Here is a 56,467-nt window from a genome sequence, read left to right as displayed (position 1 = left end):
TGAAGTGATCGCGGTCAACGAAGACTTGAGCGCTTCGCCGGAACTGCTCAACAGCGACCCGTACGGCGCGTGGATCTTCAAGCTCAAGCCAAGCGACACCGCCGAACTTGAAAAACTGCTGGATGCCGCCGGCTACAAGGCCGCCATCGGCGAGTAAGCCTTCAGCGTCATCCAAAGCCCCGACTCGTCGGGGCTTTTTGTTGTCTGGCGAATTTCCCTTGTAGGAGCGAGCTTGCTCGCGATGGTTGTTAACGATAACGCTGCAACCTGAGACCCCGCGGCGCACTCGGGGTCATCGCGAGCAAGCTCGCTCCTACAGAGTGGCTGCTATGCTGGTTTGACCGTGTTGCATCGACGCTGAGCGCCAGTCAAGAGAGAGCCCGTCATGTCCCAATTGCCGTCCCTGAGCCAGTTACGCGACCCCAATGCCTTTCTGCGCCGCCACCTCGGGCCCGATGCCGCCGAGCAACAGGCGATGCTCGACAGCCTCGGCCTGGGCAGTCGGGTCGATTTGATCGAGCAGACGGTGCCGCCGGGCATCCGCCTCAACCGACCGTTGGACCTGCCCCCGGCACTTGATGAAGAGGCCGCGCTGGCCAAGCTGCGCGGTTATGCCGAGCAGAACCAGGTCTGGACCAGCCTGATCGGCATGGGCTATCACGGCACCCTCACACCGGCGGTCATTCTGCGTAATGTGCTGGAAAATCCCGGCTGGTACACCGCGTACACCCCCTATCAGCCAGAGATCGCCCAAGGGCGACTTGAAGCGCTGCTGAACTTCCAGCAACTGACCATCGACCTGACCGGCCTGGAACTGGCCAATGCCTCGCTGCTCGATGAAGCCACCGCCGCGGCGGAGGCCATGGCCCTGGCCAAGCGGGTCGCCAAGTCCAAAAGCAACCTGTTCTTTGTCGACGAAAACTGCCACCCGCAAACCATTTCCGTGGTGCAGACCCGCGCTGAAGGTTTCGGCTTCGATCTGATCGTCGATACTGTGGATAACTTGAAGCGGCACCAGGTGTTCGGCGCGCTGCTGCAATACCCTGACACCCACGGTGAAATCCACGACCTGCGACCGCTGATTGATCACCTGCACGCGCAACAGGCCCTGGCCTGTGTCGCCACGGATTTGCTGAGCCTGTTGTTGTTGACTCCACCGGGTGAACTGGGTGCCGATGTGGTGTTCGGCTCGTCCCAGCGATTTGGCGTGCCCATGGGCTACGGCGGGCCTCATGCAGCATTTTTTGCCAGCCGCGATGAATACAAGCGCGCGATTCCCGGGCGGATCATCGGTGTTTCGAAAGATGCGCGGGGCAACACCGCCCTGCGCATGGCCCTGCAAACCCGCGAGCAACACATCCGCCGGGAGAAGGCCAACTCCAACATCTGCACGGCCCAGGTGCTGCTGGCCAATATCGCCAGTTTCTATGCGGTCTACCACGGCCCCGAAGGGCTCAAGCGAATTGCCCAGCGGGTTCATCGGCTGACCTGCATCCTTGCCGCCGGGCTTGAACGCAACGGTATCACCCGGGTCAACCGGCACTTCTTCGACACCTTGACGCTGGAAGTCGGCGGGACCCAGACCGCGATCATCGAAAGTGCCCGGGCCGCACAGATCAACCTGCGCATTCTCGGGCGCGGCCAGCTGGGCTTGAGCCTCGACGAAACCTGCGACGAAGGCACCGTGGCGAAGCTGTTCGACGTGTTCCTGGGGGCCGATCACGGGCTCAGCATCGACGACCTGGATGCCGAAGTCTTGCCTGGCGGAATTCCCCAGGGGCTGGCGCGAACCTCACCTTATCTGCGTCACCCCGTGTTCAGCGCCCATCACAGCGAAACCGAGATGCTGCGCTACCTCAAGCAGCTGGAAAACAAGGACCTGGCGCTCAATCAATCGATGATCCCGTTGGGCTCCTGCACCATGAAGCTCAACGCCACCAGCGAGATGATCCCGATTACCTGGCCGCAGTTCGCCAACCTGCACCCGTTCGTGCCCAAGGAACAGGCCGCCGGTTATGGGCTGATGATCGAGGAACTGGAGCGCTGGTTGTGCGCGATCACCGGTTTCGACGCGATCTGCATGCAACCCAACTCCGGTGCCCAGGGCGAATACGCCGGGCTGCTGGCGATCCGCAAATACCATGAGAGCCGGCAACAGGGCGGCCGCGATATCTGCCTGATTCCTTCGTCGGCTCACGGCACCAATCCCGCGTCGGCGCAAATGGCCGGGATGCGCGTGGTGATCGTCGAGTGCGACGAGGCGGGCAACGTCGACCTGGATGACCTCAAGGAAAAAGCCGCGCAGGCCGCCGAAAAACTCGCCTGCCTGATGGCGACCTACCCTTCGACTCATGGGGTGTATGAGGAGGGCATCAGCGAAATCTGTGAGGTGATCCACCAGCACGGGGGGCAGGTGTACATGGATGGCGCCAACCTCAACGCTCAGGTGGGGTTGGCGCGGCCGGCCGATATTGGTGCCGATGTCTCGCACATGAACCTGCACAAGACCTTCTGCATTCCCCATGGTGGCGGTGGGCCGGGCATGGGGCCGATTGGTGTTCGGGCACATCTGGCGCCGTTCGTGGCCAACCATCCGGTGGTGCCAATCGATGGGCCGCACCCGCAAAATGGCGCCGTCAGCGCAGCGCCTTGGGGCAGCGCAAGCATTCTGCCGATCAGCTGGATGTACATCGCCATGATGGGGCCGCAACTGGCGGACGCCAGCGAAGTGGCGATCCTGGCCGCGAATTACCTGGCGCGGCATTTGTCCGGTGCTTTCCCGGTGCTCTATACCGGGCGCAACGAACGGGTGGCCCACGAATGCATCCTCGACCTGCGACCGCTCAAGGCGTTGACCGGCATTACCGAGGAGGACGTGGCCAAGCGTCTGATGGATTACGGCTTCCATGCCCCGACCATGTCGTTTCCCGTGCCGGGGACGCTGATGGTCGAGCCGACCGAAAGTGAATCGAAGGCGGAGCTGGACCGGTTCATCGGGGCGATGCTGAGCATCCGCGCGGAAATCAACGAGGTGCAGAACGGTAATTGGCCGGCTGAAGAAAACCCGTTGAAAGGTGCGCCGCATACGTTGGCCGATATCACCGGCGTGTGGGAGCGACCCTACAGCATCGTGCAAGCGGTCACGCCGGACGCGCACACCAAGGCTCACAAATACTGGCCGGTGGTGAACCGGGTGGACAACGTGTATGGGGACCGGAACCTGTTTTGTGCGTGTGTGCCGGTGGATGATTACCGCTGACTTCCCAGGTTGTACATAACCCCTGTGGGAGCGAGCTTGCTCGCGATTGCGGTGTGACAGTCAATGAAGTTTTTACTGATCCACCGCTATCGCGAGCAAGCTCGCTCCCACAGGGGGGCTCGGTGAACATGAGATTTGCGTTCGCCAGGCAAAAAAATGCCGCTCAATTGAGCGGCATTTTTTATTCGCAACGCTTATTCCGAAGCCACGGCATTCTTCGCCAGGATCGCGTTCGCCAGTTCCATGTCCGTGGCTTGCAGGCCCGGGTTTTCGGCGCGGACCTTCTGCATGGCCGCTTCCAGGTACGGACCGCGGATACCGCCGTCACTGGCGACGAAGCTGCTGGCATCGTCCTGGGCCGCGACGACCAGCTTGTTATCCTTGGATGTCAGATAGCTCGAACCGGTGGTTGCACCGGACGTAAGAACGTTACGCCAAAAAGTATCGGCCATCGCCGAACCGACAGGCAGGGACAACAGCGCGACGGTAACGACAGCAAGTTTGAAACGCATGACAGGGTGACTCCACTGGGTTGACTACGCGGTTGGATTGCCAACCCCCAATCGAGTTCCGTGGTCGCTTAATCCGCCGCTTCGACCAGCAGGATGGCGCCTTGCTGGCCGACCACCCGCACGCGGCTGCCAGTGGCTGTGTCCGGCCCGCGGGCCATCCACACGCCGTCAGCCACCTTGATCTTGCCGCGACCGTCGACAATCGCTTCATGCACCACGAAGGTTTTGCCGATCAGTTCCTGGCCTCGCAGATTCAGGTGCGGCTGATCACTGGGACGCATCGCCGTGCGCTGACGCCGCCACCAGTACAACGCGGTGGTGATCGACAGCAGGCCGAACAACAGAAACTGCCATTCCCAGGACAGGTCCGGCATCAGGAAGGTCAAGACGCCCACGGTTGCCGCGGCCATGCCGATCCACAGCAGATAACCGCCGGCGCCGAACACTTCGAGAATCAACAGCACCGTGCCCAGCGCCAACCAGTCCCAGAACGAAAGATGCTGCAAAAATGCCCACATGGCGCGCCTCAGGCTTTCTTGTTATCGAAAGTGGCCTTGACGATTTCGCCAATGCCGCCCACCGCGCCGATCATCGAACTGGCTTCCAGCGGCATCAGGATCACCTTGCTGTTGTTGGCCGAGGACAACTTGCCCAGCGCATCGATGTACTTCTGCGCCACGAAGTAGTTCACCGCCTGCACGTTGCCGCTGGCGATGGCTTCGGACACGACTTTAGTGGCCTGGGCTTCTGCCGCGGCTTGCCGCTCGCGGGCTTCGGCTTCCAGGAAGGCGGCCTGGCGACTGCCTTCGGCTTCGAGGATCTGCGCCTGCTTCTTGCCTTCGGCGGTCAGGATCGCTGCGGCGCGCAGGCCCTCGGCCTCGAGGATCTGCGCACGCTTTATTCGCTCGGCTTTCATCTGCCCCGACATCGCCGCCATCAGGTCGGCGGGTGGGCTGATGTCCTTGATCTCGATCCGGGTGATCTTGATGCCCCAAGGCGCGGTCGCTTCGTCGACAGTGCGCAGCAGTTTTTCGTTGATCCCGTCACGCTGGCTGAGCATGGCGTCGAGCTCCATCGAGCCGAGCACGGTGCGGATGTTGGTTTGCAGCAGATTGCGGATGGCGTGTTCGAGGTTGTTGACCTCGTAGGCCGCCTGGGCGGTGTTGACCACCTGGAAGAAGCACACGGCGTCGATTTGCACCGTGGCGTTGTCGGCGGTGATGACTTCCTGTGGCGGAATATCCAGCACGCTTTCCATCACATTCATCTTGCGACCGATGCGGTCCATGACCGGAATGATGACGTTCAGCCCCGGCTTGAGCGTGTTGGTGTAGCGACCGAAACGCTCGACGGTCCATTCAAAGCCTTGGGGCACGACCTTGAAACCCATGAACAGAATGGCGACCACCAGGCCGACAAAAAGCAAAAGCACACTACCGATCTGCATAACGATTCCTTGTTGATGTGTGGATCTGTGGAGTTGCAATGGCTGAAGTGTAGCTGGGCCGATGCCGGATCAGTACAGCCAGGCTCAGTTCTGCTCGCTCTGGGGAGTCACGCGCAGAATCTCCTCGATAGTCGTCAGCCCGGCGGCGACCTTTTGCGCTCCTGACAACCGCAGGCTGCGCATGCCCTCCTTGAATGCCTGGCGCCGCACGGCCAGCAGATCGGTGTCGGGACTGATCAACGCCTTGATGCCATCGCTCAGTTGCATGATTTCGTAGACCCCGGCGCGACCGCGATAACCGGTGTCGCGGCATTCCACGCAACCGATGGCACGCTGGGCATTGGCCGGCAACGGTGCTTGCCAGGGACGGGTCAGGGTTTGCCAGTCGTCTTCGCCCAGCGTCAGCGGCGCCTTGCAGTGCGGGCACAGGGTTCGCACCAGTCGTTGGGCCATGACGCCAAGTACTGTGGCCTTGATCAGGTAATGCGGCACGCCGAGCTCCAGAAGACGGCTGATGGCGCTGGGCGCGTCGTTGGTGTGCAGGGTCGACAGCACCAGGTGCCCGGTGAGCGCCGCCTGGATCGCCATCTCCGCGGTTTCGAGGTCGCGGATCTCGCCGATCATGATGATGTCCGGGTCTTGCCGCATCAGTGCGCGCACGCCGGCGGCGAAGGTCAGGTCGATGTTGTGCTGGACCTGCATCTGGTTGAACGCCGGCTCGACCATTTCAATCGGGTCTTCGATGGTGCAGAGGTTGACCTCCGGCGTCGCCAGTTTTTTCAGGGTGGTGTAGAGGGTGGTGGTCTTGCCCGAGCCCGTCGGCCCGGTGACGAGGATGATGCCGTGGGGCTGGCGGGTCATGTCTTGCCAGCGGCGCAGGTCGTCGGTGGAGAAACCAAGCTGGTCGAAGTCCTTGAGCAATACTTCCGGATCGAAGATCCGCATGACCATTTTTTCGCCGAAGGCCGTGGGCAGTGTCGACAAACGCAATTCGACTTCACCGCCGTCCGGAGTCTTGGTTTTCACCCGGCCGTCCTGGGGTTTGCGTTTCTCCGCGACGTTCATGCGTCCCAGGGTTTTCAGGCGACTGACGATGGCCATGGTGACCTGGGGCGGGAATTGATAGACGTTGTGCAGCACGCCGTCGATGCGAAAGCGCACCGTGCCTTGCTCGCGCCGGGGCTCGATATGGATGTCGCTGGCGCGTTGCTGGAACGCGTACTGGAACAGCCAATCGACGATATTGACGATGTGTGCGTCGTTGGCGTCCGGCTCCTGGTCGCTGGCGCCGAGGTTGAGCAGCTGTTCGAAATTGCCGAGGGTACTGACGTGCGGGTCGGCGCTGTTCGCCCCGGTGACCGATTTGGCCAGGCGGAAGAATTCGACGCTCAAGCGCTGGATGTCCACGGGGTTGGCCACTACACGCTTGATCGGCAATTTGAGCACGTGGGTCAGGTCAGCCTCCCAGCCGCTGACATAAGGCTGGGCGCTGGCCACGGTTACCGCCTCGCGGTCGATGGCTACCGCGAGGATCTTGTGGCGCTGGGCGAAGGCATAGGACATCAGCGGGGTCACGGCCGCGACGTTGATTTTCAGTGGGTCGATGCGCAGGTAAGGCTGGCCGGCCTGCCGGGACAGCCACAGGGTCAGGCTCTCGAGGTCCAGCGGTTTGCCGGGGCGGCTGAGATCGTCCAGCTGTTGGCTGGCAATGAACTCCAGCGGATGCATCTGCCCAAGGGAGGCGTTGCGGCGGCGGGCATTGAGTGCGTGTTCGGCCGAATCCTGGCTGATAAAGCCCTGGGCGACGAGTTCGCGCAGTAGATCATTGAGATCCAGCCAGCGGTCCTGAAGGGCGATTTGTACGGACATGCGGGCTCCTTTTGAACGACAGTGCGCAAAGGATAGCCGTGGCCCGGCTGACCGCTGGGCCACTACCCGACAAAGCCGTTTCGGAGTTTTTCAGCCCGCCGCTTGAACCGCTTCGGTCCATGGGGCATCAGCTTCTTGCAGCTCCACCGAGCAGACGCTGATCAGGTTGCGAAGTTTTTCCGCAATCACTTGCGCGCGGTGCCAGCTCAAACCGTCGATGACAACTTCGATGGTCAGCCAGTCGTCCTGGCGCTGCGCGTTGACCTGCTCCGGCGTGAGCAATTGCAGGGCGAACAGATTGAGGGCGCGACACAGCAGGTCCGGTTCAGCCTCGGCCGTCATTTGATAGCGAACCCGGCAATGGGCGTTGCCGACGTTCCAGACATCGGCGCGGGCAGGTGGGGTGTTCACGGCTTCGAGATACGGCATGGTCAGGCTCCAGAATCATTGGAGAAATGTTTACATCCTGTGCCGGGTATTTCTTCTCTATGATTGGCTGTATTGCAGGAATTAAGAATAAATCAATTCACTTATTACGCAGTTAAGGGTTTTTTTATGCATAGCGAACTGGACAGCTACGACCGCAAGATCCTCGCCTTGCTGCAAGAGGACGCTTCGCTTTCCAGCGCACAGATCGCCGAGCAGGTGGGGCTCTCGCAATCGCCGTGCTGGCGGCGGATTCAGCGGATGAAAGAGGAGGGCATCATTCGCGGCCAGGTGACCTTGCTCGACCGCAAGAAAATCGGCCTGAACACGCAGATCTTCGCGGAGGTGAAACTCAATGCCCACGGGCGTTCGAACTTCACCGAATTCACCGAGGCGATTCGCGGCTTTCCGGAGGTGCTGGAGTGTTACGTGCTGATGGGGGCGGTGGATTTCTTGCTGCGGATTGTCACGGCGGACATCGAAGCGTACGAGCGCTTCTTCTTCGAGAAGCTGTCGATGGTGCCGGGGATTCAGGAGGTCAATTCGATCGTGGCGTTGTCGGAGATCAAGTCGACTACCAGTTTGCCGGTGTTGCGCTGATGATGTTTGAGGGACTTTGTGGCGAGGGGGCTTGCCCCCGTTGGGTTGCGCAGCGACCCCAAAAATGGGCCTGCTGCGCAGTCCAACGGGGGCAAGCTCCCTCGCCACAAAGGTATTACAGGCGCAGCAACATTTTCCAGGCGCGGTTCTGATACACCGCAATCGCCTGCTGCTTACGTGCATCCAGGACTTCGTCGGTGATCGACTCGTTGGCCAGTTGCGCCAGCTTGTTCAACTCGCCGTACAGGCGATCCATTTCCGGGATCTCCAGCACGTTGCGCGCATGGTGCAGCCAGACCTGGATGCGTTCGATGCGCGGCAGTTGCTCGGCCAGGTCTTCCGGTTGTTGCTGGTAACGTTGCAGTTGCAACGAAGTGGCTTCTTCGCCCAGCAGGCGCGGCAACCAGCTGCCCAGTTGCGCAGCGCCCTGGCGATTGCCACGGGTGTTGCGGTCGGCGGCCCAGGTGCGGGCCAGCAGCCAGCGCGAGGTGGTCAGGGAGAACAGGCCCCAGCGCGGGTCTTCGAGTTCTTCGAGGAACTGCTCGGGCGCGGCTTTGCGCACGTCTTCATCGTCCAGGCCGGCCTGGACCAGCGGGCGCCAGTCTTCCAGCAAGGCATCGAGGGCGATACGCAGATCGTGGGTCGACTGACGCGGAGCGGCCTGGCCCAGGCTGCTGATCAGCGCGCGCATTTCCGCGAGGCACTCGACCCAGTCCTGCAACAGGCGCCAGTGACCGTTGAAGCGATACTGCTCGGCCAGACGCTGACTGCTGCCCAGCAAATGCCAGCTCAGCGCGGCGAACGCGTCGTCCAGCGGCGTTTCAGCGGTGATTTGCGGTGCCGGCAGGCTCAACGAATAGCTGTGGGCGTCGTACAGGCGATAACCGCGCTCGGCCTTGCTGATATCGCATGGCATCAGGGCCAGTTTCTCGGCCAGCTCGGCGGCCAGTTCCAGCAGGGCTGCCGGTTCGCCTTCGCGCAGTTCCAGTTCCAGCTCGCAGATTTCTTCTTTCTGCTTGCCGACCACGACGTGACCCAGGTCCAGCGCGGCTTCGATGACCACTTTGGTCTTGCCGCGACCCCAGGCGAGTTCCGCACGTTCGCGGACGAAGTCGGTGGTGAAGATTGGCTTCAGGGTCTTCTTGTCCAGCTCGGCCAGTTCCTCGGGCCAGCATTCGCCGTCGAGTTTCTTCAGGTCGAGCTTGGCCTTGGGCAGGTTCCAGTCGTATTCGTTACGAACGGACAGACCGGCGACGCTCTGGCCGCGGGTCTTGAGGGTCTGAATCACTTCTTCGCCATCCTTGCGCAGGCGCAGGGCGACTTTGGCCTGGGCCAGGTCACGTTCGGGCGTGTCGAAGTACTGATTCATCAACTCACGGCGTTCCCAGCCACTTTTGTTGCGTTTTTTCAGTAACGGGTGCTCGCGCAGTGCGGCGAGGGTTTCGCGGCTGACGCGGAGTTTGATTTCGGTTTCTTTCTGCATGGCCGGAAAATCCAGGATCGGGAGCGCAGCCGGGGGAATGTGTGGCTGCCAAGGTCGTGCAGTGTACAGGACTCAAGGTTAGTACGCGCCGAGACGGTTTATTCCTGTCATCGGTTGGTTCTATGATGGACTTCAATTCAGGTGCCGGGAGTCAGCGATGCCATTGCCGTCGATGAAAGAACAATTCGCTGCGTTGATCGCTGCACCGTCCGTCAGTTGCACCCAACCCAGTCTCGATCAAACCAACCGCCCGGTCATCGATCTGCTGGCGACGTGGCTCGGTGAACTGGGTTTTACCTGCGATATCCAGCAAGTCAGCCCCGGCAAGTTCAACTTGCTGGCCAGTTTCGGCTCCGGCCCCGGCGGCCTGGTACTGGCCGGGCACAGCGACACCGTGCCGTTCGACGGTGCGCTGTGGCAAACCGATCCGCTGAAGCTCACTGAAGTCGACGGTCGTTGGGTCGGCCTGGGCAGTTGCGACATGAAGGGCTTTTTCGCCCTGGCCATCGAGGCGGTCATACCGCTGCTCGATCAGCCGTTCAAACAGCCGTTGCTGATTCTCGCCACTTGCGATGAAGAAAGTTCGATGTCCGGTGCCCGCGCGCTGGCCGAAGCGGGGCGACCGCTGGGGCGGGCGGCGGTGATCGGCGAGCCGACAGGGCTCAAGCCGATCCGCATGCACAAGGGCATCATGATGGAGCGCATCGACATCCTTGGTCAGAGCGGTCATTCCTCCGACCCGCGCCTGGGCCACAGCGCCCTGGAAGCCATGCACGATGCCATCGGTGAACTGCGTGGCCTGCGCTTGTTATGGCAACGCGAATTCCGCAATCCACAGTTTGGCGTGCCGACGCCAACGATGAATTTCGGCTGCATCCATGGCGGCGACAACCCAAACCGCATCTGCGGCCAGTGTTCGCTGGAATTCGATTTGCGGCCGCTGCCCGGCATGGATCCCAAGGTCCTGCGCGCCGAGATCCTGCAGAAGCTCAAGCCGGTTGCCGAGCGGCATCAGGTCAAGATCGATTACGCGCCGTTGTTCCCTGAAGTGCCGCCGTTCGAACAGGCCGAGGACGCAGAGCTGGTGCGCATTGCCGAAAAGCTCACCGGCCACAGCGCCGAAGCAGTGGCGTTCGGCACCGAAGCACCTTATCTTCAGCGTCTTGGCTGTGAAACGCTGGTGCTTGGCCCGGGTGATATCGCCTGCGCCCATCAGCCGGGGGAATACCTCGAAATGTCACGTTTGCAGCCTACGGTGCATCTATTAAGGCAACTGATCGAACACTATTGCCTGACACCGGCGGCTTGACCCTGTGGGAGCGGGCTTGCTCGCGAAGGCGGTGTCTCAGGCGCACCAGCGTCGACTGACACTCCGCTTTCGCGAGCAAGCCCGCTCCCACAGGGGTCTGTGATTTACCTGACAAGCCGTATAAATTGCCGGTACCCAAACCCGTATTCATGAGGAGAGCGCGCGTGTCGCCAAGCCTGTTCCGACGATAACCATCAGCCCGCTGTGCGTTTTCAGTTTCGCCCTTTTTTCGGCTGCTATTTATTACAGGCCCAGGTTCATGCCCGAATACGTCAATTGGCTTCGTCACGCTTCGCCTTACATCAACGCCCACCGCGATTGCACTTTTGTCGTCATGCTGCCCGGCGACGGCGTTGAACACCCGAATTTCGGCAATATCGTCCACGACCTGGTGCTGTTGCACAGCCTGGGTGTGCGTCTGGTGCTGGTTCACGGTTCTCGCCCGCAAATCGAAGCGCGCCTCGCCGCCCGTGGCCTGACCCCGCATTACCACCACGGCATGCGCATCACCGATGCCGCGACCCTGGAGTGCGTGATCGACGCGGTTGGCCAGTTGCGCATTGCCATTGAGGCTCGCCTGTCGATGGACATGGCTTCGTCGCCGATGCAGGGTTCGCGCCTGCGGGTGGCCAGCGGCAACCTGGTGACGGCACGGCCGATCGGCGTGCTTGAAGGCGTCGACTATCACCACACCGGCGAAGTGCGCCGGGTCGACCGCAAGGGCATCAACCGTCTGCTGGACGAGCGCTCCATCGTGCTGCTGTCGCCGCTGGGCTATTCGCCGACCGGGGAGATTTTCAACCTGGCCTGCGAAGACGTCGCCACCCGCGCGGCCATCGACCTGGGCGCGGACAAACTGCTGCTGTTCGGCGCCGACCTGGGCCTGATCGACGAACACGGGCGCCTGGTGCGTGAACTGCGTCCGCAGCAGGTGCCGGCGCATCTGCAACGGTTGGGCAGTAACTACCAGGCAGAATTGCTTGATGCAGCGGCTGAAGCTTGCCGTGGCGGCGTGGCCCGCAGCCATATCGTCAGTTATGCCGAAGACGGTGCACTGCTGACCGAGCTGTTCACCCGCGACGGTGGCGGTACGCTGGTGGCCCAGGAACAGTTCGAAGTGGTGCGCGAAGCGGCCATTGAAGACGTCGGTGGTTTGCTGGACTTGATCAGCCCGCTGGAAGAGCAGGGCATCCTGGTGCGCCGTTCCCGCGAGGTGCTGGAGCGCGAGATCGAACAGTTCAGTGTGGTCGAGCGCGAAGGCATGATCATCGCCTGTGCGGCGCTGTATCAGATTGCCGATTCGGATGCCGGTGAACTGGCGTGCCTGGCGGTGAATCCAGAGTATCGCCATGGCGGTCGCGGTGATGAATTGCTGGAGCGCATCGAGACCCGCGCCCGGGCTCAGGGTTTGAAGACATTATTCGTCCTTACTACCCGCACCGCTCACTGGTTCCGCGAGCGTGGTTTTGTGCCGAGCAGCGTTGATCGTCTGCCGTCGGCGCGGGCGTCGCTGTACAACTATCAGCGTAATTCGAAGATCTTCGAAAAAGCCCTTTGATCAGGATACGGTCCTTGTAGGAGCGAGCTCGCTCGCGAAAATCGTGAACGATAACGCGTAAAACCAGATGCCCCTTGGCGTCCTTGGGTTTTTCGCGAGCAGACTCGCTCCTACAGAGGTCGGTGATGTTACTCGGCGACAAACTTCGCGCTGACATACGGCGAGTAATCCGGCAGCACCGTCTCTACCTTCCCTTGTTCCTTCAAGAATTTCGCCGTCTCGCCAATGGCCTTGGCCGTGCCGCCGTCCAGCAGCGCGGCGCTCTGTTGCGCCTTGGCATCCGGGAATGCGGAACCGGCCAGTAACTCCGGCACATCGGCGGCATTGGCACCGGTCAGTTTGGCGATTTTCTGCACCGGTACCGAGTCGGCAGTCCAGCTGGCTTTATGCGCCGCGTAATCAGCAAAGGCGTCGAGGGTGACCTTGGCGAATCTGGCCACCACCTCCGGGTGCTTCTCGGCGTAATCCTTGCGTGCCACCCAGACCTCGAAGGTGGGTGCTCCCCATTGGCCTACCTGTGCAGCGTCGGTCAAGGTCTTGCCACTCTTGCGGATTTCCCCCAGGGCTGGCGACCAGACAAACGCGCCATCAATATCTCCCCGCTTCCAGGCTGCCGCGATTTCCGCCGGCTGCAGGTTCACCACTTTGACTTTCGAACTGTCCAGGCCCCAGTGCTTCAACGCACCGAGCAGGCTGTAGTGGGAGGTTGAAACGAAAGGCGTGGCGATGGTCTTTCCGATCAGATCTTGTGGTTTTTCGATGCCGCTGCCATTGCGCACCACAAGCGCTTCGGCGGCATTGATCTGGGCCGAGACGATGAACGCGACAATCGGCAGGTTGCGCGAAGCGGCAGCGGCCAGCGGACTGGAGCCGAGATTGCCGATTTGTACATCGCCGGAGGCAATCGCCGTGACCACTTCCGGGCCGCTGTTGAAGCGTCGCCAGTCGATGGGCTGGCCGATGGTTTTTTCATAAAGGCCATCGGCCTGGGGGACTTTGCTGGGGTCGATTCCGGTTTGATAGCCGACGGTGAGGTTCGCCGCCTGGGCGGTGAAAGAAAATGCGAGAGATACACAAACTGTAACAATTGGTCTGGATAGTGCGCGCTTGATCGTCATGGGGCTGCCTTTCGGTAAGGATTTGTTTCCGGATTGCGTCAGAAACTAATCGATCTAAAAAAGCAAAAATAAATACCGTTTAGGAATTAGCTTATGAGCCGAACCCTTTGTTCTGGGGGGGCTGGAAATTGAGCGCTAAATTCCTAAACGGTATTAGAAAAGAATCGGGTAATTCTTTTCAGGTTCATGACGAATTCATGACCCGGCAGGGACCAAAAAATCGGGGGTTAGACAAAGGTCGTAGACACACATGGTTACGATTGACTTGTGGGTCACGGTCTGGCGCTAATCGCGCATCTTAGGATTTCGGGCGACGACTCGAGACCAGGAATACAAGAACTAGAATCGAGAGGAGCTACACAATGAACAAGTCCACCTTGGCTTTGGCCGTGGCCGTAGGGGTTTTGGCGCAGCAGGCAGGCGCCGCAGGTTTCCTGGAAGACAGCAAGGCGTCCATCAGTTCCCGGACCATGTATTACAACAACGATAACCGTGAAGGCGGTGCGGATCAGAAAGAGTCCGCAGAAGGCCTGAAATTCGATTATCTGTCCGGTTTCACCCAAGGCACTGTCGGTTTCGGTATCGACGCCCAGGCACTGCTGGGTATCCACCTGGACGGCGGCAAGGGTCACCACCCGGACAACAACACCTTCTTCCCAAGCGACAGCGATGGTTCGGCCGTGTCCGAATGGAGCCGTGCAGCCGCTAACGTCAAGGCGCGCTTCTCGAAGACCGAAGCCCACCTGGGTGGCGCCCTGGCACCCAACTTGCCGATCCTGGTCGCGAACGACAGCCGTCTGCTGCCACAGACCTTTGACGGTGGCACCATCACTTCGAAAGAAATCGACAACGTGACCTTCAACGCAGGTCAGTTGGAGCATTCGGCGGGTCGCGCCTCTTCGAACTCCACCGGCCTGGCCGTGGCTGGCGGCACAGAGGACAGCAACAAGTTCTACTACGGTGGTGCTGACTGGAAGGTCACCAAGGACCTGACCCTGCAGTACTACCACTCGAATCTGAAGGACTACTACAAGCAGGACTTCCTTGGCTTGATCCACGTGTTTCCGATCGACGCCAAACAGTCCTTCAAGACTGATATTCGCTACTTCGACAGCAGCTCCGATGGCAAGAACGGTGATCCGGGTTTCCGTTTCAACAACAACAACGGTTTCGCCAAGACCCCGGGCGAGGTCGATAACAAGACCTGGAGCGCCATGTTCACCTACACCCTGGGTGGCAACGCCTTCCTGCTCGGTCATCAGCGCGTCAGCGATGACGGTGGTTTTGTCTACCTGAACCAGGGCAACGTGGTTGATGGCAATGGCCGTCCGGAAGGCAACGGTGGCGCCAGCTTCTACCTGTTCACCGACTCCATGATCAACGGATTTGTTCGTGCCGGTGAAAACACCACCTTCGGTCAGTACTCCTATGACTTCGCCGGACTGGGCGTGCCGGGCCTGAAAACTTCGATCGCCTACCTGCATGGCGACAACATCAAGGCTACCAACGGCAGCGGCCCTGATGGCTCCGAGTGGGAACGCGACATGCGGATCGACTACACCATCCAGCAGGGCGCTCTCAAAGGCTTCGGCGTAACGCTGCGTAATGGTGTCTACCGTGGCAGTGAAGTCTCCAACAACCCTGATGTTGACCAGACTCGTCTGATCTTCAACTACACCTACAGCTTCCTGTAACAAGCCTTGTAAAAAAGCCTCGCCTGCTGGCGAGGTTTTTTTGCCTGTTTTTTTATATTCCATAAAGATCTTTACTGATTATTTATTATTCTTTTTAGTTTTTAAATATCCCGCTTAAAGTGCGCCTGTCCGGCACTCATCCCTGAGCCCGGATTTGGCGATTTCGTCCCTCGACAATAGTTCAGGTGCAGGAATCGGCCTTGCCGCCGATACCTCGGATCTGTCGTGGGAAGTCATATTCCAAAGCGATATTAAAAAATATCAAAAAATTCTTTTTGGCTTTAAGGCCGTGTATCCTGCGGCCCGCCAAATGACCGGCCTAGACGGTTTGCCGCGAATTTATGCATTCAGGATCCCGGGCAATCGATTCGGGACCAGGAACATCAGAACTAGAAACGAGAGGAGCGAAACATGAACAAGTCCACCTTGGCCATGGCTGTGGCCGTCGGGGTTTTGACCCAGCAGGCAAGCGCCGCGGGTTTTATCGAAGACAGCAAGGCAACATTGGGGCTGCGTAACTTCTACATCAACACCGACTACCGTGACGGAGCCGGTACCAACAAAAACGAAGAGTGGGGCCAAGGCTTCGATCTGCGTTTCATCTCCGGTTACACCCAGGGCACCGTCGGCTTCGGCATCGATGCGATCGGCCTGTTGGGCGTGAAACTGGATTCGGGCGGCGGTACCAACGGCGCCACGGCGACCTCTTACGGCGGCACGGTTTTCCCGAGCAAATCCAACGGCGAGGCAGTTGATGATTTCTCCAGCCTGGGCCTGACGGCCAAAGCCAAGGTTTCCCAGACCGAATTGAAGCTGGGCACCCTGCAGCCGAAAAACCCGGTGATCGTGACCAACGATGGTCGTCTGCTGCCGCAAACCTGGCAGGGTGGCCAGATCACGTCCGGCGACATCAAGGATCTGACCCTGGTTGGTGGCCAGATCGAAGCCGTTAAAGGCCGTAACTCCAGCAACAATGAGCAGATGTCGATTTCGGGCGCGAACACTCGCGGCACCAAATTCCGCGACAGCAACAAGTTCATCTATGCCGGTGGCGACTACAAGATCACCAAGGACCTGACGGCCCAGTACTACTACGGCAACCTGGAAGAGTTCTACAAGCAACACTTCCTGGGTCTGGTGCACAACTGGGCAATCGGCCCTGGCGTGTTGAAGTCGGATTTCCGTTATTTCAACAGCTCTGATGATGGTGCCAACGGTCACGACCCGCTGTACTTCACCACTGGCAACTACAACGCGCCAAACGGTAAAGGCAAGGTCGACAACAACCTGTACAGCGGCCTGTTCCTGTACACCGTTGCCGGTCACACCTTCGGTGGCGGTTATCAGGTCAGCAACGGCAGCAGCGATTTCCCTTGGCTGAACCAGGGCGACGGTTCGTCGAACTACACCATCACCGATGCGCAAATCCAGAAGTTCGGCCGTGCCGGCGAGCGTACCTGGCAAGCACGCTACTCCTATGACTTCGCCAAGGTCGGCGTACCTGGCCTGACGGCGGGTCTGGTTTACCTGCACGGCGACAACATCGATACCGTTAACGCCAAGGGTGGCGAGGCGGCCAATGGTGCTTCCGAGTGGGAGCGCGATCTGAGCGTGGCTTACGTCGTTCAGGAAGGTCCGCTGAAAAACCTGGGCCTGGCGTGGAAAAACGCGACCTGGCGCACCGACCTGCCGAACACGCGTTCGCAGGACGAAAACCGCCTGATCGTCAGCTACTCGATCCCGCTGTTGTAATAGCGCTCGCGTAACCGAGACAAAAAAGCCCCGCCCGGTATTGCACCGGGCGGGGCTTTTACATTTTCAAGACGGGTTCACCCCCGTAATCCCGCCTTGAACTTCCCTCTTTGCAGCAACTCAAGGCCTTCTCGAACCTTGGGGGCGATGTTCGGCCGGTTGTGCGGGGTACGTCCAGTGAATAGATATTTAATATTTCTTTATGATCTAAATAAATCGATATTTATTCTTTTTAATAGATAAAAAACACAGGCACAGTTGAACCCATCAAGCACTCACAAGGAGCAGCACCATGGGTCTCAGACTTGGCGATATCGCCCCCGATTTCGAACAGAACTCCAGCGCCGGCACCATTCGTTTCCATCAGTGGCTGGGCGATAGTTGGGGCGTGCTGTTTTCCCATCCAGCGGACTTCACGCCGGTGTGCACGACTGAATTGGGCTTCACCGCCAAGCTCAAGGATGAGTTCGCAGCGCGCGGCGTCAAGGCCATCGCTTTGTCGGTGGACCCGGTGGATTCGCACCACAGGTGGATCGAGGACATCAACGAAACCCAGGACACCGTGGTCAACTTTCCGATCCTGGATGACGCCGACCGCAAAGTCTCGGACCTCTACGACCTGATCCACCCCAACGCCAACGACACCCTGACCGTGCGCAGTCTGTTCGTGATCGACCCGAAGAAAAAGGTCCGGCTGACGATTACCTACCCGGCGAGCACCGGCCGCAATTTCAATGAAATCCTGCGGGTGATCGACTCGCTGCAACTCACCGACAACTACAAGGTGGCCACACCGGCCAACTGGCAGGACGGTGATGAGGTGGTGATCGTGCCGTCGCTTAAAGATGAGGATGAAATCAAACAGCGCTTTCCCAAGGGCTATCGAGCGGTTAAGCCTTACTTGCGCCTGACGCCGCAGCCGAACCGGTAAGTCTTCAGCATTTTTGGCGCAACTGATGCCGCCATCGCGAGCAAGCTCGCTCCCACATTTGTCCGCGTACCCCTGTGGGAGCGAGCCTGCTCGCGAAGGCGTCGGGTCAGACACCACAGGTTTCACAGTTAACAGCACCCACAAAGCAGGGGATTTCAGGCCGTTTCGACGGCCTGTTTTTTTGCCTGGAAGAAACAGCTTTCTATATTTCTTTAAGGTATAACCAAATGAATAAATATGATTTATAGATATATAAATCAACTGTTAAGGTCACTCCATCGAAGCGAGATCGCAAACCGCGAATCGCCAACACCGTGCAAGGAATCGTCTGAATGTTGGTTGTCTCACTCGGTGGCAGTCCCAGTCAGCGCTCTCGATCCGGGGTGCTGCTGGATCGCTCCCAGCGTTGGTTACAGGGGCAGGGCGTGGAAGTGGTGAGTTATCAGGTACGGGACTTCCCGGCCGAGGACTTGCTGCACGCACGCTTCGACAGCCCCAAGGTGATCGACTTGTTGCAACAAATTGAAAACGCCGATGGCCTGCTGATCGCCACACCGGTTTACAAGGCATCGTTTTCCGGAGCATTGAAGGTCGTGCTGGATTTGCTGCCCGAACGCGCCTTGAGCCACAAGGTGGTTCTGCCAATGGCCACTGGCGGCAGCATCGCCCACATGCTGGCGGTGGATTACGCGCTCAAGCCGGTGCTGTCGGCATTGAAGGCCCAGGAAATGCTGCAGGGGATTTTCGCCGTCGACAGCCAGATCGCCTACGGCGAAGGCAGCGCCCTGGCGCAGTTGGCGCCGGAGCTGGAACAACGACTGAATGAATCGCTTGAGCTGTTTTTCAGCGCCATGGCGCGACGGCCCAAGCCGCTCGATCCGAACCTGCTGAATGATCGTTTGTTGAGTGCTCGCTGGAGCATTTAAGCCTCACCGAAAATTGAAGTACTGGCCTTACTCGCCCGCCAACGGGCAAGCAGGTGCAGCCAAAACCCAACTGCAAAAAGGAGAGCGCCATGCGCCCTGTCATTTTGCGTCGTGGTCTGGTCGCTCTGTTTGCTGCGGCTGTCACCTTCGGCGCCATTACTCAAGCTCAGGCCGAGACTTTACGAATCGGCTATCAGAAATACGGCACCCTGGTGCTGCTCAAAGCCAAGGGCACCCTGGAAAAACGCCTCGCCGCCCAAGGCGTGGACGTGCAATGGACTGAATTCCCCGGTGGCCCGCAACTGCTTGAAGGCCTGAACGTCGGTTCCATCGACTTCGGTGTCACCGGTGAAACTCCGCCAGTGTTCGCCCAGGCGGCCGGTGCTGATTTGCTCTACGTCGCCTACGAACCGCCAGCGCCGCACAGTGAGGCGATCCTTGTGCCGAAGGACTCGGCGATCAAATCGGTGGCGGACCTCAAGGGCAAGAAAGTCGTCCTCAACAAAGGCTCCAACGTGCACTACCTGCTGGTGCGTGCACTGGAAGACGCCGGCCTCAAATACACCGACATCCAGACCGTATTCCTGCCGCCGGCCGATGCCCGCGCCGCGTTCGAACGTGGCAGTGTCGACGCCTGGGTGATCTGGGACCCCTACCAGGCCGCCGCCGAACAACAGTTGCAAGCGCGCACTCTGCGCGATGGCCAGGGCATCGTCGACAACCATCAGTTCTACCTGGCGACCAAACCTTATGCGCAGAAAAATCCCGAGGTGATCAAGACCCTGGTGGAAGAAGTGCGCGCGGTGGGCGAGTGGTCCAAGGCTAACCCGCAAGAGGTGACCCAACAGGTTTCACCGCTGCTCGGCCTGCCAGCCGACATCACCCTGACCTCGGTGAAACGCCAGGGCTATGGCGCGTTGTTCCTGACTCCGGAAGTGGTCGCGGCGCAGCAGAAAATTGCCGACAGCTTCTACCAGCTCAAGCTGATTCCCAAGCCGTTGAGCATCAAAGACGTGATCTGGACGCCGCCGGCCGCCGTTGCCAAAGCCCAATAAATCGATTCCCCAAGGAGACCACTCCATGAGCCTCAATATTTTCTGGTTCCTGCCTACCCACGGCGACGGCCATTACCTTGGCACCGCCGAAGGCGCCCGCGCCGTTGATCACGGATACCTGCAACAAGTCGCGCAAGCCGCTGACCGCCTGGGTTTTGGCGGGGTGCTGATTCCGACCGGACGCTCCTGCGAAGACTCTTGGTTGGTGGCGGCATCGCTGATTCCTGTGACCCAGCGTTTGAAGTTCCTTGTCGCCCTGCGTCCCGGGATCATTTCCCCGACGGTGGCGGCGCGTCAGGCCGCGACCCTGGATCGACTGTCCGGCGGTCGTGCGCTGTTCAACCTGGTGACGGGCGGTGATCCGGAAGAGTTGGCGGGCGATGGCCTGTTCCTCAGCCACGAAGAACGCTATCAGGCCTCGGTGGAATTCACCCGCATCTGGCGCCGGGTACTGGAAGGTGAAACCGTCGATTACGACGGCCAGCACATCAGCGTGAAGGGCGCGAAGTTGCTCTATCCGCCAATCCAGCAGCCGCGTCCGCCGCTGTACTTCGGCGGTTCCTCGGAAGCCGCGCAAGACCTGGCCGCCGAACAGGTGGAAATGGTCCTGACCTGGGGTGAGCCACCGGCCGCCGTCGCGGAAAAAATCGAACAGGTCCGAGCCAAGGCGGCCAAGCTCGGACGCACCGTGCGCTTCGGCATTCGCCTGCACGTGATCGTGCGCGAAACCAACGATGAAGCCTGGAAAGCCGCGGATCGGCTGATCTCTCATCTCGACGACGAGACCATCGCTCGTGCCCAGGCTTCGCTGGCGCGTTTCGATTCGGTCGGTCAGCAACGCATGGCCGCATTGCACGGCGGCAATCGCGACAACCTGGAGGTCAGCCCTAACCTGTGGGCCGGCGTTGGTCTGGTGCGCGGCGGTGCCGGTACGGCGCTGGTGGGCGATGGTCCGACCGTGGCCGCCCGCGTGAAGGAGTACGCGGACCTCGGCATCGATACCTTCATCTTCTCCGGTTATCCACACCTTGAAGAGTCGTACCGGGTGGCTGAGTTGCTGTTCCCGCACCTCGATGTCGAGCGTCCTGAACTACCGAAGAGCGCCGGTTACGTCAGCCCGTTCGGCGAGATGGTCGCCAACGACATTCTTCCCAAAGCCGCGTCCCAGAGCTGAGGCGCGGTCATGAAGAAAATCATCCACAGCCTGGCGCCCTGGGCGTTGCCGGTGTTGCTGCTGGCGGTATGGCAATTGAGTGTGTCGGCGGGTTGGTTGTCGACACGGATCCTGCCGGCACCCATCGCCGTCATCGAGGCCGGTGTAAGTCTGGTGCGCAGTGGCGAAATCTGGACACACCTGGCGATCAGTGGCTGGCGTGCCGCGCTGGGCTTCACCATCGGTGGTGGTATCGGCCTGACCCTTGGCTTCATCACCGGCCTGTCGAAGTGGGGCGAACGCCTGCTCGACAGTTCGGTGCAGATGATCCGCAATGTGCCGCACCTGGCGCTGATTCCACTGGTGATCCTGTGGTTCGGCATCGACGAGTCGGCGAAGATTTTCCTGGTGGCGCTGGGCACGTTGTTCCCGATCTACCTCAACACCTATCACGGCATCCGCAACGTCGACCCGGCGTTGGTGGAGATGGCGCGTAGCTATGGCCTGAGCGGTTTCAGCCTGTTCTGGCAGGTGATTCTGCCGGGGGCGTTGCCTTCGATTCTGGTCGGCGTGCGCTTCGCCCTGGGCTTCATGTGGCTGACCTTGATCGTGGCGGAAACCATTTCCGCGAGTTCCGGCATCGGCTATCTGGCCATGAACGCCCGGGAGTTCTTGCAGACCGACGTGGTGGTGCTGGCGATTCTGCTGTACGCGGTGCTCGGCAAACTGGCCGACCTCGCGGCCCGTGGACTTGAGCGTGTCTGGCTGCGCTGGCACCCGGCCTATCAGGTTGCCAAGGGAGGTGCGGCATGATTGCGGAGCAACCTCCACGCCTGCTGCGCGGCATTCCGCTGGCGGTGCGCAAGCTGCAAAAGACCTTCGGCTCGCGGCAGGTGCTGCGCGAGATCGACCTGCACATTCCGGCGGGCCAGTTTGTTGCCGTGGTCGGTCGCAGTGGCTGCGGCAAAAGTACCTTGCTGCGCTTGCTCGCCGGTCTTGATCAACCAACCGGCGGTGAGTTGCTCGCCGGTGCCGCGCCATTGAGCGACGCGCGGGAAGACACGCGGCTGATGTTCCAGGAAGCGCGTTTGCTGCCCTGGAAAAAGATCATCGACAACGTCGGTCTGGGCCTCAAGGGCAACTGGCGGCCGCAAGCGCTTGCAGCTTTGGAAGCGGTGGGCCTGGCCGATCGCGCCCACGAGTGGCCGGCAGCGCTGTCCGGTGGACAGAAACAACGCGTGGCGTTGGCCCGTGCGTTGATTCATCAGCCGCGCCTGCTGCTGCTCGACGAGCCCTTGGGTGCGCTGGATGCCCTGACCCGAATTGAAATGCAGCAACTGATCGAACGGCTCTGGCAGCAGCACGGTTTCACGGTGTTGCTGGTGACCCATGACGTCAGTGAAGCCGTGGCGATTGCCGATCGGGTGATCCTGATCGAAGACGGCGCAGTTGGCCTCGACCTGCACGTGGAACTGCCGCGCCCTCGGGTTCGTGGCTCCCATCGACTGGCGGCATTGGAAACCGAAGTCCTCAATCGCGTGCTGGCGCTGCCCGGCCAACCGCCGGAACCGGAACCTGTTTCACCCTTGCCTACGCAATTGCGCTGGGCTCAATAACTCAAGTCTTACCCAACGACAGGAATCAACATCATGACTATCAAGGCCATCAACGTTCGCAACCAGTTCAAAGGCTCCATCAAGGAAATCGTCCTCGGCGACGTGCTGTCGGAAATCGACGTGCAGACCGCGTCCGGCATTGTCACTTCGGTGATCACCACACGCTCGGTGAAAGAGCTGGAACTGGCGGTCGGCAGTGAAGTGATCGCGTTTGTGAAATCCACCGAGGTGTCGATCGCCAAGTTGTAAGCCACATGCGTAAACAACAACCCCGAAGGGTTTGAGCCCTTCGGGGTTTTTTCATGTGTGTTTGTCTTGAACTGAGTGGTGCGGCCATCGCGAGCAAGCTCGCTCCCACAGGATTATTTGTCGTTCACAGAATCTGAATTCACTGAAGATCCTTGTGGGAGCGAGCTTGCTCGCGATGAGGTCAGTGAGCGCACTAGAGGTTCCGCTTGGGCATATACGGTGGCAAATACAACCCCACATAAGCATCAAACACCCGCATCCCTTCCTCGGCCATGCGCGGCGTAATCTGCCCGTGCTGCTGCACCGAGCGCGCATACACCCGGTCGCCCAGCTCCATGGCCAGGGCGAACACATCGACATCACTCGGCAAGGTCGGCAGCTCGAAGTGATGGTCGAACAGCTTGTGCATCAGGTCGCCCAGTTCGATGTCGTGCTGGCGGTCGGCCTGGGTGACTTCGGTCAGGCCGTGCTGGGCCAGAATGAGTTGGCGGGCGGCGGCGTCCTCTGCATAGATGTCGAGCATGCGTTGTTCCACCAGTCGCGACAGATCGCGCCAGCCATTCAAGGCGTGGTGGTCGATAGGGGCTTGCAGGCAGGCGCGGAAGGCCGCATGGACGTCGGCGGTCAAGGCTTCGAGCAACGCCGGCACGCTGGCGAAGAAGTGGTAGACCGAGGAGGGCGGTATCTCCGCGCGCTCGGCGACGCTGTAGATCGACAGGCTGGCCACGCCCTCGGCAGCCAGCAGCGTGCGGGCCGCATCGAGTATCGAATCGATCCGGGCCTGGCTGCGTGCGCGGGGTTTGCGGGGGGTGGCTACGCGTGTCATTGGTGTCTCCTGCGGGGCTGCGGGCATTGTACGCAGAGCGCGAGGATGATCCATACCCTGTGGCGAGGGGGCTCGCCCCCGTTGGAGGGCGAAGCACTCCCAAACCCGGTAATCGCGGTATGTCTGATACACATGAGGGTGCATGTTTTGGGGCTGCTGTGCAGCCCAACGGGGCGGTGCGGCGTCCCGACAAGCCCCCTCGCCACAGGAGGCGGTGTTGGCCATAAAAAAACGCCGCAGGCTTTTACAGCCGGCGGCGTTCCTTTTTTACTGCAACCGCTTACACGGTATGCAGGTACCAGTTGTACTCGAGGTCGGAGATGGAGTGTTCGAACTCCTCCAGCTCGCTCTCTTTACAGGCCACGAAGATATCGATGTATTTCGGATCGATGTACTTGGCCATGACTTCGCTGTCGTCCAGCTCGCGCAGTGCATCGCGCAGGTTGTTCGGCAGGCTCTGCTCGTTCTGCTCGTAGCTGTTGCCTTCGACCGGGGCGCCAGGCTCGATTTTGTTGGTCAGGCCGTGGTGCACGCCTGCCAGGACCGAAGCCATCAGCAGGTACGGGTTGGCATCGGCGCCGGCTACACGATGTTCGATGCGCACGGCGTCGGCGGAGCCGGTCGGTACGCGAATCGCCACGGTGCGGTTATCCAGGCCCCAGCACGGCGAGTTCGGCACGTAGAACTGTGCGCCGAAACGACGGTAGGAGTTAACGTTCGGGCAGAGGAAAGCCATCTGCGCCGGTAGGGTCTCGAGCACACCGCCGATCGCGTGACGCAGTGCGGCGTTCTGCTCGGGATCCTCACTGGCAAAAATGTTCTTGCCGTCTTTGTCGAGAATCGAGATGTGGACGTGCAGACCATTACCCGCCTGGCCTGGGTAAGGCTTGGCCATGAACGTGGTGTCCATTTCATGGTCGTAGGCGATGTTCTTGATCAGGCGCTTGAGCAGGACCGCGTAGTCGCAGGCCTTGATCGGGTCAGCCACGTGGTGCAGGTTGACTTCGAATTGCGCCGGCGCGCTTTCCTTGACGATGGCGTCGGCCGGAATGCCTTGCTCTTTGGCACCCTCCAGAATGTCCTGGAGGCAGTCGACGTATTCGTCGAGGTCGTCGATCAGGTAGACCTGAGTCGAGTGCGGACGTTTGCCGGAAACCGGCGAGCGCGGCGGTTGCGGACGACCGTTCACGTTCTCCTGGTCGATCAGGTAGAACTCCAGTTCGAACGCGGCACAGATGGTCAGGCCCATTTCGTCGAACTTGCGCACCACATTGGCCAGCACTTCACGCGGGTCGGCGAAGAATGGTTCGCCTTCGAGTTCGTGCATGGTCATCAACAGTTGCGCGGTCGGGCGCTTCTGCCATGGCTCGTTGCATAGGGTATCGGGGATTGGATAGCAGATTCGGTCAGCATCGCCGATGTCCAGGCCCAGGCCGGTGCTTTCCACCGTCGAGCCATTGATATCCAGAGCAAATAGAGAGGCCGGCAGGTTGATGCCTTTCTCGTAAACCTTGTGGAGGCTGGTGCGTTCGATGCGCTTGCCGCGCACCACACCATTCATATCCGCAATCAGAAGGTCAACGTACAGAACCTCAGGATGTTCCTTAAGGAACGCGTTCGCTTCGTTAAGCTGAACGGCACGCGGGGGTACCGACATGATGCAACACCTTTGTTGTTAAAAATATCAATCATTGATCTTTTCAGATTCCAGTCAACCCGAACGGCATGCCGAAGTCAAGCGAGGCCTTTTTTGCCCTAAAAAAGCGCCCGTGTGGCTTTTTTGAGGCACTTTGGGGCGTTTTTATGCCCTTGGCCTCTATGGCGCCCGCAGGCTTGAGCGGGCCGTGTTGTATTTTTTACGGGGGTGTTGTGTAAAAAAATGAACAAGGCTAAGCTCGAATCAAACCCATAACAGCAATAATACCGGGGTGCTTCATGTCTCGCCTGCCGATAATCGGCGTCACCGACTGCTCAAGACAGGTCGGTCGGCATGCTTATCACATCAGTGATGACACGTCCGTCCGTTCCGTGGCCCCGGCGGTTCTGGTGATCCTCCCATCCGTGACGGTTCAACCGTCCCCGTCCGATATTCTGGACGGTCGCGATGGCACCCCCATTACGGTTACTCCATTCAATATAGAACCGATTCACAATAGCGGCCTGACCATTGTTCAGGGCACCGCTCGCGATTCTGCACGCCCGGCCTCTGCAGCCGTGTTGCCAAGCACGATAATCTGCCGCGCAAACGCTCTACAACGCGACGCCGATGCGTCAAACAACGCCTGACCTCAAAAGGGTCAGACAACTCAAGCCTAGAGGCATTTATGAGTAACAACCTCGACCAGCTCACCGATTGGTTGAAAAACCACAAGATCACAGAAGTCGAATGCATGATCGCCGACTTGACCGGGATTACCCGGGGCAAGATTTCGCCGACCAACAAATTCATCGCCGAAAAAGGCATGCGCCTGCCAGAAAGCGTTCTGTTGCAGACAGTGACCGGCGACTACGTCGAAGACGACATCTATTACGAACTGCTCGACCCGGCCGACATCGACATGATCTGCCGCCCCGACCAGAGCGCGGTGTACCTGGTGCCGTGGGCCATCGAGCCGACCGCCATCGTCATCCACGATACCTACGACAAGCAAGGCAACCCGATCGAGCTGTCGCCGCGCAACGTGCTCAAGAAAGTCCTGAAACTCTATACCGACAAAGGCTGGCAGCCGATCGTGGCGCCGGAAATGGAGTTTTACCTGACCAAGCGCAGTGACGACCCGGACTACCCGCTGCAACCGCCAATCGGCCGCTCCGGTCGCCCGGAAATCGGTCGCCAGTCGTTCTCCATTGAAGCCGCGAACGAATTCGATCCGTTGTTCGAAGACGTCTACGACTGGTGCGAATTGCAGGACCTGGACCTCGATACGCTGATCCACGAGGACGGCACGGCGCAGATGGAAATCAACTTCCGTCACGGCGATGCCCTGTCCCTGGCCGACCAGATCCTGGTGTTCAAGCGCACCATGCGCGAAGCCGCGCTCAAGCACGATGTGGCCGCGACCTTCATGGCCAAGCCGATGACCGGCGAGCCGGGCAGCGCCATGCACTTGCACCAGAGCGTCATCGACATCGAGACCGGCAAGAACATCTTCTCCAATGAAGACGGGACCATGAGCCAGTTGTTCCTGCACCACATCGGTGGCTTGCAGAAACTCATTCCCGAGCTGTTGCCGCTGTTCGCACCCAACGTCAACTCGTTCCGCCGCTTCCTGCCGGATACCTCGGCGCCGGTGAACGTGGAGTGGGGCGAAGAGAACCGCACCGTGGGCCTGCGGGTGCCGGATGCGGGGCCGCAAAACCGTCGGGTGGAAAACCGCCTGCCGGGCGCCGATGCCAACCCGTACCTGGCGATTGCCGCGAGCCTGCTCTGCGGTTACATCGGCATGGTCGAAGGCCTGAACCCGAGTGCGCCGGTAGTGGGGCGTGGCTATGAACGCCGCAACCTGCGCCTGCCGCTGACCATCGAAGACGCGCTGGAACGCATGGAAAACAGCGCGACCATCGAGCGTTACCTGGGCAAAAATTTCATCACTGGCTACGTTGCGGTCAAGCGGGCCGAGCATGAAAACTTCAAGCGCGTGATCAGTTCGTGGGAAAGGGAATTCCTGCTCTTTGCCGTCTGATACGCCGGGCGCCGCCGCTGCCTGGCGGCGCCTTCACGTGATTTTTTTAGGAGATTCGTATGACCAGCAACAATCCGCAAACCCGTGAATGGCAAACCCTGAGCAATGATCACCACCTGGCTCCGTTCAGCGATTTCAAACAGCTGAAAGAGAAAGGCCCGCGGATCATCACCAACGCCAAGGGCGTTTACCTCTGGGACAGCGAAGGCAACAAGATCCTCGATGGCATGGCCGGCCTGTGGTGTGTCGCAATTGGTTATGGTCGCGATGAACTGGCCGATGCCGCCAGTAAACAGATGCGCGAACTGCCTTACTACAACCTGTTCTTCCAGACTGCGCATCCGCCGGTACTGGAACTGGCCAAGGCTATCGCCGACATCGCGCCTGAAGGCATGAACCACGTGTTCTTCACCGGTTCCGGCTCCGAAGGCAACGACACCATGCTGCGTATGGTTCGTCACTACTGGGCGATCAAGGGTCAGCCGAACAAGAAAGTCATCATCAGCCGCAAGAACGGCTATCACGGTTCCACCGTGGCCGGCGCGAGCCTGGGCGGTATGACGTACATGCACGAACAGGGCGACTTGCCGATCCCGGGCATCGTTCACATTGCCCAGCCGTACTGGTTCGGCGAAGGCGGCGAAATGACCCCGGAAGAGTTCGGTGTGTGGGCGGCCAATCAGCTGGAAGAAAAGATTCTGGAAGTCGGCGTCGACAATGTCGGTGCCTTTATTGCCGAGCCGATCCAGGGTGCCGGTGGCGTGATCATTCCGCCAGAGACCTACTGGCCGCGCATCAAGGAAATCCTCTCCAAGTACGACATTCTGTTCGTGGCTGACGAAGTGATTTGCGGTTTCGGTCGTACCGGCGAGTGGTTCGGCAGCGATTTCTACGACCTCAAGCCAGACATGATGACCATCGCCAAGGGTTTGACCTCGGGCTACATCCCGATGGGCGGCCTGATCGTGCGTGACGAAGTGGTGGACGTGCTCAATGAGGGCGGCGACTTCAACCACGGTTTCACCTACTCCGGGCACCCGGTGGCGGCGGCTGTGGGGCTGGAAAACATCCGCATCCTGCGCGACGAAAAAATTGTCGAGCGCGTGAAGTCCGAAACGGCACCGTATTTGCAAAAGCGTCTGCGGGAACTGAACGATCACCCGCTGGTGGGTGAAGTTCGTGGGGTGGGTCTGTTGGGGGCCATCGAACTGGTCCAGGACAAGGCCACGCGCAAGCGTTTCGAAGGCAAGGGCGTCGGCATGATCTGTCGTCAGTTCTGCTTCGATAACGGCCTGATCATGCGCGCCGTCGGCGACACCATGATCATCGCTCCGCCACTGGTGATTACACCGGCGGAAATCGATGAGCTGGTGACCAAGGCTCGCAAGTGTCTTGACCTGACCCTGAGTGCATTGCGGGGCTAAGTGCTAGGCTCTGAGCGGAGGTTCAAAGTTCTACATATGAAGTAGGAACTTTCGCTCAGAACTGTCAGAAAGCGTGGCCGTTTCCTTGAAAGACCGATGTGGATCTTGCCAGACTAGCCGCGGTTCCAGTTGCCCGGGTTCGGTCGCTGAACAAGTGGTTCAAAAAAGAAAAATTTGGAGCATTACGCATGAAGGCACTAGGTAAAAAGCTCGCTGGCAAGACTCTGCTTGCCATGTCCGTAATGGGTTTGATGGCCGGCGCGGTTCAGGCCGATGACAAAGTACTGCACGTGTACAACTGGTCCGACTACATCGCACCGGACACCGTCAAGAAGTTTGAAGACGAGTCGGGCATCAAGGTTGTCTATGACGTCTTCGACAGCAACGAAACCCTTGAAGCCAAGTTGCTGGCAGGCAAGTCCGGTTACGACATCGTTGTACCGTCGAACAACTTCCTGGCCAAGCAGATCAAGGCTGGCGTCTACCAGAAGCTGGACAAGTCCAAGCTGCCTAACTGGAAGAACCTGAACACCGACCTGCTCAAGGCCGTTTCCGTGAGCGACCCGGGTAACGAGCATGCCTTCCCGTACATGTGGGGTTCGATCGGTATCGGCTTCAACCCCGAGAAGGTCAAGGCTGTACTGGGTGCCGACGCGCCGACCAACTCCTGGGACCTGCTGTTCAAACCTGAAAACGCCGCGAAGTTGAAGGCGTGCGGTATCAGTTTCCTCGATTCGCCAACCGAGATGATTCCGGTGGCATTGCACTACCTGGGCTATCCAACCGACAGCCAGGACAAGAAACAACTGGCCGAAGCCGAAGCGCTGTTCCTGAAAATTCGTCCTTCGGTAGGTTACTTCCACTCGTCCAAGTACATCTCCGACCTGGCCAACGGCAACATCTGCGTGGCCGTGGGTTACTCGGGTGACATTTACCAGGCCAAGTCCCGCGCGGAAGAAGCCGGTGGCAAGGTGAAAGTCAGCTACAACATTCCCAAAGAAGGTGCCGGCAGCTTCTACGACATGGTCGCCATCCCTAAAGATGCCGAAAACGTCGAAGGCGCCTACAAGTTCATGACCTTCCTGCAGAAGCCGGAAATCATGGCTGAAATCACCAACGCCGTGCGTTTCCCGAACGGTAACGCGGCTGCAACTGCGTTGGTCGATAAAGACATCACCAGCGACCCGGGCGTTTACCCGCCGGCGGACGTGCTGGCCAAGCTGTACGCGATTGCCGACTTGCCGGCCGCGACCCAGCGGATCATGACCCGCAGCTGGACCAAGATCAAATCCGGTAAATAAGCCGGTTTGATGCAACAACCTGTTGTCGCCGCCCGCGCGGTGGCGGCAGCAGGTGTAATTAAATGACAGAAAGTTTTGCTGGAACGGTTTTTCGAGGGTAAGTTGCGCGCCGGTTTTGTTGCCGGGCAACCACGGTTGTCATGTAGCGCGGGGCAACTTGGGCCCAACTAATTTCAGAGGACCTCCACTTGCCTATTTTTTCTATGTTGCGCAATGCCATGCTGGTGGGTGCCGGGCTGACAGTTGCTGTCAGTGTCCAGGCCGCCGGTACCGTGCATATTTATAACTGGTCCGACTACATCGGCGAGACCACCCTGGCCGATTTCCAGAAAGAGACCGGTATCAAGCCGGTTTATGACGTCTTCGATTCCAACGAAACCCTGGAAGGTAAATTGCTGGCCGGGCGTACTGGCTACGACGTGGTCGTGCCGTCGAACCACTTCCTCGGCAAGCAGATCAAGGCCGGGGCATTCCAGAAGCTCGACAAGTCGCAGCTGCCGAACTATTCGAACCTCGATCCAGTGCTGCTCAAGCGCCTGGAACAGAACGATCCGGGCAACCTGTACGCCGTGCCGTACCTGTGGGGCACCAACGGCATCGGTTACAACGTCGACAAGGTCAAGGCTGTGCTGGGCGTCGATACGATTGATTCGTGGGGCGTGCTGTTCGAGCCGCAGAACATCAAGAAGCTGCAAAGCTGTGGCGTCGCGTTCCTCGACTCCGCCGATGAAATGATGCCGACAGTGCTCAATTACATGGGCCTGAACGCTAACAGCACTGATCCCAAGGACTACGAAAAGGCCACCGCCAAGTTGCTTGCAGTGCGGCCTTACGTGACCTACTTCCATTCCTCCAAGTACATCGCGGATCTGGCCAACGGCGATATCTGCGTGGCGATCGGTTTCTCCGGCGACATCTTCCAGGCCAAGAACCGCGCCGAAGAAGCCAAGAAAGGCGTAAATATCGCCTACTCGATTCCGAAAGAGGGCGGTGCGCTCTGGTTCGACATGCTGGCGATTCCGAAGGACTCGGCCAACGTCAAGCAGGCCCACGCCTTCATCAACTATTTGCTCAAGCCTGAGGTGATTGCCCATGTCAGCGATTACGTCGGCTATGCCAACCCTAACCCGGGGTCGGACAAACTGATGGAACAGTCCATTCGCACCGACGAAGCGGTTTATCCACCGCAAGAGGTGCTCGACAAGACCTACGTGTCGGTCGAGTTACCGCCGAATATTCAACGTTTGATGACCCGCAGCTGGACCAAGGTCAAGTCGGGTAAATAGTTTCAAGGCTCAAACTATCCAAGGTTCGCTCACCTTGAGTGAACTGAAAATTTTGTTGGGAGTTTCGTAAATGGCAGTTGCCTCCGGCGCCTATAAGAAAGCCCTCGAGGGCGACCAGTCACCTAAACAGGTGCTGGTCAAAATCGACCGGGTCACGAAGAAGTTCGACGAGACGATTGCCGTGGACGATGTGTCCCTGGAAATCAAGAAAGGCGAGATTTTCGCCCTGCTCGGCGGTTCGGGATCGGGCAAATCCACTTTGCTGCGCATGCTCGCAGGTTTCGAACGGCCCACGGAGGGGCGCATTTTCCTCGATGGCGTAGACATCACTGATATGCCGCCATACGAGCGGCCGATCAACATGATGTTCCAGTCCTACGCCTTGTTCCCGCACATGACCGTGGCGCAGAACATCGCCTTTGGCCTCAAGCAGGACAAACTGCCGGCGTCAGAGATCGACGCCCGCGTGGCCGACATGCTCAAGCTGGTGCAGATGAGCCAGTACGCCAAGCGCAAACCGCATCAGTTGTCCGGCGGCCAGCGTCAGCGTGTGGCCCTGGCCCGTTCCCTGGCCAAGCGCCCGAAGCTGCTGCTGCTCGACGAACCGATGGGCGCACTGGATAAAAAACTGCGTTCGCAAATGCAGTTGGAGCTGGTGGAGATCATCGAGCGCGTCGGCGTAACCTGCGTGATGGTGACCCACGATCAGGAAGAGGCCATGACCATGGCCGAGCGTATCGCGATCATGCACCTGGGCTGGATCGCCCAGATCGGCAGCCCGATCGACATCTACGAAACCCCGACCAGTCGCCTGGTCTGCGAATTCATCGGTAACGTGAACATCTTCGATGGCGAAGTGATCGACGACGCCGAAGGTCACGCGATCATTACCTGCAAAGACCTGGATCGTCAGATCTACGTCGGCCACGGCATCAGCACTTCGGTGCAGGACAAGTCGGTCACCTACGCGATCCGTCCGGAAAAACTGCTGGTCACCGCCGACATGCCGACTTGCCAGTACAACTGGTCCAGCGGCAAAGTGCACGACATCGCCTACCTGGGTGGGCACTCGGTGTTCTACGTCGAATTGCCAAGCGGCAAGCTGGTGCAGTCGTTCGTGGCCAACGCCGAGCGTCGCGGGCAGCGTCCGACCTGGGGTGATCAGGTCTACGTGTACTGGGAAGACGACAGCGGCGTGGTGCTGCGCTCATGAACATGCGCAAATTCAAGCGTCGACTCAATCGAATAATTCCCGGTGGCCGTCAGATGGTCATCGGGGTTCCCTTCATCTGGCTGTTCCTGTTCTTCATGCTGCCGTTCTTCATCGTACTGAAGATCAGCTTCGCCGAAGCGGACGTGGCCATTCCGCCATACACCGAGATCTACAGCTACGCCGAGCAGAAGCTGCAGTTGCTGCTTAACCTGGGCAACTACGCGATGCTGGCCGGTGACGAGCTGTACATCGCCGCTTACCTCGGCTCGTTGAAGATGGCGTTTTTCAGCACCATCCTCTGCCTGCTGATTGGCTACCCGATGGCCTACGGCATCTCCGTTGCCCGCAAGGAAGTGCAAACGGTGCTGGTGCTGCTGATCATGATGCCGACCTGGACCGCGATCCTGATCCGCGTTTACGCGTGGATGGGCATCCTCAGCAATAACGGCCTGCTCAACGGGTTCCTGATGAGCATGGGCTGGATCGACGAGCCGCTGCAGATCCTCAACACCAACCTGGCGGTCTACATCGGCGTGGTTTATTCCTACCTGCCGTTCATGATCCTGCCGCTGTACGCCAACCTGGTGAAGCACGACCAGAGCCTGCTGGAAGCTGCGTCGGACTTGGGTTCGAGCACGTTCAACAGCTTCTGGAAAATCACCGTGCCGCTGTCGAAAAACGGCATCATCGCCGGCTGCATGCTGGTGTTCATCCCGGTGGTGGGCGAGTTCGTGATCCCGGAACTGCTCGGTGGTCCGGAAACCCTGATGATCGGTAAAGTGCTCTGGCAAGAGTTCTTCAACAACCGTGACTGGCCGGTGGCGTCTGCCCTGGCGGTAGTGATGCTGGCGATCCTGATTGTGCCGATCATCCTGTTCAACCGCAGTCAGGCCAAGGAAATGGAGGGTAAAGAATGAAGCGCTTCCGTTTCTCCAGCCTGATGCTGGTACTGGGTCTGTTGTTCATCTACCTGCCGATGCTGATCCTGGTCATCTACTCGTTCAACGCCTCCAAACTGGTAACGGTGTGGGGCGGCTGGTCGATCAAGTGGTACGTCGGCCTGCTCGACAACAGCCAACTGATGGGTTCGGTGGTGCGCTCGCTGGAAATCGCCTGCTACACCGCCATCGCGGCGGTGGCACTGGGTACATTGGCGGCGTTCGTCCTGACGCGCATTACGCGCTTCAAGGGACGTACCCTGTTCGGTGGCCTGGTCACTGCGCCGCTGGTCATGCCTGAGGTGATCACCGGTCTGTCGCTGTTGCTGCTGTTCGTGGCCATGGCGCAGATGATCGGCTGGCCGCAGGAACGCGGCATCGTCACCATCTGGATCGCCCACACCACGTTCTGTGCGGCCTATGTGGCGGTGGTGGTCTCGGCACGCTTGCGTGAGCTGGACCTGTCCATCGAAGAAGCGGCCATGGACCTCGGTGCACGGCCGTGGAAGGTGTTCTTCCTGATCACCATCCCGATGATCGCGCCATCGCTGGCAGCGGGCGGCATGATGTCGTTCGCCCTGTCGCTGGATGACCTGGTGCTGGCGAGCTTCGTGTCCGGCCCGGGCTCCACGACCCTGCCGATGGAAGTGTTCTCGGCGGTACGTCTGGGGGTCAAACCCGAGATCAACGCCGTGGCCAGCCTGATCCTGCTGGCGGTGTCCATCGTGACCTTCCTGGTCTGGTTCTTCAGCCGTCGCGCCGAAGAAAGCCGTCGTCGTGCGATCCAGCAGGCGATCGAAGAAGCGGCAGCCGACTCGTGGAAGCAACCGGACGTGCGTCGCGCGCAGGCGCCGGAAGCGGCTTGATCCCGAATTGGGTAGACCACATTTGAGTGGACTACCCAATTCCAATGTGGGAGCGAGCTTGCTCGCGATAGCGGACTGACATTCAACATCGATGTTGACTGTGATGCCCTCATCGCGAGCAAGCTCGCTCCCACAGGTTCTTCTGCGGTCAGGAAATCCAAGGGGATTTACGAATCACCTCGACGAAGTTCATCGGCTTGAACCCCGGCTCCTGATCCACCAGCACATCAGTCTTCACATTGCCGAACGTGGTCTGCGGACGATGGCGCAAGCCGTCGGCAAACGCGCAGATGATGCACTCCTTGAATCCCTCGCCCCGTGGATGCGCATGCACCACCGCTTCGCGCTGCACGCTGGAAAACGCCGCGTAGTCCATGCCCAGCACGTCCATCTCGACGCCAGCCGTGACCAGTGCCACGGTGGGCCGTAAATGCTGAGGCACGCCCGGCGTGGTGTGCAGGGCAATCGATAGCCAGACCTGTTCGATGTCGTCATCGCTCAGTCCGTAAGGCTTGAGGAACGCCGCTGCCGCGTTGGCACCGTCGACTTCGAAGCGCTCGTTGTCGCTGCGATGACCTTGCACCAGTCCCAGGTCATGGAACATCGCGCCGACGTACAGCAACTCCGGGTTGTAGGCCAGTTGCTTGCGCTCGCCGCTCAGAGCACCGAACAGGAAGACCCGGCGCGAGTGGTGGTAGAGCAGGTCGGACTCGATGTCGCGGATGTATTCGGTGGTGGCCTTGGCCAGTGCGCTGTCGGGGATCTTGATGCCGGCGATGGTGGTGCTCATGGAGTTTTCCTCGTCGTGAACGCCTTGGCGGCGCTGAGGGTTTAAGTCTGTTCCGGCCCCGGAAACCGGACAATCGATCCATGGCTGCTATCCCGGCCAATGAGCGTGCATATCGTGCCAACCTCGCTTGTTGGGCGTGGATTGGCTAGGGTGCATGCAGACCCTGTAGGAGCGAGCTTGCTCGCGATGCACGTGAGGGCACCGCGTACATCCAGCCAGCTCCCGTCATCGTTGACGTCCATCGCGAGCAGGCTCGCTCCTACAGGTGAGCGTTGCAATCGGTGCCATGAGAGGCTCTTCGAACCATGAGTAAAACCGTAGCCATCGTGGTGTTCGCCGGCGTTCAGTCGCTGGATGTCACCGGCCCCATGGATGTGTTTTCCGAGGCCAATCGCTTCCTTGCCCCGCAGGATCACTATCGGCTGGAGGTGATCGGCGTCGAGCGCGGGATGATGGCGTGCTCCAACGGTTTGGCACTCAATGCCCATCGGCATTTCAGCGAAGCGCTGGAGCCGTATGACCTGTTGCTGGTGGCGGGCGGGCCGCAGTTGCCGTTCATGGATTTCGGCATGGCATTCGACGGCTGGTTGCGCGATGCCTGCGCGCGGGCCAAGCGCTTCGGCTCGATCTGCAACGGCGCGTTCATGCTCGCCCGGGCCGGATTGCTGGAGGGGCGCACGGTCACCACGCATTGGCAGGACGCATCGGATCTGGCTGCACTGTGTCCCTCCTCCCGGGTGGAAGCGGATCGACTGTATGTTGAGGACGGCGAGCTGTTCACCTCGGCCGGGGTCACAGCGGGGATCGATCTGTCGTTGTATCTATTGGGCCGGGATCACGGGCCGGAAGTTGCACTGAGCGTCGCCAAGCGGCTGGTGGTGTTCACCCAGCGTTCGGGCGGGCAGTCGCAATTCAGCCCGTTCCTCACACCCCACGCCGAAGCGGATTCGGCGGTAGCGATGGTGCAGCATTACGTGCTGGCCAACCTGACGGGCGACCTGGCCATCGCCGACCTGGCCAATGCCGCCAACATGAGTGCGCGCAACTTCTCCCGGGTGTTTGCCAGGGAAGCGAAAATCACCCCGGCCGAGTTCGTCGAGCGAGCGAGGGTCGATGCGGCGCGCACGCTGCTGGAAAGCACCCGTGCGCCGCTCAAGATCGTGGCCTATCAATGCGGTTTTCGCGATGCCCAGCACATGCGCAGTGTGTTCAATCGCAGGTTGGGGGTGACGCCGCAGCAGTTCCGGCTGAACTTTGCGGCGATGGTTTGAGCTGAATTTGTAGGCGTCTATCAGGGCCCCATCGCGAGCAAGCTCGCTCCCACAGGGATCTTTGTTGAACACACATTTTGTGAACACCAGAAAACCTGTGGGAGCGAGCTTGCTCGCGATGAGGCCGGCCCGGCCAGCAAAAAGCTATGGTACAGCCCGCGCCGGCAACAGCTTCAACGTACTGCGGGTATTGGCCGTGACCTCTTCTTCATTGAGATGCGCCTGGAAGTACATCCCCTCGACGTAGGCCTCGGCCTGATCATCATAGTGGCTGTCGAACAGGACTCCGCTCTGGCCGACCGGGTTGATGGTCAGGCTGTGGGCCGGGTCGGAGAAGTCGATCAGGCGCCGGGTCGAAGGGCCATAGGTGACGGGCCAGGGTGCCGGTCCGATTTTCGCCGAGAGGTTGTTCGGCACTTCATGACTGCCAGGTGCGGCGAAGGGGCCGACATTGAAGAGCAGGTCCAGCGGTTTTTGCTGCCCGAGCGGATGGCCATGGGTCAATGTGTGCGCGCTGCCCCACTGCCATTGCGAGGAGTCTGCGCCGAGGGTGCTCTTGAGGTGCGCGAGGCTGGCTTGCCAGGCGGCCTTCACCGTGTCGGCACGGGTTTCCTTGCCGAGGGTGCTGCGGTTGTCCCACCACGGCGAATCGGCGCTGGCGGCCAGGCGGGGGAGCGCGGCGTCGATCACCCGGGTCGAGAGCAGCGTTTCGAAGAAGTCGTTACCCAGTTCATCGCGCATCGTCGCGTCAGTCAGGTTGAACAGGAACTGGTTGAACAGCGTGGCGCTGGTCGAGTCGAGCGGGTAATCGCCTTTCCACTGGGCCAGTTGTTCAACCAGCTTGAGTTCGGCGGGATCGCTCACCACTTCGCGCAACACCGGCAACAGCGGTGCCAACAGGCGCGGGCCGTAGGCGGTAGTGGTGCCCAGTTGCAGTTTCTGGCTGTTTTCCAGGTCCCATTTGATCGCTTTGTCGCTGAGCTGGCGATTGAGTTGCTGGCCGCGATCGGCAAGGTTGTAGTAGCCGGGAATCTCCATGCCGGTTGGCGACACCGGCTGGAAGTTGGCCGAGACGATGTAGCCCCGGGCCGGGTTTTCTTCCTGAGGGTTGGCGCTGAACGGGTAGAAGCCATCCTTGTCCGCCTCGGCGGTGCTGCCGTCGAGGATGAACCACGGGCGTACACCCGTCGGGCGTTTAGGCAATTGCGCCGCCGCCCACCAGCCGATATCTCCCTTGGCATTGGCCCAGACAACGTTCAGGCCCGGGGCCTGGATTTTTGCCGCGGCACCACGGGCCTTGGCCAGGGTGTCGGCGCGATTGAGCTGGTAGAAACCCTCCAGGATCGGGTTCTGGCTTTCGAGAAATGCCCACCACATGGCAATCGGCGTTTTACCGACGCCGCTGCCCAAGGCATCGTTGACGATCGGGCCGTGGGGCGACTGACGCAACACCAGGGTGACTGGCGCCTGGCCCTTGACTGCGATCTGCTGCTCGCTGGTCGTCATGTCCACCCACTTGCCGCGATACCAGACCTGATTGGGGTTGTCCGGGTTGACCTTCTCGGCGATCAGGTCGAGGTCGTCATTCTGGAACATGGTGATGCTCCAGCCGAAGTCGTGGTTCATGCCCAGCGACGCAAACGGCATCAAGGCCTGATAGTGGCCGTAGAGTTCGAAGCCGGGCGCCGAGAGCTGCGCTTCGTACCACACCGACGGCGCGGAAAAACGGATATGCGGATCACCCGCCAGCAGCGGCTTGCCGCTTTGGGTCCGGCTACCCGCGACGACCCAGGCGTTGCTGCCCTCGAACTGTGGCAGGCCGTTGTCAGCCAGGGCTTGTTCGCTCAAGCGGGCGAGGGCGTTGAGGTCTTTCCAGTCTGCGCTGGCCAAGGTGGTGCCGGTCCCGTTGAGCACGCCCTTGGGCTGCCAGTCGAGATCGAAGATGTTCAGGTATTGGGGCCCCAGTTGATCGCGCACGAATGTCAGCAGGGGTTCGGTACGAAATGCCGCAGCAAAACTGTAGGCCATGTAGCCGGCGATGCTGATGGTGTCCTGGGCCGTGAACGGGCGTTTTGGAATGCCCAGCACATCGAACTCCACGGGTTTGGCGTGGCTGTCCTGATACTGGTTGATGCCGTCCAGATAGGCTTGCATGGCGATGAAGGAGGGCGACTGCTTGTCGAGGTTCGCCAGGTAAGTTTCTGCGCGTTCGCGAATGCGCAGGCTGCGCATCAGTTTGTCGGTGTCGAGCAGCTTCGGCCCGAGCACTTCAGCCAGTTCGCCACGGGCCAGGCGACGCAGGACTTCCATCTGGAACAGGCGATCCTGGGCATGCACGTAGCCGAGTGCGCGGTACAGGTCGGTTTCGTTGTCGGCGCGGATGTGCGGGATGCCACGCTCGTCGTAACGCACGGTGACGGAGCCTTGCAGGTGTTGCAGTTCCACCATGCCCTGGCGTGACGGCTGCTTGCTGTAGAGGTACCAGCCGGCTCCAGAGGCCAGCACGACGATCAACAGAGCGAGAGCGGTCAGGCTGCGTTTCATAAGAGTCCTTGTTGTTATTGTGATTCCTGATGCCACTGTGTAACACGGGGTGCCGATTTGGCGCATCGCCCGTAGGAGGGATTCGTATTACCGCGTCTTTCCCTATTTAGTTGGATCGACAGGCCACGGGCAGTAACAACCCACGGCCAGTGTGTGCGTGGCACTCACCGCACGGCCTTCATCCAGCGCTTGCAGGATCGGCTCGATAAAGCTGTTGCTCGAGTTACAGGTCAGGCCTTCGCTGTAGGGGCCGAAGTACGCCAGTTTGCCGCTGCGATCCCAGATCGCCACGGCAGGGCTGGCGGGGATCTGTTCGGAGCCGGGCAGGATGTCGATGGTTTTGAGGCTGCTCAAGGTGCTCGGCAATTGGCCGTGGCTACCGGGTTTTTGCACGGCATAGAATTCCACGCCATGGGGTAGGTAGCGCTCGACCAGCTCGGTCAGGTGTTGTTGATTGCCGACATTGCACGGGCAGGCCGGGTCCCAGAAATGCACAAGACGGATGGCGCCAGGGCCGGCGAGGGATTCGGGAAGGCGTAGCGGATCACCGGAAAACATCGCGGTGTGCTCGCTGAACGCCCGCAAGTAACGTCCCTGGAACCAGTCGTAGGCCGCCCACAATACGCCAGCACACACCACGGCGAGCAGGCTGGCAAACAGGGGGGCGCGAAGGGGCGAGCGCATCGGTTCAATCCTCGAAGGGTGGCTAGCTTGCCATGCTTGCCGCGACAGATGAATATCGCAGGCCTATAAAGTCCGTTTCACGTTCTGGAATCGTCCATGCCGGCTACTTTCGACCCTGATCTTCTACGTGCAAGCCTGCTGCCATTGGCTGCCGGGCAGCCGTTGTCGGCGCAGGCGCAGGCTTACCAGCGATTCTACGGGCTGGATTTTGCCCCGCGTCAGGTGCGCAGCGGCCTTGGGCGATTCGAGGTCGACGGTTATGAGCTGGTCAGCCAGTTCTGGTGGCCCGAGCGAGCCAAGGCGACGCTGTTTGTCATCCACGGTTTCTACGACCACACCGGGCTCTATCGGCATGTGATCGAGTGGGCGCTGGACCAGGGCTTTGCGGTGATTGCCTGCGACTTGCCGGGGCATGGCCTGTCCAGTGGCGAACGGGCGAGCATCAAGGATTTCGCCGAGTATCAGGACGCATTGCAAGGGTTGTTCCGCGAGGCGAAATCCCTCGACTTGCCGCAGCCGTGGCACTTGTGCGGGCAGAGCACCGGCGGGGCGATCGTGATCGATCATGTGTTGAATGCGGGGGCGAGCAGCCCGGCCCAGGGCCAGGTGATTTTGCTGTCGCCGCTGGTGCGGCCGCGGGCGTGGGGTTGGTCGCAACTGAGTTACTACCTGCTCAAGCCTTTCGTCAAAGCCATCGCCCGGCGTTTTAGCGAGAACTCCAACGACCCGGCCTTTCTGCCGTTTCTGCAGGCCGATCCGTTGCAGCCGTTGCGCCTGCCGACAGCCTGGGTGGGCGCGTTGGCGCGCTGGATCAAACGTATCGAGGCCGCCCCCATGAGTACCCGCCGGCCGCTGATCGTGCAGGGGCAGGCCGACATGACGGTGGATTGGGAGCACAACCTGGAAGTGTTGCGGGGCAAGTTTGATCGGCCGCAGGTGCTGATGCTGCCCGAGGCACGGCATCATCTGGCGAATGAGACGCTGGTGATGCGGCAGGAGTATTTCGGGTTTTTGACCCGGCGGATCAAGGGTCGCAATCCCTAGTGCCTGTTCCGGCCCCATCGCGAGCAAGCTCGCTCCCACAATGGGCCGGCGTACGCAGATCCAATGTGGGAGCGAGCTTGCTCGCGATAGCAATCTGTCAGGCGCCGAAAATCACTGGGTCAGGTTCGAATTGCTCTGCCCCACCGCCAACCCCGCCCGAATCGCCGCCAGCGCCGCTTGATAATAAGCCTGGCCTTCCGCCGATTCGGCAAAGGTTGCGAACTCTTCCAGTTCGTTGTCCGACAGGTCGCGATAGACATACAGCAGTGTGTTGTTAAGGTCGCTACCGATCTGCTCCATCAGGCGCTGGCGCTGGCCGTTGAGCATGCCCTGGGCCTGACCGGCACCGAGCAATCCCGGGATCATCGAACTCAGGCTGTCGGCGGCAACCCCGGCAATCGCCAGGCTGACTTCGGCGCCGGCCTCGCGAGCGGGCAGGGCTTGTGCCAAATGGCCGATGATCAGCAGGCGGCTGTCGCTGGCCTGCATCTTCGGCAGGCCCTTGGCATTTTTTGCCAGTTGGTCGCGACGGGTCGCCAGCAACTCGGCGGCGACGATTTTCTTGCCCAGGGGCGACTGGAAAAACGTCAGCGCGGGTTTGGGGTCGGCGAGGTTCTTGCGCAATTGCGCTTCGGCACGCTGGTCCACGGCCTTGGCGGAAAATCGCTGATTGCTGTTGCTGACCAGTGCCTGAAACACCGCCGGAGGCAGGCTGCCCTGGTAGCGTTGCTGAGCAGCCGAGAGGGCATCGCTGAAATGCGCGCGTTGTTCCGGCCAGCCGGCGACCTTGTACAACTGATCGTGGCCGTCTGCCCAGGCGGGCAAAACGCAGAACATCAGCAGGGATAAAAGCAAACGGCGCATAGGGACTCCAGTCAGCAGGCGACTATTCTCCGTGTGGCACCCCTGCTTGTCGAGAATTCGTATCAACCCGCTGCGCGGCTCTGTCGGATTTCCGGGCACAGGAATACTATGCGCGCCATGCAAATATCCTCTGATCACCCGCTGCTGCTACGAATCGTCGACGACCTGGCCGAGCACGGCTGGTCGCAGCAGAATATTTTCCTGCCTCAGGACTTGACCCGAGAGCTGGCGGCCGAGTGTCGCAAACGTGCTGCCGAGGGTCAGCTGGCTCCGGCCGCCGTGGGTCGTGGGCCGTCATCGGAGATCCGCGAAGGGATTCGTGGCGACCATATCCAGTGGATCGACCCCGGCCAGGCCGAGGCGTGCGACAGCTATCTGAGTTTGATGGACAGCCTGCGCGAGGCGATCAATCGCGGTCTGTTTCTCGGCCTGGAGGATTTCGAAAGCCATTTTGCGATGTACCCGCCCGGCGCCTTCTACCTGAAGCACGTCGACCGCTTTCGCGATGACGACCGGCGCATGGTTTCGGCGGTGGTTTATCTCAATGACGGCTGGCTTCCCGAACACGGCGGCCAGTTGCGCATGTACCTCGACAATGATCGCGTCTACGACGTGGAACCTGTCGGTGGCTGCCTGGTGGTGTTTCTCTCCGGCGAGGTTCCCCACGAAGTCCTGCCCGCGACCCGGGATCGCCTGTCGCTGACCGGCTGGTTCCGCCGGCGCGGCAACGAGCCGTTCTGATCATGCAGAAAATTCTCGTCAGCCGCTGCCTTTTGGGCCACCGCGTCCGTTACGACGGCGGGGCCAGCGGGCCGTTCGATCAGCTTCAGCAGTGGCTTGATGAGGGGCGGGTCGTGCCGTTGTGCCCGGAGGTGGCAGGTGGATTGCCAACACCTCGGGCGGCGGCGGAAATTCCAGGCGGGCAGGGCACGCAAGTCCTCGATGGTCAGGCGTTGGTGATCACCACCGAGGGCGAGGACGTTAGTGCGCAGTTTCTATCGGGGGCGTATCAGGCACTGGAACTGGTAAAAAAGCATGGCATCCGCATCGCCGTCCTCAAGGCCAACAGCCCGTCCTGCGGCAATTTGCTGACCTATGACGGAACGTTCAGCGACGTGAAAGTCAGTGGCGAGGGCGTGACGGCTGCGCTACTCAACCGTCACGGGGTGCAGGTGTTCAGTGAGCTGGAGTTGCCGCAGGCGGCACAGGCGTTGGCAATGCTCGATTAACGAGCGACACAAGGCACTGTGGGAGCGAGCTTGCTCGCGATGAGGCCTGTCCAGCCAACATTGATGTTGAATGTCAGGCCGCCATCGCGAGCAAGCTCGCTCCCACAGGGTTCATCTTTTACTTCAACTTCCCGATGGCTCAAGGTTTCGGCACCACATCCGCATCCGCCCCCAACCACTTCTGCTCCAGCGCTTGCAGGCGCCCATCATCCTTGATCCGCTGCAATGCGTTTTCCAGGCTGGCTTGGAACGCCGGATTACCCTTCTGAAACGGAATCGCCAGGTTCACGGCCGGGTTGGTTTTGGGCTTCTCTTCCGTCAGCGATTGGACCAGCAAAATGGAGCGAGGCTCTTCTTTCTGCGCGATCAATTGCGCATTGGTTTGAATGTAAGGTTCGCTGAAGTCGAAACGATCCTTGAGATCCGGGGTCACTGCTATGTGGTTGATAGCGATGTCGTATTTGCCGCTTTCGACGCCGGTCAGCAGATCGCTGCCGTCGGTGACGACGAAGTCGGCCCGGACATCGAGTTCACTTGCGAGCAGTTGGCCCAACTCGATTTCGAAGCCGGTGAGCTTGTCGTCATCCTTGAAATTGAAAGGGGGGGTGTTGGCTTCAACGGCAATGCGCAATTCGCCCCGGTCGTTGACGTCATCAATCAATTCGGCATGAGCCAAAGGGCTCAGAAGGGGTAGCAGGCAGATCAGGCCAGGCAGAAAGCGCATGGTCACTCCTTTGAATTTATTATCGCGATCCTCTGATTCAGGCTCGCTTTGCTATGGTTGTCGAGTGCCTTCGACAACGAATGGCCATGAAGTTGTCATGGTCACGCGAATTTTACGGAAAAACTGGAGAAGAGAATGAAAACCTTTATGTCACGTGCTGCTTTGGCTGGCCTGTTGATGGGTGTTTCGGTGCTGGCCAGTGCAACGCCGGCTCCGAAGGGCGCCGAAGTGTCCATCGTGTCTCCCAAGGATGGTGCGACGGTTCCACAGACGGTCGTCGTCAAGTTCGCTGTCGAGAACGTTGCCCTTGCACCGGCGGGCAATACCACCAAGAACACCGGTCATCACCACTTGCTGATTGACGTCGATGAACTGCCAGCCGCCGGTGCGCCGATTCCCAAAGATGCCAACCACCAGCATTTCGGCAACGCGCAGACCCAGGCTGAAGTAACGCTCACGCCGGGCAAACACACCTTGCAGCTTGAACTGGGCGATAGCAACCACATGCCGTTCGATCCGCCGATCGTTTCCGAGAAGATCACCGTCAACGTCAAGTAACGTTGTAGCGTGAATGAAAAAGGGAGCCCGAAGGCTCCCTTTTTTTGTCGCTCAAGTCGCGATCAGAACAGCACCCGGCTACGGATGGTGCCCTTGACGTGTTGCAGCTTCTCTTGCGCCAGGTCCGAGTACTCGGCGTCGACGTCGATCACCACGTAGCCGACCTTCTCGTTGGTCTGCAGGAACTGACCGGAGATGTTGATGCCGTTTTCGGCGAAGACTTTGTTGATCTCGCTGAGCACGCCCGGAATGTTTTCGTGGATGTGCAGCAGGCGGTGCTTGCCAGGGTGAGCCGGCAGGGCCACTTCCGGGAAGTTCACGGACGATACCGAAGTACCGTTGTCGCTGTACTTGACCAGTTTTTCCGCCACTTCCAGACCGATGTTGGCCTGGGCTTCAGCGGTAGAGCCACCGATGTGCGGGGTCAGGATCACGTTGTCCAGGCCACGCAGCGGGCTTTCGAACTCTTCGTCGTTGGAGCGTGGCTCCACCGGGAATACGTCGATGGCCGCGCCGATCAGGTGCTTGTCCTTGATGGCAGCCGCCAGGTGGTCCAGTTCGACCACGGTGCCGCGGGCGGCGTTGATCAGGATGCCGCCTTTCTTGATGGCGCGGATTTCCTTCTCGCCCATCATCCACTGGGTGGCGGCGGTTTCCGGTACGTGCAGCGAAACGATGTCGGACATCGCCAGCAGCTCGTGCAGGTTGCCTACCTGAGTGGCGTTACCCAGTGGCAGCTTGGTGATGGTGTCGTAGAAGTACACCTGCATGCCCAAGCCTTCAGCCAGGACCGACAGTTGAGTACCGATCGAGCCGTAACCGACGATGCCCAGCTTCTTGCCGCGGATCTCGAAGGAATTGGCCGCGCTCTTGATCCAGCCGCCACGGTGGCAGGAAGCGTTCTTCTCAGGGATGCCGCGCAGCAGCAGGATCGCCTCGGCCAGCACCAGCTCCGCTACGGAACGGGTGTTGGAGTACGGTGCGTTGAACACCGCGATGCCGCGTTCGCGGGCCGCGTCCAGGTCGACCTGGTTGGTGCCGATGCAGAAACACCCTACAGCCACGAGCTTCTTCGCGTGATCGAAGATCTCTTCGGTCAGTTGAGTGCGGGAGCGAATGCCGATGAAGTGAGCATCAGCGATCTTTTCCTTGAGCTGGGCTTCCGGCAGAGAACCAGTGAGGTACTCGATGCTGGTGTAGCCCGCCGCCTTGAGGACGTCGACAGCCGATTGGTGGACGCCTTCGAGAAGAAGGAACTTGATCTTGCTCTTATCGAGAGAAGTCTTGCTCATCTGCGTAAACCTGTATCCCGGAGAAAAATGGCAGGAAAGGGAGCAGCCCGGAGCTGACCCGCACGGCAGGAAAGCCGTCACCGCAGAACAGCCCTTGGGCACTATCCTGCGGGGTCGTTATGCTAGCATATGCACCCCGCTAAACACTCATTCCTGCGACGTGAAGCGTTCTCAGGATGACCATGAATTGTTCGAGAGTTCTGTCGATGACCAATCCTGCCCTGATTGAAGAGCTGAAGACCCTGGTTGAGCCTGGCAAGGTGCTGACCGATGCCGACTCCCTGAATGCTTACGGAAAGGATTGGACCAAGCATTTCGCCCCGGCCCCGACCGCCATCGTGTTCCCCAAGACCACCGAGCAGGTCCAGGCCATTGTCCTGTGGGCCAACAAACACAAGGTGGCGCTGGTGCCGTCCGGTGGTCGTACCGGTCTTTCCGCAGCAGCGGTGGCGGCCAATGGTGAAGTGGTCGTGTCGTTCGACTACATGAACCAGATCCTCGACGTGAACCTCACTGACCGCACGGCCGTTTGCCAGCCGGGCGTGGTCACCGAGCACCTGCAGAACGTGGCCGAAGAAAACGGCCTGTACTACCCGGTGGACTTCGCTTCGGCGGGTTCGAGCCAGATTGGCGGCAATATCGGCACCAATGCCGGCGGGATCAAGGTGATTCGCTACGGCATGACCCGTAACTGGGTTGCCGGCATGAAAGTGGTCACCGGCAAGGGCGACGTGCTGGAGCTGAACCGCGACCTGATCAAGAACGCCACCGGCTACGACATGCGTCAGCTGTTCATCGGCGCCGAAGGCACCCTCGGGTTCGTGGTCGAAGCGACCATGCGCCTGGACCGCGCGCCGAAAAACCTCACCGCCATGGTCCTCGGCACCGCCGATTTCGACTCGATCATGCCGGTGCTGCACGCGTTCCAGAGCAAGCTCGACCTGACCGCCTTCGAATTCTTCTCCGACAAAGCCCTGGCCAAAGTCATGGCCCGTGGCGATGTGCCGGCGCCGTTCGAATCCGACTGCCCGTTCTATGCGCTGCTGGAATTCGAAGCGACCACCGAAGAAGTGGCCAACCACGCCCTGGAAACCTTCGAGCACTGCGTCGAGCAGGGCTGGGTACTGGATGGCGTGATGAGCCAGAGCGAAACACAGTTGCAGAACCTGTGGAAGCTGCGCGAATACATCTCCGAAACCATTTCCCACTGGACGCCGTACAAGAACGACATCTCAGTCACCGTGTCGAAAGTCCCGGCGTTCCTGAAGGAAATCGACGCGATCGTCGGCGAACACTACCCGGACTTCGAAATCGTCTGGTTCGGCCACATCGGCGACGGCAACCTGCACTTGAACATCCTCAAGCCGGATAACCTGAGCAAGGATGAGTTCTTCGCCAAGTGCGCCACCGTCAACAAGTGGGTGTTCGAAACCGTCGAGAAGTACAACGGTTCGATCTCCGCCGAGCACGGCGTGGGCATGACCAAGCGTGACTACCTGACCTACAGCCGCTCGCCGGTCGAGATCGAGTACATGAAAGCGGTCAAGGCGGTGTTCGACCCGAACGGCATCATGAACCCGGGCAAGATTTTCGCTGTTTGATTTTCGAACTTTAAGAGCCAACGAAGCAGGAGTCGGTAATGAGCTATCAGCACCAGTATGTCGACGGTACGCGCATTCACTTCCCGTTGGGGAAAGTGGTGTGCATCGGCCGTAACTACGCCGAACACGCCAAGGAACTGGACAATCCGGTGCCGACCGAGCCACTGCTGTTCATCAAGCCGGGCAGTTGCGTGGTGCCGCTGGAAGGTGGTTTCAGCATTCCGACCGAGCGCGGTTCGGTGCATTACGAAGCGGAAATCGCGGTGTTGATCGGCAAGCCGTTGTCGACCAAACCGAGCCGCGAAGAAGTGCTCGACGCCATCTCCGGTTTCGCTCCAGCCCTGGACCTGACCCTGCGCGACAAGCAGGCCGAGCTGAAATCCAAGGGCCTGCCCTGGGAAATCGCCAAGTCCTTCGACGGCGCGGCAGTGCTTGCTCCGTTCGTGTCCGGCAGCACGTTTGCCGACCTGACCGACATCGGCATCCGCCTGACCATCAACGGTGAAGTGCGCCAGGACGGTAACAGCAGCGCGATGCTCAACCCGATCGTGCCGATGATCCAGCACATGGCCGGCTGCTTCTCGTTGCAGGCCGGGGACGTGATCCTCACCGGCACGCCAGTGGGCGTTGGCCCGCTGAATGTCGGTGACGAGATCGTTCTGGAATTGCCGGGCGCCAGCAGTTTCACCAGCAGCGTTCGCTAGTCCAGGCACCGCCAAACCCTGTGGGAGCGGGCTTGCTCGCGAAGAGGGCGTGACAGTCGACTAAGTGTTGCCTGACACACCGCTTTCGCGAGCAAGCCCGCTCCCACATTGGTTTTGTGGTGGCCTGTAGATGGCTCACCCTGTCATTTCCCGTTTTTTTCACATCCAGTCTGGATAATTTCAGGGCTTTCGGCCTCTGAGCCGGCCCCAAACTGTGCTATTACCCCTAGCCTGAATTTCTGGAACGCATTCCCCGATGGCCACTTCTCCGCTTTCCACGCTTGAACCTGTCCGCCGTTCGCGCTTCGCCCTGCGTTGGCACACCTGGCTGTTGCTGGTGGCTGTTGTCGCCTACGGCGTTGCATTCGCCATGCACTGGGATTCGCGGGGCGTGCTCTGGGTGAAGGAACAATTCAAGAGCCCGGCCGAGCGCCAGGCGAGCATCTGGCTGCCGGACTATCGTGCGGTGATCGATGCCAAGCCGTTGCCGGGCATGGAGAAGGATGAAGCATCGGACATGGTCTACGACCCTCAGACCAAGACTCTGTTTTCGGTCATGGGCAAGAACCCGTTCCTGGTCGAATTGAACTTGCAGGGCGATGTGCTGCGCAAAATGCCGTTGGTGGGCTGGAGCAACCCTGAGGGCGTCACCGTGCTGGGCGACGGCCGGCTGGCCATTGTCGATGAGCGCGAGCATCTGATCGCTATCGTCAAGGTCGATGCCGATACCCGCGAATTGAATATGGCCGACTTCCCGAAATACGACCTCGGGCCTTCCAGCGACCAGAACAAGGCGTTCGAGGGTGTCACCTGGGACCCGAGCAATCAGCAACTGCTGCTGGGCGAAGAGCGCCCGCCGGCATTGTTTGCCTGGAAAGGTGACGGCAAGGTCCTGACCGGCGACAAGCTGAAGCTGGCCAGCCATGCACTGGACATGCGCAACCTGTCTGCCTTGGCCGTCGACCCGCGGACTGGCCACATGCTGGTGTTGTCTGCCGACTCGCACCTGTTGCTGGAGCTGGACAAGAAGGGTGAGCGGGTCAGTTTCATCACCCTGCTGCGTGGCTTCAACGGCCTGAAAAATACCATTCCCCGTGCCGAAGGCGTGACCATGGATGAATCGGGCACGCTGTACATGGTGAGTGAGCCGAACCTGTTTTATCGCTTCGAAAAACAGAAGTAACCAACGCCTGCGCTGATTGCCTGTACGTAAAAGGCCGGCGGCCATTAAGCTTCAGTTCAGACGGGCGTGATATTTCATCCGCCTGTTTTGACCCCGAGCCCACCCGAATGCGTCGATTTGCCCGCCCCAAATCCCTGATCCTGATCCTGTCGGTGATCTTGCTGATCGCATTGATAGCGATCGCCCAGTACATGCGCCTGTTCGAGCGTACCTGGTTCAATCTGCATACGCTGTGGCAGCCGGTAAGTTCCCGGTCCATGGGCCTGGACCAATACCAGGTCGTGACCGAGGCGCAGGTGATCGATGGCCTGGCCGACAACGTTTCAGCGCTGACCTACGACCCGGTACGCAAAAGCCTGTTCACCGTCACCAACAAACGAAGCGAGCTGATCGAGTTGTCCCTCGACGGCAGGATCTTGCGTCGTGTGGCGCTGGTCGGTTTCGGCGATCCGGAGGCGGTGGAGTTCATCAGCGAAGATATCTACGTGGTCACTGACGAAAGTCAGCAGCGGCTGATCAAGATTCGTCTGGAGCAGGACACCACTTTCGTTGATGCGGCAGATGCCGAGCAGATGACCATTGGCGTTCACATGGGCGGCAACAAGGGCTTCGAGGGCTTGGCTTACGATTCAGTGGGCAAGCGCCTGTTCGTCGCCAAGGAGCGCAACCCGATGCTGATCTACGAGGTGCACGGTTTTCCGCGCTTCAATCCTGAAGAATCCTACTCGGTGCACGTGATCAACGACCCCAAGCGTGATGCCGGGATGTTCGTGCGGGATCTGTCGAGCCTGCAATACGATGAGCGCAGCGGGCATTTGCTGGCGCTGTCGGATGAGTCGCGATTGATTCTGGAGCTGGATGTGGATGGGCGGCCGCTGAGCACAATGTCATTGAGCAAGGGGCGCCAGGGCCTGCAAAAAACCGTGCCGCAAGCGGAGGGGATCGCCGTGGACGACGACGGTACGCTGTACATCGTCAGCGAGCCGAACCTGTTCTACGTGTTCAAGAAACCCACGCAACTCTAATCAAAACCACAAAACACTGTGGGAGCGAGCTTGCTCGCGATAGCGGTCTGTCATTCAGCATCTCAGTCGACTGACACGGCCTCATCGTCGGAACGCCGCCCGGAGCAAGCTCGCTCCCACAGGTTTTTTCATCTGCCCACAAAAGTGTGGGTGGTCCAGGTTACTCAGCGCGCAGGGTCTTCACGCCTTCGCTGGTCCCCAGCAACAACAGATCCGCCGGACGTGCCGCGAACAAACCGTTGGTGACCACGCCGACGATCGCATTGATCTGTGTCTCCAGCTCCACCGGATTGGTGATCTGCATGTTGAACACGTCGAGGATGATGTTGCCGTTGTCGGTCAGCACGCCTTCGCGGTAAACCGGGTCGCCGCCGAGCTTCACCAGTTCGCGGGCCACGTGGCTGCGGGCCATCGGGATCACTTCCACCGGCAGCGGGAAAGTACCGAGGACCGGCACCAGTTTGCTGGCGTCGGCGATGCAGATGAAGGTCTTGGCCACGGCCGCGACAATCTTCTCGCGGGTCAGGGCAGCGCCGCCGCCCTTGATCAGGTTCAGGTGCTCGTCGCTTTCATCGGCGCCGTCGACGTAGAACTCCAGATCGCTGACGGTGTTCAGTTCGTACACCGGAATCCCGTGGCCCTTGAGACGCGCGGCGGTGGCTTCGGAACTGGCGACGGCGCCGTCGAATGCGCCCTTGTGCTTGGCCAGCGCGTCGATGAAGCAGTTGGCGGTGGAGCCGGTGCCGACCCCGACGATGCTCTTGTCGTCGAGTTTCGGAAGGATGAAGTCGACGGCGGCCTGAGCCACTGCCTGTTTGAGTTGATCCTGGTTCATGCGGGCTCCGGGGTGCCTGGGAGGGGACGAAAGGCCGGCATTATAGGCTTCGGGGCGGGGAAGGTCATTGCCCGATTGGCAGGTCGTGACTGTTCCCTGTAGGAGCGAGCCTGCTCGCGATGGTCGTGAACGATAACGCGTAAAACCGGACAGCCAGCGGCGCCCTCGAGTTTTTCGCGAGCAGGCTCGCTCCTACAGGGTGGTCGCACGCCTGAAAGCCGGGTTAGACTCCTTGGTCATGCCCAACCCGCTCAGTGATGCTTTCCGATGCTTGAACAGTACGTCAAAAAGATCCTCACCTCGCGCGTTTATGACGTTGCCGTAGAAACTCCGTTGCAGTCTGCCCGCCAGCTCTCCGAGCGGCTGGGCAACAGCATTTGGCTCAAGCGCGAAGACTTGCAGCCGGTGTTCTCGTTCAAGATTCGCGGCGCCTACAACAAGTTGACCCAGTTGAGCGACGAAGAGCGCGCTCGCGGCGTGGTCACCGCGTCGGCCGGCAACCATGCTCAGGGCCTGGCCCTGGCGGCGAAGGTGTTGGGCGTGAAAGCGACCATCGTCATGCCCAAGACCACCCCGGAGATCAAGGTCGAAGGCGTGCGCTCCCGTGGCGGCAAAGTGGTGCTGCACGGCGACTCGTTCCCGGAAGCCCTGGCCTACTCGCTGAAACTGGTCGACGAAAAAGGCTACGTCTACATTCACCCGTACGACGATCCCCACACCATTGCCGGGCAGGGCACCGTGGCGATGGAGATTCTGCGCCAGCACCCGCAGCCATTGGATGCGATTTTCGTCCCGGTGGGTGGCGGCGGCCTGATCGCCGGCATCGCGGCGTACGTGAAGTACCTGCGCCCGGACATCAAGATCATCGGCGTCGAACCGGATGACTCCAATTGCCTGCAAGCGGCCATGGCGGCCGGCGAGCGCGTGGTACTGCCGACCGTAGGCCTCTTCGCCGACGGTGTTGCGGTGGCCCAGATCGGTCAGCACACCTTTGACATCTGCAAAGACCATGTCGACGAAGTGATCACCGTCAGCACCGATGAAATCTGCGCCGCCATCAAGGATATCTACGACGATACCCGCTCGATCACCGAACCTGCCGGCGCCTTGGGCGTGGCCGGGATCAAGAAGTATGTCGAGCAGCGCGGCGTCAGCGGCCAGACCTTCGTGGCCATCGACTCCGGGGCCAACGTCAACTTCGATCGCCTGCGCCACGTCGCCGAGCGTGCGGAGCTGGGCGAGGGCCGCGAAGCGATCATCGCCGTGACCATTCCCGAGAAACCGGGCAGCTTCAAGGCGTTCTGCGAGGCCATAGGCAAGCGCCAGATCACCGAATTCAACTACCGCTACAACACCGGCAGCGAAGCGCACATCTTTGTCGGCGTGCAGACCCACCCGGAAAACGACCCGCGCAGCGCGCTGATCGCCAGCCTGAGCGAGCAGGGTTTCCCGGTGCTGGACCTGACCGACAACGAACTGGCCAAGCTGCACATCCGCCACATGGTCGGCGGGCGTGCGGCGCATGTGGTCGACGAAGTGATTCTGCGTTTCGAATTCCCGGAGCGTCCGGGCGCGCTGTTCAACTTCCTCAACAAGCTGGGCGGGCGTTGGAACATCTCAATGTTCCACTACCGCAACCATGGCGCGGCGGATGGCCGGGTCGTCGCGGGCCTGCAGGTGCCCCACGACGAGCGCCACCTGGTGCCGGCCGCGCTGGAAGAAATCGGTTACCCGTACTGGGACGAAAGCGACAACCCGGCCTATCAGCTGTTTCTTGGCTGAACGGCTACGCTGACGGGCAAGGCAATAAGGAAATCTGACAATGGAAACGTTAACTGCTCTGAAAGCGGCGCACATGGTGGCAACAGTTGTACTGCTGGCTTGTGCGCTGGGGCTGGGAGTCTGGGTTTTGCTGGCGCGGCGCAAGGGTGACGCGACGGCGGGTAGTCGCACCTTGCAGCGGCCAAGGGTGTTTGTCTGGCTGCTGATGGGCCTGGCGCTACTGAGCATGCCGTTTACCGGCTGGTGGATGGTGCACCTGGTGGGCTGGCCGCTGGGGCAGACCTGGTTGCTGGCCTCCAGCGTGTTGTACACCGTGGCGGCGCTGGCGTGGTTCTGGCTGCTGGTGCGGCTCAACAAACTGCGCAAGACACCGGGTGGCGTGGGGAAATTCACCTTTGCCTTGGCGTTGTTCAGCTTTGTCTGCTTTGTCGCCATTGCGGGGTTGATGGGCGCCAAGCCTGTGTAGGAGCGAGCTTGCTCGCGAAAAACTTAAGATCGCCGCGGGGCATCAGGTGCCCCGCGTTATCGTTAACGACCATCGCGAGCAAGCTCGCTCCTACAGTAAGGGGGCATCAGCCACGCAGGCTGATCACCGGCCAGCCACGCTTCTCGGCCTCGGCCCGCAGGTTCGGATCCGGATCGACCGCCACCGGATGGGTCACCTGCTCCAGCAACGGAAAATCATTCATCGAATCGCTATAGAAGTAGCTGTCTTCCAGCGTAAACCCGGTTTCCTCCAGCCAGCGATTCAAGCGCGTTACCTTGCCCTCGCGGAAGCACGGCACGTCGGTGCTGCGTCCGGTGTAGCGGCCATCGACCATTTCGCATTCTGTGGCGATCAGGGTTTCGACCCCCAGGCGCTCGGCAATGGGGCCTGTGACGAAGCGGTTGGTCGCCGTGATGATCACCAGTTTGTCGCCGGCATCGCGGTGCTTCTTCAGCAGCTCAAGCCCCTTGGGCAGCACGATCGGTTCGATGCAGTCGCGCATGTAATCGCTGTGCCACTGATCCAGCGTGGCCATTTCGGTGCGGCCGAGTACTTCCAGGCAGAAGTTCAGGTAAGCAGCGTTATCCAGTTTGCCGGCCAGGTAATCCTGGTAGAACGCATCGTTGCGAGTCTTGTAGGCGATGGCGTCGAGAAAGCCGCGCTCGCACAGGTAATCGCCCCAGGCGTGATCGCTGTCACCGCCCAGAAGGGTGTTGTCCAAATCGAATAAAGCCAGGCGCATTGCAGTTACCCGCTGAAAAGTCAGTAAAAAGGCGACAAGAATACGGTCTTTTCACAAGAGTGCACATAAGGTAGGAACCTTCGTTGCCGCCTTCACAACCTTTGTGGAACAATGCGGCGACATGCGTTTGCGAGGTTGTTGCCGTGATCGACCCCGATGGTTTTCGCCCCAATGTCGGGATCATTCTGACGAATGACGCCGGCCAGGTGCTATGGGCTCGCCGAATCAATCAAGATGCCTGGCAGTTTCCGCAGGGGGGAATCAACCCCGAAGAGACGCCGGAAGACGCCTTGTACCGCGAGCTGAACGAAGAAGTAGGCCTTGAGCGCGAAGATGTTGAAATTCTCGCCTGCACCCGGGGCTGGTTGCGCTATCGTTTGCCGCAACGTCTGGTACGTACCCACAGCCAACCGCTGTGCATCGGCCAGAAACAGAAATGGTTTCTCCTGCGCCTGGTCTCCAACGAGCAGCGGGTGCGGATGGATTTGACCGGTAAACCGGAATTCGATGGCTGGCGCTGGGTCAGCTATTGGTATCCGTTGGGCCAGGTGGTGACATTCAAGCGCGAGGTGTATCGACGCGCTCTCAAAGAGCTTGCCCCGCGCCTTTTAGCGCGCGACTGACGACGGAGTTCGACCCCGAGCCATGCTCAATACGCTGCGCAAGATCGTCCAGGAAGTTAACTCCGCCAAGGATCTCAAGGCGGCGTTGGGGATTATTGTGTTGCGCGTCAAAGAGGCCATGGGCAGCCAGGTCTGCTCGGTCTACCTGCTTGATCCGGAGACCAACCGGTTCGTACTGATGGCCACCGAGGGCTTGAACAAGCGCTCGATCGGCAAGGTCAGCATGGCCCCCAACGAAGGTCTGGTGGGTCTGGTCGGCACGCGTGAAGAACCCCTGAACCTCGAAAACGCCGCGGACCACCCGCGCTATCGCTACTTCGCCGAAACCGGTGAAGAGCGTTTCGCTTCGTTCCTCGGGGCGCCGATCATCCACCACCGTCGCGTCGTCGGCGTGTTGGTCATCCAGCAAAAAGAGCGTCGCCAGTTCGATGAAGGGGAAGAAGCCTTCCTCGTGACCATGAGCGCGCAGTTGGCCGGCGTTATCGCCCATGCCGAGGCCACAGGCTCCATCCGTGGCCTGGGTCGTCAGGGCAAGGGCATCCAGGAAGCCAAGTTCGTCGGCGTGCCGGGCTCACCGGGTGCCGCGGTCGGTACTGCGGTGGTCATGCTGCCGCCCGCTGACCTGGACGTGGTGCCGGACAAGACCATCACCGACATCGACGCTGAACTGGGGCTGTTCAAGACCGCCATCGAGGGCGTGCGCGCCGACATGCGCACCTTGTCCGCCAAGCTTGCCACGCAGTTGCGCCCGGAAGAGCGGGCCTTGTTCGACGTCTACCTGATGATGCTCGACGATGCTGCGCTGGGCAGCGAAGTGACCACCGTGATCAAGACCGGCCAGTGGGCCCAGGGCGCGTTGCGCCAGGTGGTCACCGATCACGTCAACCGTTTCGAATTGATGGACGACGCTTACCTGCGCGAGCGTGCATCCGACGTCAAGGATCTCGGTCGTCGTTTGCTGGCTTATTTGCAGGAAGAGCGTCAGCAAACCCTGGTCTATCCCGACAACACCATTCTGGTCAGCGAAGAACTGACGCCGGCGATGCTCGGCGAGGTGCCGGAAGGCAAGCTGGCCGGCCTGGTGTCAGTACTCGGTTCCGGTAACTCCCACGTCGCGATCCTGGCCCGCGCCATGGGCATCCCGACCGTGATGGGCCTGGTCGACCTGCCGTACTCCAAGGTCGACGGCATCCAGATGATCGTCGACGGCTACCACGGCGAGGTCTACACCAACCCGAGTGAAGTGCTGCGCAAGCAGTTCGCCGAGGTGGTCGAGGAAGAGAAACAACTGGCCCTCGGACTGGATGCGCTGCGCGATCTGCCATGCGTGACGGTCGATGGCCACCGCATGCCGCTGTGGGTCAACACCGGCCTGCTGGCGGATGTGGCGCGTGCGCAGAAGCGTGGTGCCGAAGGCGTGGGCCTGTACCGCACCGAAGTGCCGTTCATGATCAACCAGCGTTTCCCGAGCGAAAAGGAACAACTGGCGATCTACCGCGAGCAACTGTCTGCGTTTCACCCGCAACCCGTCACCATGCGTACCCTGGACATCGGCGGCGACAAGTCACTGTCGTACTTCCCGATCAAGGAAGATAACCCGTTCCTCGGCTGGCGCGGCATTCGCGTCACCCTCGACCACCCGGAAATCTTCCTGGTGCAGACCCGTGCCATGCTCAAGGCCAGCGAAGGCCTGAACAACTTGCGGATTCTGCTGCCGATGATCTCCGGCACCCATGAATTGGAAGAAGCGCTGCACCTGATCCACCGCGCCTGGGGCGAAGTACGCGACGAAGGCTGCGACGTGCCGATGCCGCCGATTGGCGTGATGATCGAGATTCCGGCGGCGGTGTACCAGACCAAAGAACTGGCGCGGCAAGTGGATTTCCTGTCGGTCGGTTCCAACGACCTGACCCAGTACCTGCTGGCCGTGGACCGCAACAACCCGCGAGTGGCCGACCTCTACGATTACCTGCACCCGGCGGTGCTTCAGG

General features: G+C 60.1%; 51 protein-coding genes (2 of these 51 only partly in view). 34 read left to right on the top strand and 17 right to left on the bottom strand.

Features of this window, described 5'->3' with window-relative positions:
* A protein-coding gene (gcvH, locus tag AC1Q6Y_RS01270; protein WP_223500658.1) for a glycine cleavage system protein GcvH crosses the window boundary here: on the top strand, positions 1-157 show its final stretch. It extends 227 nt beyond the left edge of the window; the window shows 157 of its 384 coding nt (coding positions 228-384); its start codon lies beyond the left edge, outside the window; the stop codon is at positions 155-157.
* Between the two features lie 228 nt (positions 158-385).
* Positions 386-3,259, top strand: a complete 2,874-nt coding sequence (gene gcvP, locus AC1Q6Y_RS01265) for an aminomethyl-transferring glycine dehydrogenase (protein ID WP_492623934.1) — start codon at positions 386-388, stop codon at positions 3,257-3,259.
* 194 nt (positions 3,260-3,453) lie between these two features.
* Here the strand turns inward: gcvP and AC1Q6Y_RS01260 are convergent, their stop codons facing one another.
* From AC1Q6Y_RS01260 to AC1Q6Y_RS01240, 5 genes are all read right to left on the bottom strand, one after another.
* Complete coding sequence (locus tag AC1Q6Y_RS01260; protein WP_223500669.1) at positions 3,454-3,771, bottom strand: DUF2388 domain-containing protein; 318 nt, start codon at positions 3,769-3,771, stop codon at positions 3,454-3,456.
* A gap of 68 nt (positions 3,772-3,839) precedes the next feature.
* Positions 3,840-4,289 carry an NfeD family protein gene (locus tag AC1Q6Y_RS01255; protein ID WP_057712832.1) on the bottom strand — a complete coding sequence of 150 codons (450 nt, stop codon included), beginning with the start codon at positions 4,287-4,289 and terminating at the stop codon, positions 3,840-3,842.
* Positions 4,290-4,297: 8 nt separating this feature from the next.
* On the bottom strand, positions 4,298-5,218 hold the full coding sequence (locus tag AC1Q6Y_RS01250) for an SPFH domain-containing protein (RefSeq protein ID WP_057712833.1): 921 nt from the start codon (positions 5,216-5,218) through the stop codon (positions 4,298-4,300).
* A gap of 84 nt (positions 5,219-5,302) precedes the next feature.
* Complete coding sequence (tfpB, locus tag AC1Q6Y_RS01245) at positions 5,303-7,087, bottom strand: type IV pilus assembly ATPase TfpB (protein WP_492623933.1); 1,785 nt, start codon at positions 7,085-7,087, stop codon at positions 5,303-5,305.
* Positions 7,088-7,177: 90 nt separating this feature from the next.
* Positions 7,178-7,516 carry an ACT-like domain-containing protein gene (locus AC1Q6Y_RS01240; RefSeq protein ID WP_057712835.1) on the bottom strand — a complete coding sequence of 113 codons (339 nt, stop codon included), beginning with the start codon at positions 7,514-7,516 and terminating at the stop codon, positions 7,178-7,180.
* Positions 7,517-7,642: 126 nt separating this feature from the next.
* On the opposite strand from AC1Q6Y_RS01240, the gene AC1Q6Y_RS01235 reads away from it, so the two are divergent.
* Positions 7,643-8,113 (top strand): Lrp/AsnC family transcriptional regulator, encoded by a 471-nt coding sequence (locus AC1Q6Y_RS01235; RefSeq protein WP_090452054.1) that lies wholly within the window; start codon positions 7,643-7,645, stop codon positions 8,111-8,113.
* Positions 8,114-8,228: 115 nt separating this feature from the next.
* On the opposite strand, the gene AC1Q6Y_RS01230 is transcribed toward AC1Q6Y_RS01235, so the two are convergent.
* Entirely contained in the window at positions 8,229-9,596 is a 1,368-nt protein-coding gene (locus tag AC1Q6Y_RS01230; RefSeq protein ID WP_057712836.1) for a CYTH domain-containing protein, read from the bottom strand.
* Between the two features lie 157 nt (positions 9,597-9,753).
* On the opposite strand from AC1Q6Y_RS01230, the gene argE reads away from it, so the two are divergent.
* Positions 9,754-10,905 carry an acetylornithine deacetylase gene (argE, locus tag AC1Q6Y_RS01225; protein WP_223500682.1) on the top strand — a complete coding sequence of 384 codons (1,152 nt, stop codon included), beginning with the start codon at positions 9,754-9,756 and terminating at the stop codon, positions 10,903-10,905.
* 259 nt (positions 10,906-11,164) lie between these two features.
* On the top strand, positions 11,165-12,463 hold the full coding sequence (argA, locus tag AC1Q6Y_RS01220; protein ID WP_057712838.1) for an amino-acid N-acetyltransferase: 1,299 nt from the start codon (positions 11,165-11,167) through the stop codon (positions 12,461-12,463).
* Between the two features lie 128 nt (positions 12,464-12,591).
* Here argA and tauA read toward each other — a convergent pair whose 3' ends face one another.
* The gene (gene tauA / locus AC1Q6Y_RS01215; RefSeq protein ID WP_090452050.1) at positions 12,592-13,581 is read right to left on the bottom strand and encodes a taurine ABC transporter substrate-binding protein; all 990 of its coding nucleotides are present in this window, start codon (positions 13,579-13,581) and stop codon (positions 12,592-12,594) included.
* Between the two features lie 362 nt (positions 13,582-13,943).
* Between tauA and AC1Q6Y_RS01210 the strand changes: the two genes are divergently transcribed.
* The 9 genes from AC1Q6Y_RS01210 to AC1Q6Y_RS01170 all read left to right on the top strand — a co-directional run bounded on the left by AC1Q6Y_RS01210 (position 13,944) and on the right by AC1Q6Y_RS01170 (position 22,957).
* Positions 13,944-15,275, top strand: a complete 1,332-nt coding sequence (locus AC1Q6Y_RS01210; RefSeq protein WP_150813751.1) for an OprD family porin — start codon at positions 13,944-13,946, stop codon at positions 15,273-15,275.
* Positions 15,276-15,686: 411 nt separating this feature from the next.
* A complete protein-coding gene (locus AC1Q6Y_RS01205; RefSeq protein WP_489845402.1) occupies positions 15,687-17,027 on the top strand; it encodes an OprD family porin in 1,341 nt (446 codons plus the stop codon).
* Between the two features lie 292 nt (positions 17,028-17,319).
* A complete protein-coding gene (locus AC1Q6Y_RS01200) occupies positions 17,320-17,958 on the top strand; it encodes a peroxiredoxin (protein ID WP_218494664.1) in 639 nt (212 codons plus the stop codon).
* Positions 17,959-18,290: 332 nt separating this feature from the next.
* Positions 18,291-18,884, top strand: coding sequence for an NADPH-dependent FMN reductase (gene ssuE, locus AC1Q6Y_RS01195; protein ID WP_007993145.1), 594 nt, complete (start codon positions 18,291-18,293; stop codon positions 18,882-18,884).
* A gap of 89 nt (positions 18,885-18,973) precedes the next feature.
* Positions 18,974-19,939 (top strand): sulfonate ABC transporter substrate-binding protein, encoded by a 966-nt coding sequence (locus tag AC1Q6Y_RS01190; protein WP_057712844.1) that lies wholly within the window; start codon positions 18,974-18,976, stop codon positions 19,937-19,939.
* 25 nt (positions 19,940-19,964) lie between these two features.
* Positions 19,965-21,113: an FMNH2-dependent alkanesulfonate monooxygenase gene (ssuD, locus tag AC1Q6Y_RS01185; protein WP_090452041.1), complete on the top strand. Its 1,149-nt coding sequence runs from the start codon at positions 19,965-19,967 to the stop codon at positions 21,111-21,113.
* 9 nt (positions 21,114-21,122) lie between these two features.
* Positions 21,123-21,905 carry an aliphatic sulfonate ABC transporter permease SsuC gene (gene ssuC, locus AC1Q6Y_RS01180; RefSeq protein ID WP_057712846.1) on the top strand — a complete coding sequence of 261 codons (783 nt, stop codon included), beginning with the start codon at positions 21,123-21,125 and terminating at the stop codon, positions 21,903-21,905.
* Positions 21,902-22,708 (top strand): aliphatic sulfonates ABC transporter ATP-binding protein, encoded by an 807-nt coding sequence (gene ssuB, locus AC1Q6Y_RS01175; RefSeq protein WP_340312839.1) that lies wholly within the window; start codon positions 21,902-21,904, stop codon positions 22,706-22,708. The genes ssuC and ssuB overlap by 4 nt, the downstream gene beginning before the upstream one ends.
* A gap of 33 nt (positions 22,709-22,741) precedes the next feature.
* Positions 22,742-22,957, top strand: coding sequence for a TOBE domain-containing protein (locus AC1Q6Y_RS01170; protein WP_007967989.1), 216 nt, complete (start codon positions 22,742-22,744; stop codon positions 22,955-22,957).
* Positions 22,958-23,150: 193 nt separating this feature from the next.
* Here AC1Q6Y_RS01170 and AC1Q6Y_RS01165 read toward each other — a convergent pair whose 3' ends face one another.
* Complete coding sequence (locus AC1Q6Y_RS01165; RefSeq protein WP_340312840.1) at positions 23,151-23,783, bottom strand: TetR/AcrR family transcriptional regulator; 633 nt, start codon at positions 23,781-23,783, stop codon at positions 23,151-23,153.
* A gap of 280 nt (positions 23,784-24,063) precedes the next feature.
* Positions 24,064-25,440, bottom strand: a complete 1,377-nt coding sequence (locus tag AC1Q6Y_RS01160) for a glutamine synthetase family protein (protein ID WP_053163627.1) — start codon at positions 25,438-25,440, stop codon at positions 24,064-24,066.
* Positions 25,441-26,107: 667 nt separating this feature from the next.
* Between AC1Q6Y_RS01160 and AC1Q6Y_RS01155 the strand changes: the two genes are divergently transcribed.
* From AC1Q6Y_RS01155 to AC1Q6Y_RS01125, 7 genes are all read left to right on the top strand, one after another.
* Complete coding sequence (locus tag AC1Q6Y_RS01155) at positions 26,108-27,466, top strand: glutamine synthetase family protein (RefSeq protein WP_492623932.1); 1,359 nt, start codon at positions 26,108-26,110, stop codon at positions 27,464-27,466.
* A 59-nt stretch (positions 27,467-27,525) separates the two neighbouring features.
* Positions 27,526-28,890, top strand: coding sequence for an aspartate aminotransferase family protein (locus tag AC1Q6Y_RS01150; protein ID WP_492623931.1), 1,365 nt, complete (start codon positions 27,526-27,528; stop codon positions 28,888-28,890).
* Between the two features lie 188 nt (positions 28,891-29,078).
* The gene (locus tag AC1Q6Y_RS01145; RefSeq protein WP_057712851.1) at positions 29,079-30,191 is read left to right on the top strand and encodes a polyamine ABC transporter substrate-binding protein; all 1,113 of its coding nucleotides are present in this window, start codon (positions 29,079-29,081) and stop codon (positions 30,189-30,191) included.
* A gap of 188 nt (positions 30,192-30,379) precedes the next feature.
* A complete protein-coding gene (locus tag AC1Q6Y_RS01140; RefSeq protein WP_492623930.1) occupies positions 30,380-31,477 on the top strand; it encodes a polyamine ABC transporter substrate-binding protein in 1,098 nt (365 codons plus the stop codon).
* 70 nt (positions 31,478-31,547) lie between these two features.
* Entirely contained in the window at positions 31,548-32,690 is a 1,143-nt protein-coding gene (locus tag AC1Q6Y_RS01135) for an ABC transporter ATP-binding protein (RefSeq protein WP_492623929.1), read from the top strand.
* Positions 32,691-32,725: 35 nt separating this feature from the next.
* Entirely contained in the window at positions 32,726-33,607 is an 882-nt protein-coding gene (locus AC1Q6Y_RS01130) for an ABC transporter permease subunit (RefSeq protein WP_173677919.1), read from the top strand.
* A complete protein-coding gene (locus AC1Q6Y_RS01125) occupies positions 33,604-34,494 on the top strand; it encodes an ABC transporter permease subunit (RefSeq protein ID WP_057712854.1) in 891 nt (296 codons plus the stop codon). Before AC1Q6Y_RS01130 ends, AC1Q6Y_RS01125 begins: the two co-directional genes overlap by 4 nt.
* Before the next feature lie 148 nt (positions 34,495-34,642).
* On the opposite strand, the gene AC1Q6Y_RS01120 is transcribed toward AC1Q6Y_RS01125, so the two are convergent.
* Complete coding sequence (locus AC1Q6Y_RS01120; RefSeq protein ID WP_057712855.1) at positions 34,643-35,284, bottom strand: HD domain-containing protein; 642 nt, start codon at positions 35,282-35,284, stop codon at positions 34,643-34,645.
* Between the two features lie 305 nt (positions 35,285-35,589).
* On the opposite strand from AC1Q6Y_RS01120, the gene AC1Q6Y_RS01115 reads away from it, so the two are divergent.
* On the top strand, positions 35,590-36,555 hold the full coding sequence (locus AC1Q6Y_RS01115) for a GlxA family transcriptional regulator (RefSeq protein WP_492623928.1): 966 nt from the start codon (positions 35,590-35,592) through the stop codon (positions 36,553-36,555).
* Positions 36,556-36,699: 144 nt separating this feature from the next.
* On the opposite strand, the gene AC1Q6Y_RS01110 is transcribed toward AC1Q6Y_RS01115, so the two are convergent.
* On the bottom strand, positions 36,700-39,099 hold the full coding sequence (locus AC1Q6Y_RS01110; protein ID WP_492623927.1) for a penicillin acylase family protein: 2,400 nt from the start codon (positions 39,097-39,099) through the stop codon (positions 36,700-36,702).
* A gap of 102 nt (positions 39,100-39,201) precedes the next feature.
* Complete coding sequence (locus AC1Q6Y_RS01105; RefSeq protein WP_057712858.1) at positions 39,202-39,783, bottom strand: DUF6436 domain-containing protein; 582 nt, start codon at positions 39,781-39,783, stop codon at positions 39,202-39,204.
* A gap of 96 nt (positions 39,784-39,879) precedes the next feature.
* Between AC1Q6Y_RS01105 and bipL the strand changes: the two genes are divergently transcribed.
* The gene (bipL, locus tag AC1Q6Y_RS01100; RefSeq protein ID WP_492623926.1) at positions 39,880-40,827 is read left to right on the top strand and encodes a phospholipase BipL; all 948 of its coding nucleotides are present in this window, start codon (positions 39,880-39,882) and stop codon (positions 40,825-40,827) included.
* A gap of 111 nt (positions 40,828-40,938) precedes the next feature.
* On the opposite strand, the gene AC1Q6Y_RS01095 is transcribed toward bipL, so the two are convergent.
* On the bottom strand, positions 40,939-41,691 hold the full coding sequence (locus tag AC1Q6Y_RS01095) for a DUF2059 domain-containing protein (protein WP_407516145.1): 753 nt from the start codon (positions 41,689-41,691) through the stop codon (positions 40,939-40,941).
* Positions 41,692-41,799: 108 nt separating this feature from the next.
* On the opposite strand from AC1Q6Y_RS01095, the gene AC1Q6Y_RS01090 reads away from it, so the two are divergent.
* Both AC1Q6Y_RS01090 and AC1Q6Y_RS01085 read left to right on the top strand, forming a co-directional pair.
* On the top strand, positions 41,800-42,432 hold the full coding sequence (locus AC1Q6Y_RS01090; RefSeq protein ID WP_218494670.1) for a 2OG-Fe(II) oxygenase: 633 nt from the start codon (positions 41,800-41,802) through the stop codon (positions 42,430-42,432).
* A 2-nt stretch (positions 42,433-42,434) separates the two neighbouring features.
* On the top strand, positions 42,435-42,920 hold the full coding sequence (locus AC1Q6Y_RS01085) for a 2-thiouracil desulfurase family protein (RefSeq protein WP_492623925.1): 486 nt from the start codon (positions 42,435-42,437) through the stop codon (positions 42,918-42,920).
* Between the two features lie 139 nt (positions 42,921-43,059).
* On the opposite strand, the gene AC1Q6Y_RS01080 is transcribed toward AC1Q6Y_RS01085, so the two are convergent.
* On the bottom strand, positions 43,060-43,644 hold the full coding sequence (locus AC1Q6Y_RS01080) for a transporter substrate-binding domain-containing protein (protein ID WP_492623924.1): 585 nt from the start codon (positions 43,642-43,644) through the stop codon (positions 43,060-43,062).
* A 135-nt stretch (positions 43,645-43,779) separates the two neighbouring features.
* On the opposite strand from AC1Q6Y_RS01080, the gene AC1Q6Y_RS01075 reads away from it, so the two are divergent.
* Entirely contained in the window at positions 43,780-44,202 is a 423-nt protein-coding gene (locus AC1Q6Y_RS01075; RefSeq protein WP_057712864.1) for a DUF4399 domain-containing protein, read from the top strand.
* 62 nt (positions 44,203-44,264) lie between these two features.
* Here AC1Q6Y_RS01075 and serA read toward each other — a convergent pair whose 3' ends face one another.
* The gene (serA, locus tag AC1Q6Y_RS01070) at positions 44,265-45,494 is read right to left on the bottom strand and encodes a phosphoglycerate dehydrogenase (RefSeq protein ID WP_007976393.1); all 1,230 of its coding nucleotides are present in this window, start codon (positions 45,492-45,494) and stop codon (positions 44,265-44,267) included.
* A 206-nt stretch (positions 45,495-45,700) separates the two neighbouring features.
* Between serA and AC1Q6Y_RS01065 the strand changes: the two genes are divergently transcribed.
* The 4 genes from AC1Q6Y_RS01065 to AC1Q6Y_RS01050 all read left to right on the top strand — a co-directional run bounded on the left by AC1Q6Y_RS01065 (position 45,701) and on the right by AC1Q6Y_RS01050 (position 50,007).
* The gene (locus tag AC1Q6Y_RS01065; protein WP_032829505.1) at positions 45,701-47,095 is read left to right on the top strand and encodes an FAD-binding oxidoreductase; all 1,395 of its coding nucleotides are present in this window, start codon (positions 45,701-45,703) and stop codon (positions 47,093-47,095) included.
* 38 nt (positions 47,096-47,133) lie between these two features.
* Complete coding sequence (locus AC1Q6Y_RS01060) at positions 47,134-47,799, top strand: fumarylacetoacetate hydrolase family protein (protein ID WP_056726437.1); 666 nt, start codon at positions 47,134-47,136, stop codon at positions 47,797-47,799.
* Between the two features lie 256 nt (positions 47,800-48,055).
* On the top strand, positions 48,056-48,982 hold the full coding sequence (locus AC1Q6Y_RS01055; RefSeq protein ID WP_492623923.1) for an SdiA-regulated domain-containing protein: 927 nt from the start codon (positions 48,056-48,058) through the stop codon (positions 48,980-48,982).
* 107 nt (positions 48,983-49,089) lie between these two features.
* Positions 49,090-50,007, top strand: coding sequence for an SdiA-regulated domain-containing protein (locus tag AC1Q6Y_RS01050; protein ID WP_150813767.1), 918 nt, complete (start codon positions 49,090-49,092; stop codon positions 50,005-50,007).
* Between the two features lie 160 nt (positions 50,008-50,167).
* Here AC1Q6Y_RS01050 and rpiA read toward each other — a convergent pair whose 3' ends face one another.
* Complete coding sequence (rpiA, locus tag AC1Q6Y_RS01045) at positions 50,168-50,842, bottom strand: ribose-5-phosphate isomerase RpiA (RefSeq protein WP_046039153.1); 675 nt, start codon at positions 50,840-50,842, stop codon at positions 50,168-50,170.
* Between the two features lie 267 nt (positions 50,843-51,109).
* On the opposite strand from rpiA, the gene ilvA reads away from it, so the two are divergent.
* Together ilvA and AC1Q6Y_RS01035 are read left to right on the top strand one after the other, a co-directional pair.
* Positions 51,110-52,624 carry a threonine ammonia-lyase, biosynthetic gene (ilvA, locus tag AC1Q6Y_RS01040; protein ID WP_057712867.1) on the top strand — a complete coding sequence of 505 codons (1,515 nt, stop codon included), beginning with the start codon at positions 51,110-51,112 and terminating at the stop codon, positions 52,622-52,624.
* Between the two features lie 40 nt (positions 52,625-52,664).
* Complete coding sequence (locus AC1Q6Y_RS01035; protein WP_057712868.1) at positions 52,665-53,090, top strand: DUF2269 domain-containing protein; 426 nt, start codon at positions 52,665-52,667, stop codon at positions 53,088-53,090.
* Between the two features lie 106 nt (positions 53,091-53,196).
* Here the strand turns inward: AC1Q6Y_RS01035 and AC1Q6Y_RS01030 are convergent, their stop codons facing one another.
* On the bottom strand, positions 53,197-53,853 hold the full coding sequence (locus AC1Q6Y_RS01030; protein WP_492623922.1) for a histidinol-phosphatase: 657 nt from the start codon (positions 53,851-53,853) through the stop codon (positions 53,197-53,199).
* Between the two features lie 143 nt (positions 53,854-53,996).
* Here AC1Q6Y_RS01030 and AC1Q6Y_RS01025 point away from each other — a divergent pair, with 143 nt between their 5' ends.
* A complete protein-coding gene (locus AC1Q6Y_RS01025) occupies positions 53,997-54,476 on the top strand; it encodes an RNA pyrophosphohydrolase (protein ID WP_053163553.1) in 480 nt (159 codons plus the stop codon).
* A gap of 22 nt (positions 54,477-54,498) precedes the next feature.
* Positions 54,499-56,467: the 5' portion of a phosphoenolpyruvate--protein phosphotransferase gene (ptsP, locus tag AC1Q6Y_RS01020; RefSeq protein WP_057712870.1), read on the top strand. 311 nt of this gene lie beyond the right edge of the window; only the first 1,969 of its 2,280 coding nucleotides appear in the window; it begins with the start codon at positions 54,499-54,501; its stop codon lies beyond the right edge, outside the window.

The sequence above is a fragment of the Pseudomonas sp. GW823-FHT06E10 genome (assembly GCF_058794995.1).
This window is presented reverse-complemented; position numbering and strand designations above follow the sequence as displayed.

Bases quoted from the DNA above. Each gene is read 5' to 3' on its own strand.
- AC1Q6Y_RS01250 (WP_057712833.1), bottom strand. From the start codon at position 5,218: ATGCAGATCGGTAGTGTGCTTTTGCTTTTTGTCGGCCTGGTGGTCGCC.
- AC1Q6Y_RS01200 (WP_218494664.1), top strand. From the start codon at position 17,320: ATGGGTCTCAGACTTGGCGATATCGCCCCCGATTTCGAACAGAACTCC.
- AC1Q6Y_RS01105 (WP_057712858.1), bottom strand. From the start codon at position 39,783: ATGCGCTCGCCCCTTCGCGCCCCCCTGTTTGCCAGCCTGCTCGCCGTG.
- AC1Q6Y_RS01190 (WP_057712844.1), top strand. From the start codon at position 18,974: ATGCGCCCTGTCATTTTGCGTCGTGGTCTGGTCGCTCTGTTTGCTGCG.
- gcvP (WP_492623934.1), top strand. From the start codon at position 386: ATGTCCCAATTGCCGTCCCTGAGCCAGTTACGCGACCCCAATGCCTTT.
- AC1Q6Y_RS01165 (WP_340312840.1), bottom strand. From the start codon at position 23,783: ATGACACGCGTAGCCACCCCCCGCAAACCCCGCGCACGCAGCCAGGCC.
- argA (WP_057712838.1), top strand. From the start codon at position 11,165: ATGCCCGAATACGTCAATTGGCTTCGTCACGCTTCGCCTTACATCAAC.
- rpiA (WP_046039153.1), bottom strand. From the start codon at position 50,842: ATGAACCAGGATCAACTCAAACAGGCAGTGGCTCAGGCCGCCGTCGAC.
- AC1Q6Y_RS01145 (WP_057712851.1), top strand. From the start codon at position 29,079: ATGAAGGCACTAGGTAAAAAGCTCGCTGGCAAGACTCTGCTTGCCATG.
- AC1Q6Y_RS01240 (WP_057712835.1), bottom strand. From the start codon at position 7,516: ATGCCGTATCTCGAAGCCGTGAACACCCCACCTGCCCGCGCCGATGTC.
- AC1Q6Y_RS01055 (WP_492623923.1), top strand. From the start codon at position 48,056: ATGGCCACTTCTCCGCTTTCCACGCTTGAACCTGTCCGCCGTTCGCGC.
- AC1Q6Y_RS01255 (WP_057712832.1), bottom strand. From the start codon at position 4,289: ATGTGGGCATTTTTGCAGCATCTTTCGTTCTGGGACTGGTTGGCGCTG.
- AC1Q6Y_RS01080 (WP_492623924.1), bottom strand. From the start codon at position 43,644: ATGCGCTTTCTGCCTGGCCTGATCTGCCTGCTACCCCTTCTGAGCCCT.
- AC1Q6Y_RS01110 (WP_492623927.1), bottom strand. From the start codon at position 39,099: ATGAAACGCAGCCTGACCGCTCTCGCTCTGTTGATCGTCGTGCTGGCC.
- tfpB (WP_492623933.1), bottom strand. From the start codon at position 7,087: ATGTCCGTACAAATCGCCCTTCAGGACCGCTGGCTGGATCTCAATGAT.
- ssuE (WP_007993145.1), top strand. From the start codon at position 18,291: ATGTTGGTTGTCTCACTCGGTGGCAGTCCCAGTCAGCGCTCTCGATCC.
- AC1Q6Y_RS01085 (WP_492623925.1), top strand. From the start codon at position 42,435: ATGCAGAAAATTCTCGTCAGCCGCTGCCTTTTGGGCCACCGCGTCCGT.
- AC1Q6Y_RS01090 (WP_218494670.1), top strand. From the start codon at position 41,800: ATGCGCGCCATGCAAATATCCTCTGATCACCCGCTGCTGCTACGAATC.
- AC1Q6Y_RS01135 (WP_492623929.1), top strand. From the start codon at position 31,548: ATGGCAGTTGCCTCCGGCGCCTATAAGAAAGCCCTCGAGGGCGACCAG.
- AC1Q6Y_RS01160 (WP_053163627.1), bottom strand. From the start codon at position 25,440: ATGTCGGTACCCCCGCGTGCCGTTCAGCTTAACGAAGCGAACGCGTTC.
- AC1Q6Y_RS01235 (WP_090452054.1), top strand. From the start codon at position 7,643: ATGCATAGCGAACTGGACAGCTACGACCGCAAGATCCTCGCCTTGCTG.
- argE (WP_223500682.1), top strand. From the start codon at position 9,754: ATGCCATTGCCGTCGATGAAAGAACAATTCGCTGCGTTGATCGCTGCA.
- AC1Q6Y_RS01125 (WP_057712854.1), top strand. From the start codon at position 33,604: ATGAAGCGCTTCCGTTTCTCCAGCCTGATGCTGGTACTGGGTCTGTTG.
- AC1Q6Y_RS01095 (WP_407516145.1), bottom strand. From the start codon at position 41,691: ATGCGCCGTTTGCTTTTATCCCTGCTGATGTTCTGCGTTTTGCCCGCC.
- AC1Q6Y_RS01065 (WP_032829505.1), top strand. From the start codon at position 45,701: ATGACCAATCCTGCCCTGATTGAAGAGCTGAAGACCCTGGTTGAGCCT.
- ssuD (WP_090452041.1), top strand. From the start codon at position 19,965: ATGAGCCTCAATATTTTCTGGTTCCTGCCTACCCACGGCGACGGCCAT.
- bipL (WP_492623926.1), top strand. From the start codon at position 39,880: ATGCCGGCTACTTTCGACCCTGATCTTCTACGTGCAAGCCTGCTGCCA.
- AC1Q6Y_RS01120 (WP_057712855.1), bottom strand. From the start codon at position 35,284: ATGAGCACCACCATCGCCGGCATCAAGATCCCCGACAGCGCACTGGCC.
- AC1Q6Y_RS01205 (WP_489845402.1), top strand. From the start codon at position 15,687: ATGAACAAGTCCACCTTGGCCATGGCTGTGGCCGTCGGGGTTTTGACC.
- AC1Q6Y_RS01170 (WP_007967989.1), top strand. From the start codon at position 22,742: ATGACTATCAAGGCCATCAACGTTCGCAACCAGTTCAAAGGCTCCATC.
- AC1Q6Y_RS01155 (WP_492623932.1), top strand. From the start codon at position 26,108: ATGAGTAACAACCTCGACCAGCTCACCGATTGGTTGAAAAACCACAAG.
- ssuB (WP_340312839.1), top strand. From the start codon at position 21,902: ATGATTGCGGAGCAACCTCCACGCCTGCTGCGCGGCATTCCGCTGGCG.
- AC1Q6Y_RS01035 (WP_057712868.1), top strand. From the start codon at position 52,665: ATGGAAACGTTAACTGCTCTGAAAGCGGCGCACATGGTGGCAACAGTT.
- AC1Q6Y_RS01060 (WP_056726437.1), top strand. From the start codon at position 47,134: ATGAGCTATCAGCACCAGTATGTCGACGGTACGCGCATTCACTTCCCG.
- AC1Q6Y_RS01075 (WP_057712864.1), top strand. From the start codon at position 43,780: ATGAAAACCTTTATGTCACGTGCTGCTTTGGCTGGCCTGTTGATGGGT.
- tauA (WP_090452050.1), bottom strand. From the start codon at position 13,581: ATGACGATCAAGCGCGCACTATCCAGACCAATTGTTACAGTTTGTGTA.
- ssuC (WP_057712846.1), top strand. From the start codon at position 21,123: ATGAAGAAAATCATCCACAGCCTGGCGCCCTGGGCGTTGCCGGTGTTG.
- AC1Q6Y_RS01030 (WP_492623922.1), bottom strand. From the start codon at position 53,853: ATGCGCCTGGCTTTATTCGATTTGGACAACACCCTTCTGGGCGGTGAC.
- AC1Q6Y_RS01210 (WP_150813751.1), top strand. From the start codon at position 13,944: ATGAACAAGTCCACCTTGGCTTTGGCCGTGGCCGTAGGGGTTTTGGCG.
- AC1Q6Y_RS01150 (WP_492623931.1), top strand. From the start codon at position 27,526: ATGACCAGCAACAATCCGCAAACCCGTGAATGGCAAACCCTGAGCAAT.
- serA (WP_007976393.1), bottom strand. From the start codon at position 45,494: ATGAGCAAGACTTCTCTCGATAAGAGCAAGATCAAGTTCCTTCTTCTC.
- AC1Q6Y_RS01260 (WP_223500669.1), bottom strand. From the start codon at position 3,771: ATGCGTTTCAAACTTGCTGTCGTTACCGTCGCGCTGTTGTCCCTGCCT.
- AC1Q6Y_RS01230 (WP_057712836.1), bottom strand. From the start codon at position 9,596: ATGCAGAAAGAAACCGAAATCAAACTCCGCGTCAGCCGCGAAACCCTC.
- AC1Q6Y_RS01050 (WP_150813767.1), top strand. From the start codon at position 49,090: ATGCGTCGATTTGCCCGCCCCAAATCCCTGATCCTGATCCTGTCGGTG.
- AC1Q6Y_RS01115 (WP_492623928.1), top strand. From the start codon at position 35,590: ATGAGTAAAACCGTAGCCATCGTGGTGTTCGCCGGCGTTCAGTCGCTG.
- ilvA (WP_057712867.1), top strand. From the start codon at position 51,110: ATGCTTGAACAGTACGTCAAAAAGATCCTCACCTCGCGCGTTTATGAC.